We start from the raw sequence: 55859 nt of genomic DNA on the forward strand, positions 1-55859 counted from the left end.
ACCACCGGACAACTCGCCGACCCCGACGCCATACGCACCCCCGCCTACTGGGCACACCACATACGCGCGACCGTACGCTTCGCCGACGGCATCCAGGCACTGGCCGCCTACGGCGTCACCACCTACCTCGAACTCGGCCCCGACAGCACCCTCACCGCCATGGCCCGCGAAAACCTCGACTCCGGCACGGAAAACCAGGCCGTGTTCGTGCCCGCGCTACGCCGCGACGGCGACGAACCCCGCACCCTCACCTCCGCCCTCGCCCGACTCCACATCGCCGGCGTTCCCGTCGACCTCGGCGCCCTCCACGGCACCACGGCCCGTCCCCCGCTCATGCCCGAGCTGCCGACCTACGCCTTCCAGCGCGCGCACTACTGGCTGACCGGCGAGGGCGGCCCCGGTGCCGCCGGTGATGTGTCGGCCGCCGGGGTGGACGGCCTCGGGCATCCGCTGCTGGGCGCGGTGGTCGAAGTACCGGAGTCGGGTGAGGTGCTGTTCACCTCGCGCCTGTCGCTCGCCACGCACCCGTGGCTGGCCGACCACGTCGCGGCCGGGGCGGTACTGCTGCCCGGTGCGGCCTTCGTGGAGCTGGCGTTGCGCGCCGGTGACGAGGTCGGCTGCGGTGCCGTCGAGGAGCTGGTGATGGAGGCTCCCATGGTTCTCGCGGAGGGCGCCGCCGCGCAGGTGCGTGTCAGCGTCGCGGCTGACGACGGTGCCGGCCGGCGCGCCGTGCGCGTCCACTCCCGTGCCGAGGACGCCGGGCTGGGAACGCCGTGGACGCGGCACGCCTCCGGCACGCTGCGTCCCGCGGACGGCACGGCCACGGTCGCGTCGACGGCCGGCCTGACGGTCTGGCCGCCGGCCGGCGCGGTGGCCGTGGACCCGGCGGACGTCGAGGGGCTGTACGACGGTCTGGAGCAGGCCGGGTACCGCTACGGGCCCGTGTTCCAGGGGCTGCGGGCGGCCTGGCGCGGTGACGGCGCCGTGTACGCGGAAGTGGCCCTCGCGGACGAGCACCGTGACCTGGCGGCGGCGTTCGGGCTGCACCCCGCGCTCCTCGACGCCGCCATGCACACCCTGGCCTTCCACGAGCGTGACGAGTCCGAGCCACAGCTGGTACTGCCCTTCGCCTACCGTGACGTGACGCTGCACGCGTCCGGTGCCTCGGCGTTGCGGGTCCGGGTGACCCTGAGCGGCACGCACACCATGACCCTCGAACTGGCCGACGGTGCCGGTGCCCCGATCGCGTCGCTCGGGTCGGTGGTGTCCCGGCCGGTCGACCCCGGGCAGCTCACCGGGACGGCGGCCACGGCGGACCGGATGTTCCGCGTCGCCTGGGAGGAGGTGCCGGCACGGGGCGAGTCCCGGGCCCTCCGTCCGGTGCCGGTGGCCGACGCCGGCGACGTGCACCGGCTGTCCGCCGCGCCCGAGACCCCGGACACACTGCTGCTGGACCTCCGCGGTGCGGCAGCCGACGTGCGGGAGACGGCCGATGTGCGGGAGGTGACCGGACGGGCGTTGCGGGTGGCGCGGGCGTGGCTGGCCGAGCCGTCGCTGCTGTCCAGCCGGCTGGTCGTGGTGACGCGGGGCGCCGTCGCCGTCCGGGAGGGCGAGCCGGCCGACCCGGCAACGGCCGCGGTGTGGGGCCTGATGACCTCCGCGCAGGCGGAGAACCCGGGGCGTGTCCTCCTCCTCGACGCCGACACAGGTACCGACACCGACTGGGGCACCGGAGCGCTCGCTCAGCTCCCTGCCGCCGACGAGCCGCAGTTGGCCCTGCGTGACGGTCAGTGGTTCACCCGGCGGCTCGTCCGAGCGGCGGCGGGTGACGTGCCGGACGCCGGCCTGGGCGACGGCACCGTCCTCGTCACCGGCGGTACCGGTGCCCTCGGCGCGGTCGTGGCCCGGCACCTGGTGGCGGTGCACGGGGTGCGGAGTCTGGTGCTGGCCGGACGGCGCGGGGAGCAGGCCCCCGGTGCCGCCGGACTCGCGGCGGAACTGGCGGCGGCGGGAGCCCGGGTACGCATCGCGGCGTGCGATGTCGCGGATCGGGACGCCGTGGCGGCGCTGCTGGGCGAGGTGCCCGCCGACGCACCGCTGACCGCTGTAGTGCACGCGGCGGGTGTGCTGGACGACGGGGTGCTGACCGCCCTGACGCCGGAGCGGCTCGACACGGTGCTGCGGGCCAAGGCCGACGGCGCGCGTCACCTGGACGAGCTGACCCGGGACTCCGGACTCGCCGCGTTCGTCCTGTTCTCCTCCGCCGCCGGTGTCCTGGGCAACCCGGGGCAGGGCAATTACGCCGCCGCCAACGCCTACCTCGACGCGCTCGCGCACCGGCGCCGCGCCGCGGGCCTGCCCGCCGTGTCGCTGGCGTGGGGCATGTGGGAACAGGCCGCCGGTACCGGTATGACCGGGCGGCTCGCGGCCACCGAGCGGCACCGGACGACACGGGGCGGCGTCGCCGCACTGGCACCCGCCGAGGGCATGCAGCTCTTCGACGCCGCGCTGCGCACCGGCCTGCCCGTGGTGGTGCCGATGAAACTGGACCTCGCCGCCCTGCGCGCCCAGGCCGCCGCCGGACCCGTCGCCCCGCCGATGCGGACCCTGGTGCCCCCGGCACGACGGGCGCCGACGGCCGCCGCCGAGGAGGAGCCGGTGTCCGCGCGGCTGGCCGGTCTGGACGCGGAGGAGCGGGAGGGCGTACTGCTCGGCCTGGTGCTACGGGAGGCCGGGCAGGTCCTCGGGCACGCGGCGTCCAAGGCGTCCACCGCCCTCGACCCGGACGTGGTGTTCACCGAGATCGGCCTGGACTCCCTGATGGCGGTGGAACTCCGCGACCGCCTGGCCCGGCACACGGCGCTGCGGCTGCCGCCCAGCTTCGTCTTCGACCACCCGACTCTGCGGATGCTGGCCCGGCAGTTGCGGGACGAACTGAGCGTTCCGAACGCGGACACGGACGCGAACTCATAGCGAGCGCGATGCGAACGAGAAAGGGATCGCACATGTTCAGCACCGATGCCTACCTGGCGCGGCTGGGATTCGACCGGCCACCCGCGCCCACCCTGGTGAACCTGCGGCGGCTGCACCGCAGTCACCTCACGTCCGTCCCCTACGACACCGCGCACACACACCGGCTCAGCGCGGTGAACATGGCGGACATCGACGTCGACAAGGCCTTCGAGGCCATCGTGCCGACCGGCGCCGGCGGCATGTGCCTGGAGCTGAACACCCTGTTCGCCCGGCTCCTGCGCGAGCTGGGCTACGACCTGGACGTGCTCAGCGGCGGCACCTACCTGCCCGGTGACACCTTCGCACCCGACCCGGAGCACATGCTGATGCTCGTCCGGATCGACGGCGAGGAGTGGCTGGCCGACGTCGGACACGCCGGGCTCTGCTTCACCGAGCCGCTGCGTCTGGTGGAGGACGAGCCGCAGTGGCAGTACGGCTGCGCGTTCCGGCTGGTGCGGCGGGACGGGTTCCTCGTGCTCCAGGCCAAGACGCTGGGACACGACTGGCGCACCACCTACCGTTTCACCACCGCGCCCCGGACCTACGACGCCTGGGAGGGCGTCGGCGGCGGCAACGGGCCGGCCATCCTCGCCGCGATGCGCCGGCGCCGGCGTGCCACCGAGCGGGGACAGGTGTTCCTCACCAGCAACATGTTCACGACCGTCGAGGACGGCCACGAGAAGGTCTCCGTCCTCGTCGACCCCGCACGGCGTGCCGAGGTGATCGCCACCTACTGGGAAGGCCGCGACTGACCCGTCCGGTGCCGTCGCCCCCCGCCCCGCCTCCGTCCCCGTTCCCGGCCGACCGCCGGCAGAGGAAAGTGATGCGCCCATGAAGTTCGGCCTGTTGTACGGTGCCCAGCTGCCCCGTCCCTGGACCGAGGACTCCGAATACCGGCTCTTCCACGACATGCTGGCGGAGATAGAACTGGCCGACCGGCTGGGCTTCGACCATGTGTGGTGTCCCGAACACCACTTCTTGGAGGAGTACTCGCACATGTCCGGGCCGGAGGTGTTCCTCGGCGCGGTCAGCCAGCGCACCAGCCGTATCCGGATCGGGCACGCCGTCGCCCTGATGCCGCCGGGTTTCAACCCGACCGCGCGGATCGCCGAGCGGATCGCCACGCTGGACCTGCTGTCCGGGGGACGCGTGGAGTTCGGCACCGGCGAGTCCACCACCCCCACCGAGCTGGAGGGGTTCGGTGTGGAGCGTGCCGTCAAGCGGGACCAGTGGGCGGAGGCGGTGGACGCCGTGGCCCGCATGTTCGTGGAGGAGCCGTTCGCCGGGTACGAGGGCAAGTACGTCTCGGCGCCGGTCCGCAACGTGCTGCCCAAGACCCGGCAGAAGCCGCACCCGCCGCTGTGGATGGCCTGCGGCAACCGGGATGCCATCCGGCTCGCTGCCGCCAAAGGGCTCGGCGCGCTCAACTTCTCCTTCTTCGGCCCGGCCGAGACCAAGAAGTGGGTCGACGCCTATTACGAGGGCATCGAGTCCGCGGACTGCGTGCCCGCCGGGTTCGCGGTCAACGCGCAGGTCGCCGCGACCATCCCGATGTTCTGCCACCAGGACGAGGCGACAGCCGTGGAACGCGGCGCCGACGGCGTCCAGTTCTTCAACTTCGGACTCGGTTTCTACGCCGGTTTCGGCGCCGCCGCCCCCGGCCGGACCCGGCTGTGGGAGACGTTCCAGCGCGACCGCGACCGCTACGGCATGGGCCGTGCCGCCTTCGGCAAGCCCGGTATGCCGCTGGGCAACCCGGCGCGCGGCGCGGTGGGCACCCCGGAGCAGATCCGGCGGTTCCTGCGGCAGCACGAGGAGGCCGGCCTCGACCAGGCGATCTTCCTGGTGCAGGGCGGCGGGACCCGGCACGAGCACGTCTGCGAGTCGCTGGAGCTGTTCGCCCGCGAGGTGATGCCCGAGTTCAAGGAGCGGCACGAGCGGGCCGAGCAGGCGAAGGCCGCCCGGCTTCGGCCCGCCCTCGACGCCGCCCTGGCCCGGCGTGAACCGCCCCGCACAGCCGATCCCGCCTACGTCATCCCCGCCCGCAGCCCCAACCCGGCCCCCTGACCCGCTTACCGACCCGCTTACTCACAAGGAGACGGCGTAACACCATGGCTCAGACACCCGAAGAAGAGATGCGCATCCTCGACCCGCAGAGCATCGCCGAGGAGCTGCGCAAGAACGGCCCGCCGCGGCGGATCGAGATGCACGGCACCGCCGCGTGGCTCGTGTCCCGGTTCGACGAGGTACGTGAGTGCCTCGCGCACCCCAGGATGAGCCCGGCCGCCGCCTACGCCGCCTCACAGGGACAGACGACCCCGGTGAGCGGGCTGTTCGAGGACACGCTGATGGGCACCAACCCGCCCGAGCACACCCGGCTGCGCCGGCTGCTGGGCACGGCGTTCACCGCGCGCCGGGTGGAGGCCCTGCGGCCGCGCGTGCAGGAGATCACCGACAGCCTGCTGGACGCCGTCGCCGCCGACGGCCGGGCGGACCTGGTCTCCGCGCTGGCCGTCCCGCTGCCCATGCAGGTGATCTGCGAGCTGCTCGGCGTGCCCATCGCCGACCGCACCGAGTTCCACCAGTGGTCCGACCTGATGCTGCTGCCGCCCTTCGACCCGGAGTCCGCCGCCCGCTCCGCGGACGCCTCCGCGAAACTGTGGTCGTACATGGAGAACCTGGCCGAGGAGCGGCGCGAGGACCCCAGGGACGACCTGATCAGCGCACTGATGTCGGCTCACGAGGACGACCGGCTCAGCCACCGCGAGGTGGTCTCCACCGCCCGCATGATGCTGATCGCCGGCTACGAACTGACCGGCAGCTTCATCAGCAACGCCGTCTTCTCGCTGCTGACCCGGCCGGACCAGCTCGACCTGCTGCGCGCGGACCCCGAGCTGGCCGGCCGGAACCTGGACGAGCTGCTGCGGCACGCCGGGCCCGGCATCCTCGTCGTGCGCTTCGCCAACGAGGACATCGAGATCGGCGGCGTCACGATAGCCGCGGGCGAGCAGGTGCTGCTGGACATGGACGCCGCCCACTCCGACCCCACGCACGTCACCGACGGAGAGCGGCTGGACCTCACGCGGGGCAACGTGATGCACCTCCAGTTCGGCCAGGGCGTGCACTACTGCATCGGCGCGCCGCTGGCCCGCGTGGAGGCGCAGACCGCGCTGGAGAGCCTGTTCCGGCGGTTCCCCGACCTGCGCCTGGCCGTACCGGCCGCCGAGGTCGGCGCCAAGCCCAACCCGTTCATCCGCTCCCTGACGTCCCTGCCGGTGGAGTTCGCTCCCCGGTGAGCACAGGAGACGGCGGTGCGGAACGCTGCCGATCCCGTCCGCCCTCCGCACCGCCGTCGACGCATCTGGGGTGCCGGACGCCCTGAGTGTCAGGACACCGGCACCGCAGGACACAGCGCCAGGAGTTCCGCCGGGTGACGCAGGACGACATCGGGGTCCGCGGCGAGCAGCGTCGCCTCGTCCGTCTCGCCCCACAGCGCGGCCACCGCGGTGACACCCGCGCCGCGGGCGCTGGCGAGGTCGGTGACGGCGTCGCCGACCATCACCGTCCGCCCGGGGTCGGCGCCCAGCAGGTCCATCGCCTTGAGCACGATGTCGGGCGCCGGCTTGGCCCGCGCCACCTCGTCCGAGCCGAGGACAGCGTCGAACCGGTCGCGGATGCCGATCGTATCCAGCAGCGAACGGGCCCGCGGGCCGCTCTTGCCGGTGGCCACGGCCAGCCGGACCCCCCGGCGGCGCAGCTCCCCCAGCAGCTCCGGCACGCCGTCGAACACCTCCACCAGGTGGGCGAGCCGGTAGCTCTCGCGGACAAAGGGGTCCTCCATCTCCAGCGGCAGCCCCATGATGCGCATGATGTCGGGGAAGTAGCGGCCCAGATGCCGGTTGTACTCCTCGAACGGCGGCTCGCCCGGGCCGACGACCTCCGCGTAGGCGAGGGTGAACGCCTCGCGCATCACCGCGAAGCTGTTGACGAGGACGCCGTCGAGGTCGAAGACCACCGAGGTGACGTCGGAAGGGGAAGGGACGGAAGGAACGGACTGGCTGATCATCGGGGACTCCCGTGGAACGTGGTCACGGCGCGCACCGGTGCGGTCACACCGGGGCGGACCTCCGGACCTCCTGGACGGTGCGGGCCGAGGTGTAGACCCGCTCGATGGCGCCGATGGTGCGGCGCGCCTCGTCGATCGCCCGGCCTCGTGCGGCCGGGTCGTGCAACAGGCCGGGCAGCAGGGCGAGCTGCCGGTCGTACTCGGCGCCGACCCGTTCCGTGGGCACGGCGAGCTGGCGCGTGGTGCCGTCGGCGGTGCGGGTCAGCACGGACTCCCCGAGGCGGTTGGGGCTGAAACCGAAGGTGCAGCGCAGGGTCGCGCTGCCCGCGCTGCCGTCGACGGTGACGCGGGTGGTGTCCACCGCCTCGTGCGAGGCCCAGCTCGCGTGCAGGACGACGGACCGGCCGTCGTCGGTGACGAGGAAGCCGCGCGCGGTGTCCTCGACGTCGGTGCCGCCGCCCTCGGCCGCGTCGCCATCGCCTTCGGCATCGTTGTCGTCGTCGCGCCAGGCGGCCCGGGAGGACGCCTGGGTGATGAAGTCGGCGGAGACGGTGCCGATGGCGTGCCGGAAGGCGGCGGTGCCCAGCAGCGGCACGGCGATGTCGAGGAGGTGCCAGCCGAGGTCGACCAGCGCCCCGCCGCCCGCGAGCGACCGCTGGGTGAACCAGCCGCCCCGGTCGGGCACCCCGCGCGCCCGTACCCAGGCCAGTTCGACGTGCCGGACCTCGCCCAGGCGTTCGGCGGCCCGGTACAGGCCGCGTACGTCGGCGCGGTGGCGGGCCGCGCTGCCGGCCAGCAGTACCGCGCCGCCCGCGCGTTCGGCGGCGGCCAGCCGTTCCGCCTCCTCGGAGGTCAGGCAGACCGGCTTCTCCAGGAACACCGGGATGCCCTTGGTGAGCAGTTCGCAGGCGACGGCGCAGTGCAGGTGGTTGGGGACCGCGACGACCGCGAGGTCCACCTCGGCGGGGTCGAGGTCGGCGACGGCCGCCAGCACCGACAGCCCGGTCGCGTCCGCCCCCTGGGAGCCGGTGACGGCGGCCCGGCCGCGCTCGTCGGGGTCGACGGCGGCGGTCACGGTGAAGGCGGGGCTGCGGAGCAGCCGGGGCAGCCAGACCGAGCGGGCGGCCCAGCCCAGGCCGATCACGGCGGTGCGGACGGGCGGCAGGGCCGGGGACGGGGCGCTCATGCGCTCGCGAGCACATCGGCGATGACGGCGGCGATCTCGTGCATCTGCTCCTCGCTGCCCAGCAGCGTACGGTGGTGCAGCCACACGGAGTCCCGGGTGAGGGCCTCGGAGTGCGGGCAGCGGCGGGCCAGTTCCTCCACGGTCAGCTCCGGCGCCGCAACCTCCCAGAAGGCGTCGGTACGGTAGACCGCGCGGAACCCGACGAACGCGGGCAGCCCCCGCTCGATGAGGGTGTCCACGACCCGTGCGCGCCGCTCCTCGGTGATGCCCGGCACCCGGAACATCGCCATGTAGTGCGGATTGCGGTCACCGCGCTCGTCGAGGGCCTGCGGGACGACGCCGGGGATCTCGGCCAGCAGCCGGCTCAGCACCGGCCAGCGTGCCTCGCGTGTGTCGATCTGTGCGTCGAGCCGGGCGAGCTGGGCGCGCAGCACCGACGCGGAGAACTCGTTGAGGCGGAAGTTGGAACCGGACGTACGATGGAAGTAGCCGCGGTCGGTGCGCGGCCGGCCGCAACTGTGCCGCACGAAGCCCTTCTCGTACCCTTCCGCGTCGGGGAAGAGCACCGCGCCGCCCTCACCGGCGGTCATCAGCTTGCCGTTCTGGAAGCTGAACGCCGCGACCGAGCCCAGCTCCCCGACCCGCTGGCCGCGCCACCGCGCGCCCTGCGCGTGGGCCGCGTCCTGGACCAGTGGTACGCCCGAGTCGGCGGACAGCTTGCCCAGCGCGTCCATGTCGCACATCTGGCCCGCCATGTGCACCGGCATGACGGCTGCGGTCCGCGGTCCGATCGCGGCCTCGACCGCCGCCGGGTCGACGCAGTACGTGCCCGGGTCGACGTCGACCGGCACGGCCACCGCGCCCAGCCGCTGCGCGGCCTGCGAGGAGGAGATGAAGGTGAACGCCGGGACGATGACCTCGGAGCCGGCGCCGACGCCGAGCACTTCGAGGGCGAGTTCCAGCGCGTGTGTGCCGTTGGTGACCGCCAGGGCGTGCGGGCTGCCGTGGGCGGCGGCGAACTCGGCCTCGAAGGCGTCCACCTCGCCGCCGCCGATCCGCCACCACTGGCCCTGTTCCAGCGCCCGTATCAGTCCCTCGCGTTCCGCGTCGTCGTACTGCGGCCAGCCGGGCAGCTCGGATTCCAGACGCACACCCTTGCTCATTTTTTCCCCACTTCCCTCGACGCGATATGCAGAGGAGATCGCTTTAACACGCTAACTGCCGACGGCAGCCGCGTCATTCCCCCTCAACACCCCCCTAGAAGCCCCTCAAAACGGCTCCCGGGGATTCGGCGGGCACTCGGCGGGGTGGGCGCCGCGAGGCCCGTGCTATAGATGGAATTCCGTGACGAACCTGGTGAGGTGCGCTGTGAGCAGGCTGTTGTTGGTGAACGGGCCGAATCTCGGAATACTCGGAACCCGCCAGCCAGAGATATACGGAACCGATACCTTGCAGGACATCGAACGCTGGGTGGGAGAAGAGGTCGCGGAGCGCGGCTGGAAAGTGGACTCCTATCAGTTCGACGGTGAGGCGGAGATCATCCGCACCATTCAGGGGAACTACGACACCGTCGGCGCAATCATCAATCCGGCCGCCCTGATGATGGCCGGCTGGGGTCTCCGTGACGCCCTGGCGAACTATCCGCGGCCGTGGATAGAAGTGCATCTGTCGAATGTGTGGGCCCGTGAGCAGTTCCGCCACGAGTCGGTGACCGGGCCGCTGGCGTCCGGCGTCGTCTTCGGGCTCGGCGCGCTGGGGTACCGGCTCGCCGCCCGCGCCCTGCTCGAGAAGGTGCCGGCCTGACCGCCGGAGCCGCCGGCCTGCTGGGCATCGACATCGGCGGCACGAAGGTGGCGTTGCGCGTCGAGCACGACGACGGTGGCGTGGAGGAGTCGTCCTTCCGGTGGGCCGGCCGGGCCTCCCGCCCCGACGACGATCTCGGCCTGCTGGCCCGGCACGTCGGGGAGTTGTGCGCGGGGCGCCCGCAGGGGCTGCGCGGCGTCGGGGTCGCCCTGCCCGCCACGCTCGACGCCGCCGGCACGGTCACCGTCTGGCCGGGCCGCCCCGCCTGGGCCGGGTTCGGCCTGGGCGCCGCCCTGTCCGCACTCTTCGGTGCCGCCGAGGTGGCGTGCGCCGACGACGGTGACCTGGCCGCCCTCGCCGAGGCGGACGCGGCCGGCTGCGCGGACCTCCTCTACCTCGGCGTCGGCACCGGTGTCGGTGGCGGTCTCGTGCTGGCCGGGCGCCCCGTTCCCGGCGTGGGGCGTGGTTCCTGCGAGGTCGGCCACCTCGTCGTCGACCGCGACGGACCGCTGTGCGACTGCGGACGGCGCGGCTGTGTGCAGGCGGCGGCCTCGGGCCCGGCGACGCTGCGCCGCGCGGCCCGGCACCAGGGGGCGGAGGTGCCGTTCACCGCTTTCCGGCAGGCCGTGTCCGACGGCGAGCCGTGGGCCGTGGCCGCGTTGCGGGAGAGCTGCGCCGCGCTCGCCGCGGCCGTGGCCGGCATCTGCGAACTGACGCGCCCCGCGCTGGTCCTCATCGGCGGCGGCTTCGCCGCGGCCGTGCCGGACCTCGTGCCGATGGTGGCCGAGCGGACCGCGGTCCTTCAACGCCCCGGGCACCCGCTGCCCCCGGTACGTCCCGCGCTGCTGGGCGGGCTGTCCTCCCTGCATGGCGCGGTGCTGCTGGCCCGGGGCCTGCCGGCGGGGTAGTTCAGCCAGGTGTCCGATCCATCCCGGCCAGTGTCGAAGCGACGGTCTCCTCGGGCACCCCGGACACCAGCCCGGGGCCGTCCGGGCCGTCCAGGACGAAGGTCAGCCCGTGCGTCGCCTTCTTGTCCAGCCGCATCACCTCGATCAGGCGCCGCGCGTCGACCCCGGCCGGCAGCGCGGTCGGCAGGCCGTAACTCCGCACCACCTCGAGGTGCTCGGCCGCCCGTGCCGCGTCGATCCGGCCGAGGGCCAGCGCGAGACGGCCCGCGAACACCGTGCCGACCGCCACCCCCTCGCCGTGCTTCAGCGTGAAGTCGGTCACGATCTCCAGGGCGTGTCCCAGCGTGTGGCCGTAGTTGAGGATGTGCCGCCGCCCCGAGTCCCGTTCGTCGGCGGCGACCACCGACGCCTTGAGCGCCACGCTCGCCGCGATCTGCTCCGGCAGCGGCAGCGCGCGCAGGTCGCCGGCGCCGATGAAGTGACAGCGGGCTATCTCCCCGTATCCGTTGAGCATCTCCCGCTCGGGCAGCGTGCGCAGATGGTCGGTGTCGCACAGCACGGCGGCCGGCTGCCAGTAGGCGCCCAGCAGGTTCTTGCCCTCGGGGAGGTTGACGGCCGTCTTGCCGCCCACGCTGGCGTCCACCTGGGCGAGCAGTGACGTCGGCAGGTGCACCACGGGCACCCCCCGGTGGTACAGCGCGGCGGCCAGTCCCACGACGTCGGTGGTGGTGCCACCGCCGCAGGAGACGACCGCGTCGGAGCGGGTCAGCCCGAACCGCACGAAGGCACGGCCCAGTTCCTCCACGGTCGCCAGTGTCTTGTCCGCCTCGCCGTCCCGGGCCCGCAGCACCACCGACGGCACCCCCGGGTCCGGCAGCCACTTCTCCGGCCGCGCGGACACCATCGCCACCCGCCGCGCACCGAGCCCGGCGAGGATTCCGGCCAACGAGTGCCGGACGCCCGGCCCGATGTCGACGGGGTAGGAGCGCTCGCCAAGCTCGACCATGACACGGGTGTGCGGCTGAGCCGACGCCGTCATGCGCTGTCCGTCCTTCCTCGTACGATGCCCGGCCGCCCACCGGCACCGGTCCCGGCACCATGCCTACCCGGACGCGCGCGGCGGTCAACCGCCTTCCGCCCGGTGCGTGTCCGGCCGGCCGACAGCCGCACGACAGCTCCGGCTCACGCCCTTCCGACCGTGCGGCCGCCGGCATCGCGAGCGGTCTGAACAGCACGTGCCCCGCGGCCGTACCCACGGCAGGTCACGCACCGCGAACCCCGGAAGGGAACGTCAGCATGACCAGCGCATCGCACCACCCCACAGCAGGACCGGCCCGGCGCACCGTCGTGGCGGCCGCCGGAACGGCCGGGCTCGCCGACCACGCCCGACACCGTCCACTCGGCTCTCCCTCGTGGTCCTGGCCGGTGACATCAGGGATGTGTGGCGAAGTACCTGGCGATGCCTTCGATCCCCGCGCCCACGGCGCGCTCGACGACAGGGGCCAGGGCCTCCGGAAGGATCTCCTGGCTGTAGACCACGCGTGAGCCGTGCGCGTCGGGAAGCACGTCGATGGTGCCCAGGTGGAAGTCGACGGGCAGGGGCATGCCCTCGACGAACCGGTACTGGAAGCGCCGCAGTTCGTCGTCCCGCGTCACCACCAGGGACTTCAGCGTGCCCTCAGGGGTGCTCAGGTGGCGGTGCACGCCGTCGAAGTGTGCCTCCCGCACCGCCGGAAACCACTGCGGGATCAAGTTCACGTCGGTGAGAACGGCCCAGACGCGGTCGGGGTCCTGTGCGACCCGGGTGTCGAAACGGAACGTTGCCATATCGCCTCCTTGTTAGAAGGGGTAGTGCGCCCGCTCGGTGGAGAGGGTGACCCAGCGGGTGTGGGAGAAGGACTCGATGCCCCAGCGTCCTCCGAAGCGGCCGTAGCCGGAGGCCGCGAAGCCGCCGAAGGGGGCCTGCGGTTCGTCCGCCACCGACTGGTCGTTCACGTGCACGATCCCCGTGCGGATACGGCGTGCCACCTTCAGGCCGTGGGTGCCGTTCTCGGTGAGGATGCCGCAACTCAGGCCGTGCTCGGTGTCGTTGGCCAAAGCCACGGCCTCGTCGTCGTCCGCGAAAGCCGTGACGGCGACGACGGGTCCGAAGGCTTCGGCGTGGTGCAGCGATGCGTCCTCGGGCAGATCGGTCAGCACGGTCGCCGGATACAGGGCGCCCTGCGGCGGGCCGCCGCCCGTGAGTACGCGCGCGCCCTTGTCGACCGCGTCCGTGACCAGGACGGCGACCCTGCGGGCGGCGGCCTCGTCGACCAGCGGGCCGATCACTGTGGAGGGGGTGCCGGGGTCGCCGCTCGGCAGTTCGGCGATCTTCGCGGTGAAGCGCCGGGTGAACTCGGCGGCGAGTGAGGTGTGCACCAGGATGCGGTCGGCGCACATGCAGATCTGGCCGGAGTTCATGAAGGAGGCGAAGGCGGCGGCGTCGACCGCGTGGTCGAGGTCGGCGTCCGCCAGCACGATCACGGAGTTCTTGCCGCCGAGTTCGAGCACGGCCGGCTTCAGGTGCCGGGCGGCGAGGGTGCCGATGATCCGCCCGACGCCGGTGGAGCCGGTGAAGTTGACGGCACGGACGCGCGGGTCCGCTATCAGCGCCTGGGCGATGTCGGCGGCGTCCGCCTTGTCGTTGGTGATGACGTTGAGGACGCCGTCGGGCAGTCCGGCGTCGCGCAGCACGTCGGCGACGAACAGACCGCACGCGATCGGGGCGTCCTCACTCGCCTTGACCACGACGGTGTTGCCCGCCGCGAGCGCGGCGGCGACCGCTCGGGTGCCGAGGATGACCGGCGCGTTCCAGGGCGCGAACGCCGCCACCACGCCGAGGGGTTCGCGGACGGCGAGGCTGAGCCCGCCCGGCTCCTGGGTGGTGAGCACGTCTCCGCGCGGGGCGGTGATCGCGGCGGCGGCCTCGCGCAGTATGTTCGCGGCCAGGCCGACGTTGAACAGCGCCCAGCCCCGGGTCCCGCCGACCTCGGCGGCCATCAGCTCCACGGCCTGCTCGCCGCGCTCCTCCATGAGGTCCGCCGCGTCCAGGAAGATTCTCCGCCGGGCGAAGGGCGCGAGCGCGGCCCACCCGGCGAAGGCGGCCTCCGCCGCGTCCACCGCGGCCCGCACGTCCTGCGGCCCGGCGGCCGCGACCGTTGCGTACGGCCTGCCGGTCCAGGGGTTGATGTCCTCCGTGGTCCGGCCCGAGACGGCCGGGGTTTCCTTGCCGCCGATCAGGAGGTTCCGGTGAAGTGGCATGGGGTCGTGTTTCCTTCGTGTTCGGTCCGGTGCGGATCGGCGTGTCAGGCGCCGATCATGCTGAAGCCGCCGTCGGCGTTGCGGTAGACGCCGGTCATGTGGGCGGCGGCGTCGGCGGCGAGGAAGAGAGCGGTACCCGCGAGTTCGGCCGGTCCCGGGACCAGGCCCATCGGCATCTTGGCGATCATGTCCTCGCGGCGGCCGGACCTCCAGTCCGCGCGGCTGAGCAGCGTCTCGGTCTCGATGAAGCCGGGGGCGAAGGTGTTGACCCGTAACGACGGGCGCGAAGGCCTGGGCGGAGGACTTGGTGATGCCGAGGATGCCGTACTTCGCGGCGGCGTTTCGTGCGCGGCAGCGAGAAGAACACCGTGCTCGGGCTGCGTCGTTGCAGTGGCCATGACTTCGTCCCTGCGGCTATCGGATCAAGCGAAGAATGTGATTGATTCGCTCGGGCGGCTGTGCTGTGCTGAGGAAGCCAGCCTCATGGAATCTGAATAAATCGGGCTGACCAGCTCGTGACGGCCATCATGTCCCCAGCGCGTCTTCGGCGTCCAACGCCGAAATTCGCATGAAACGATCGGAGTCTGCGATGGATCTGCGGCAGATGGAGTACGCAGTGGCCATTGCCGACGAGCTCAACTTCACCCGGGCCGCGACACGCTGCCGCATCGGGCAGTCCGGGCTCAGCCACCAGGTCACCCAGCTGGAGCGCGAGGTCGGCGCCCGCCTGTTCGATCGGACGAGCCGCAGCGTGCGGCTGACCCCGGCGGGCCAGACCTTCGTGGCCTGCGCACGGCGTGTGCTCAAGGCGGTGCAGGAGATGCACGCCGAGATCGCCTCGCTCGACGGACCCGTGCGGGGGCGGCTGCGCGTCGGCTCCGTGACGCTCACGGCCGGCGACGTCGACCAGCTCGGCCTGCTGCGGGAGTACCAGGAGGCGTACCCCGCGGTCGAGGTCACCCTCTCCGACGCCGACGGGGTGGAAGCCGCCGCCCAGCTCCTCACCGGTGAGCTGGAGGTCGCCGTGGTCGCCCTGCACGAGCACCAGTTGCCCCCGGGCATCGCGTACCACCTGCTGCGCCTCGTGCCGCTGGTGGCCGTCGTGGGCCGCTCCCACCGGCTGCGCGGGATGGGCGTCACGAGCCTGGGCAGGCTGGCCGACGAACGCTTCCTCGAATGCGGTCCCGACACGGGCCTGCGCGCGCAGGTGGACGCCGCGTTCGACCGCGCGCGAGCCCGCCGCCGAGGTGTCTGCGCTTTGCGCAGCGCGGGGGATCTCGCCTCGCTGGCGTTCGAGGGCATCGGAGTGACCGTCGTGCCGCGCCCGGTGGCCGACGCGATCGTCCCGGCCGGCCACGCCGACTGCGTCCTGCGCCTCGACGACCCCCAGGCACTCCAGCCCCTGGCCCTCGCCCACCGCGACCCGGCCCCCGCGACACCCGCCGCCCAGGCTTTCCTGCGCCTCGCGCTCACCCGCCTGCCCGGGGAGGGGGCACCCGGGCTGGAGGAGGTGCCGGACGCGGCCGCAGCCGGGTAGCGGCGACGGGCCGCTGCCCGGCCCGGCGAACCGGGGCCCTGGGCCACAGCGTTCAGCAGGCAGAGGCGCCCGCGCGGCTCCGCAGGGACACAGCCGTCTTCGCGGTGATCTCGCCGAAGGCGCCGCCGGGGGCGGTTTCGACCACGGCGAGGCCTGTCCGGCGTGACGGCGCGACGCCGAGGTCGGCGACGACGCGGTGGGCCCACCGTTCGCCGGTCAACGCGGGGTGCACTCGGTCAGGATCTTCGGGCTGCCGTCCTCGGCGGTGTGTTCCACCAGGATCCACCAGGACCATCCGGACGATGACCCGGCCGGGCACGGTGGGCGAGGTCCGTCGCCCCGCCCGTGCCCCTGACCGTCTTCCGGGGATCGTCCAGGTGGCCGGTTCGAAGCGGAGCCGACCGCCTCCGAGACCGCGATATCGCCCCTTTCCCACCCAAACAGCAGGCCTCGGCAGGCGCCCGGCATCCAGGTCCTCGTTGATCCACATCTTCGATCTCGATCGGACGAGGGCTAGGCAGGACCTGTTCGTTGGCCCATAGTCGTCACAACCCGGCGCCGGAGCCGCACCACCCGCTCCGGGACCGCGCACACGCCCGGCGCTGCGGCCCGCCGCGACGCCCGGCCGCCATCGGCGCCCCGCTCCGGGCCTGCCACGGGTACCGGCCGGCCCGGCCACGACGGCCGCACCACCCCGTTCCCCTCCCGACACGCCCTGTGGAGTTCCCGCATGCCCGCACCCGTGCCTCCGCTCCCGTCCCCGCCGTCCGAGGCGGTCGCGGACACCCCGCCCGAGCAGACCGTGTCCGGCCCCGGCCACCGGCTTCGCCTCACGCTGCTGATGGCCGGAGCCTGCCTGCCCATCCTGGGCGCCGTGCTCATCGCTCCCGTCCTGCCGCAGATGCAGGACCACTTCGCCGACGTGCCGGGCGTCGATGCGCTCGTCCCCATGGCGCTGACGATCCCCGCCCTGTCGCTGGCGCTGCTGGCGCCCTTCGCCGGCGTCCTCGTGGACCGGGTCGGCCGCAAACGCCTGCTCGTCGTCGCGACCGTGGTGTACGCGATCCTCGGCACCGCCCCCCTGTGGCTCGACTCCCTCGTCGCCGTCGTCGCCAGCCGCGCCCTCGTCGGCGTCGCCGAAGCCGCCATCATGACCTGCTGCACCACGCTGCTCGGCGACTACTACTCCGGCCGGCAACGCGACCGCTATCTCGCCATGCAGACCATGTGCGCCGCGATCTCCGCGACGGCCTTCTTCGTCCTGGGCGGCGCGGCCGGATCGGCCGGCTGGCGCATGCCGTTCTGGGCCTACGCCGTGAGCCTGCTGCTCGCCCCCGCCATGGCCGCCTTCCTGCCCCAGCCCCAGCCCAAACCCCAACCCCAAGGAAACGCCCGCGCGGACCAGCCCTCTTCCACCGCCTCGGAGCCGAGGGTCAAGCGGCCCTTCCCCTGGCGTCCGCTGGCCGGCACGTGTGCGCTGACCGTCTTCGGCGCCGTCCTCTTCTACACCGTTCAAGTCGAGATGGCGTTCCTCCTGGACGACATGGGCGTGACCGCCTCCGGCCTGATCGGACTGGCCAGCGCCGTCTCCAGCGCCGCGATCGTGATCGGCGCCGTCGTCTTCGCCAAGGCCGGCCGCGCCCCGCAAGCCTGGCTGCCCACCGCCTTCGGCCTGTGCGCGCTCGGCTTCGCGGTGATCTGGCTCGCCCCCGACCCCCTTGTGCTGACCCTCGGTGCCGTCATCAACTGCTTCGGCGGCGGCGTCATGCTGCCCAGCCTGCTCACCCTCGCCATGTCCAAGCTCGAGTTCGCCGACCGCGGCCGCGGCACCGGCCTGTGGACAGGTTCCTTCTTCCTCGGCCAGTTCCTCTGCCCCCTGGTGGCACTCGCCCTCACCTCCGCCGTCGGAAGCCTGGCGAACGCCCTGGGTATGCTCGCCCTCGCCGGGGCCGTCGGCGCCGCCGCGCTCGGTCTCGCCGCCCGACGGCGCGGGACGGGAGCCGCCCCGGAGCCGATCCGGCAGACGGCGGGCTGACCCGTCGCGGCGCCGGTCCGCCGCGAGCACCGCACACCCACCGAGGTCGGCATCGCGGACGTGCCCGCGATGCCGATCGTCACACGTTCCGCCGGAGACACATGCTGAACCTGATCGCCGCCATCCGTCGCAAGCCGGGCATGACGCACCGGGCGTTCCTGCACTACCTCCAGCACGTGCACGGACCTCTGGCCGCCGCCGATCCCCTCAGGATTCGGCGCTACGTCCAGAACCACGTGTTCGACGCGTCCTTCGGCAGTGAGGAGGACCCGGCGTACCTGACCGAGTTCGGCCGGGACTCCGTCACCGAGTTGCTGTTCGAGGACATGGAGGCGCTGGCCGCCACGATGTCCGCCCCGTACTCGCGCGAGGTCGTCGGCCCCGACGGCGCCCACTTCAACGACCTGCCCAGTGCCCTGGCCATGCTCACCCGTCCCGCTGTCCTCATGCCTGCGCCGGCGCCCGACGGGGCCGGAGGGCACGTGAAGGTGCTCCACTTCGTCCACATGGCAGAAGGGCCGACTCCCGACCGCTTCCCCGAGCGGTGGCGGACCGCCCATGAGGAGGTGCTGGCCGAGGAAAAATCGCAGGCCGAGGTGTTGCGCGGATGTGTGCTGCACCGGCGGGCGCCGGGGGCCGAGAGGGCGCTGCGTCATTTCGGAAGCGCGGACCAACCCGCGTACGCGGGAGTCGCCGCCCTGTACTACGACTCCGAGGACGAGGCCCTGAGCCACTTTCCCTCGTACGAACGTTCACTGCGGGAGCGGTCCACCGAGACCGGCGGCCTCTACGACCCGTCCCGCTCGTTCGTCCTCTACAGCCGTGAGGTGACCATCTTCTGAGCCACCGCCAACGAATCCGGCCGGCGAGGACGTCCCGTGCAGGACCACAAGAACCGCCGGCCCGGCGGGCGTCACGACTCCCTCACCCGATGGCCGTTTGCCGTCGGGCACCGTTACGGCAGCGCCCGGCTCGGCGCGTGCACGGGAGCCATCGCCCGGGACGTGCCCGAGACGGCCGGCGCTTTGGCGTACTCGGCCTCCTCCATCTGACGTAGATCCATCCAGCTCTCCGATCGCTGCCTGCGCATTCCACTGTTGGACACCCCCGCGACACCGACAGCATCATCACTGTTACGAGCACGTGAATGCCAGATATCGCGGCGCAGCGGGCGCCCCTTCCCGGCAGCCCCCGTCCCAGTCGTGCGACATCGCGGACAGTCGCAGACAGGCATCAATCCAAAACCTCGTTCGGTCAGCCATGCATTGCAGGAGGAATCCAATGGCCGCTGTCCCCACCCAGCCGGACACCACGCCCACCCAGGTCGGCACCCAACCGCCTCCGGAGACCATGCAGTGGCCGGACACCCCCAAGTTCCGGGGGTTCTTCGCCCCCTCGCGGATCGAGGCGGACGTCTACGACCTGGAGGTCGAGGGCCGCATCCCGCCCGAGCTGAACGGCGCCTTCTACCGGGCCGCCGCCGACACCCAGTACCCGCCGCGCTTCCCCAACGACGTCTACATCAACGGCGACGGCATGGTCCACATGGTGCGGTTCGACAACGGGCATGCCGATCTGAAGACCAAGTACGTCCGCACCCGGCGCTTCGAGCTCGAACGCGCCGCCCGCAAGGCCCTGTTCGGGGCCTACCGCAACCCCTACACCGACGACCCGTCCGTCGCCGGCGTCGACGACGGCAACGCCAACACCTCGATCATCTGGCACGCCGGCAAACTGCTCGCGCTCAAGGAGGCGGCGCTGCCGTTCGAGCTGGACCCGGTGACGCTGGAGACCCGCGGCGTCTACGACTTCTCCGGCCAGATCCCCGGCCGCACCTTCACCGCGCACCCCAAGCACGACCCGCGCACCGGCGAACTGATCGCCTTCGCCTACAACGCCAGCGGCCTGCCGGACAAGCAGATCCACATCCACGAGATCTCCGCCGACGGCAAGGTCACCCGCTCGCAGACCTTCGAGGTGCCCTACTCCTCGATGGTGCACGACTGGCTGGTCACCCGGGACCACTTCGTCTTCACCATCTCGCCCATGGTCGCCGACGCGGAGCAGCTCAAGCGGGAGGAACAGTACTTCGTCTGGGACCCGAACCAGGGCACCTACGTCGCGATCATCCCGCGTGCGGAGGGCGTGAGCGGCATCCGCTGGTTCCGCAGCGAGCAGCTCATGGAGACGCACTCGCTGAACGCCTGGACAAACGGCGACACGCTGGTCGCCGACCACTTCACCACCACGAGCGGCTGGTTCTCCCAGTTCCCGAGGACGACCGTCGGTCTGCTGCCCGAGCAGCCCCCGTTCCTGCACCGCTGGACCTTCGACCTCACCCAGGGCGCCGCGCACTGGGACGACGCCACCCACACCTACACGAGCGAGCAGCTCATCGCCTCGCCGGGCGACATGCCCCGGGTCGACCCGCGGATCCTGATGGAGAAGAACCGGCACGCGTGGATCGGCGGCATGCACCCGGACGTCCCGAAGTGCGAGATCGGTCCGATGGGCCCGCCGTTCAACTCCCTGATCCACCGCGACGACGACACCGGCGAGACGACCTTCTGGGCCCCCGGCGAGCACGCCGCGCCCGAGGAGCCGGTGTTCGTGCCGAAGTCGGCCGACGCCGCCGAGGGCGAGGGCTATCTGCTCGCGCTGGTCGGCCGCCGCGACCAGAACCGTCACGACCTGGCCATCCTGGACGCCCTGGACATCGCGGCCGGTCCGATCGCCACCGTGAAGATTCCCTTCCGGCTGCGGTACGGCTTCCACGGCACGTGGGTTCCCGCCGAGGAGCTCCAGCGGTGACATCCCGGCAGCCAGAACCCCGGCTCACCAAGTGGGGCCATGCCTGCGTCCGCCTCGAACAGGCCGGGGTCACCCTCGTCATCGATCCGGGCGAGTACACCGAGCCCCGGGCCCTGGACGGCGCGGACGCGGTGCTCGTCACCCACGAACACGCCGACCACTTCGACGAGAGCCGCCTGCGCGCGGCCGCCGAGGCCGACCCGGCCCTGCGGATCTGGACCAACCGGTCCGTGGCCGCCAGGCTCGACGGCCTCGGCAGCCGGGTCACCGTGGTCGGCGACGGCGACACCTTCGACGTCGACGGCATCGGTGTCGAGGTACACGGCGAACTGCACCAGCTCGTCCACCCCGACCTGCCGCGCGTCCCCAACGTCGGCTTCTTCCTCACCGGTACGGTCTTCCACCCCGGCGACGCCTTCACCGTCCCGCCGAGCCCGGTGGACACGCTCCTGGTCCCCGTCCAGAGCCCCTGGTCGCGGACCGGTGAGGTCATCGACTACATACGGGAGATCAAGCCCAGGCTGGCCGTGGCCGTCCACGACGGCGGCCTGAGCACCATGGGCTGTGCCGTGGTGAACGGGATCGTCGGCGCCACGGTGGGCAAGGACGCCGTCACCAGCTACGTCCGGCTGGAGACCGCGGCGCCGGCCGACCTGTCCCGGCTCCCGGCCTGAACCGACGTGCACCACCCCGCTTCCCCGGCCGCGCGACCAGGGCCCGTACCAGGACGACCGGCCGGGTTACGGCGCACCGGTCGCGCGGCCGGGCGACCGGGTCCCCCTCACCCACCGGTACCGTCCTGACGCAAGACCCACAGTGGCTGCCGTCGTGGAGGAGGCGTACTTCGACGGCGGGCACCGCCACCTGAGCGGGCCGGGGGGAAAGCCCAAGTCGTTCGTCGTGACGCAGGACGACACATTGCGGCGCTTCCGGTACCGAGTCGTCGAGGGTCTGCCCGAACCGGCCGAATTCCACCTCGGCACCATCGACGTGTTCGCCGACGGAGACGGCTCACGTGTGATCTACAGCCCCCGCACCGCGCGATGACCAGGCCGGGCTTGGAATCCAGCGCCGGATCGGGCCAGCGCTCCCGCACCTGCGAGACCACCGGATCGCGCTGTCCCGGTCGGACAGGCGGGCATCCGCGCTCATGGACGGTTCCGCACGGTCCTGGAGCCGCGCAGGATGCAGCGCGGGTGGACGAGGGTCACCGTGCGGGCGGGCCGGGCGGGGCCGGATACGCTGGCAAGATGCTTGAGAATCTTCCTCCCTGCCCGAAGTGCTCCTGCGAGTACACCTACGAGATGAACGCCCTGGTGGTGTGCCCGGAGTGCGGCCACGAATGGGTCCCGGCCGAGACCGGCGCCGAAGGCGGCCATGGCCCCGGGGAGCGCGTCGTCAAGGACGCCGTCGGCAATGTGCTGCAGGACGGCGACACCGTGGTGGTCGTCAAGACGCTCAAGGTCAAGGGCAGCCCTACGGGGCTCAAGGCCGGGACCAAGGTGCGCGGCATCCGGCTGGTCGACGGGGTCGACGGCCATGACATCGACTGCAAGATCGACGGGCTCGGGGCGATGCAGCTCAAGTCCAGCGTGGTCAGGAAAGCCTGACCCCGCGACCGGCACCCCTGCCCCCGGCGGGGCTGTCCGAGTCGTAGACTGATGCAGAATTGCATAATTTCGCAATTGCTTACATGCTGGGTTGACTGTGCTCGCAGGTAGTCGCGGGCGCAGTCGTCCGTGTCCGCCGCCGGGGTGGGGCTTGCAGAGGAAACCGAGGAGCCGTGTCCGTTCCGCCGTACCAGGCCGAGGCCGAGTTCTTCAGGATGCCGGGGCATCCTGCACGGATACGGGTGCCGGAGTTGTCGCAGGACCGGCCGATGCCGGTGCGCGAGGTGCTCGCGGCGTTCGAGGCGGAGCCCTCCGCCCTGCTGCGGGCCGCACGCCGGATCCTGACCGAGATGCCGGCGGGGCGGGGCGAGCTGCCGGCCGAGCCGCGGGAAGCCGGGGTCGCCGCGCGATGACCACGGCATGGGGCCGGGTGTGGGCCCGGATCGCCGCGTCGCTGCCCGGCCGCAGCGATCCGGACCGGCTGCGGCGTGACCCGCGCCGGGACCTGCCGGCCGGCCTGACCGTCGCCGTCGTCGCCCTGCCGCTCGCGCCGGGCTTCGGTGTCTCCTCCGGGCCGGGTGCCGAGGCCGCCCCGGCCGTCGCCGGTTTCCGCCTCGCCCGAGCGGAGGCGTGAGTGTCCACGCGGCTCGCGGCCCTGCCGCACCGGCACGTGCTCACGATGCCCAATGACCCCACCGCCGTACGGGTGGCCCGCGAAACGGCCGAGCAGGTCGTGCTCGAATGGGGCATCGGACTGCGCCACCCCGCCGTGGACCCGGCCCTGCTCATCCTGAGCGAACTGGTCACCAACAGTGTTCGGCACGCCGCCGACCTCTCCCCGCAGGTCACCGTGATCTACGCGGCGGGTGCCGACTGCCTGGCCTTCGCCGTCCACGACCGCCACCCCTCCCAGCCGCCGTTGTACGGGGCGGTCCCCGGCACCGGCACCGGCGGCCTGGGCACCGTCATGGAGCTCGTCCTCACCCTGGGCGGCACCGCGGTGATCCGGGCGGACGCCGACGGCGGCGGCAAGAGCATCTGGATCACTCTCCCCCTCTGAACCGGACCACGGCCCCGGCCGGCCACCCTCACAAGGAAGTTGACCATCATGACCATCGACTGGCGTTACACCGTCGAGGAGAACTTCGGTGTCCTGTCCGTCGCCGGCTACCTCGGGGCGGAGGCGGTGCGCCGCTTCTCCGGCGCCATCGGCTGGGCGCTGGCCCGCGGTACCGGCCCGGTCGTCGTCGACCTGACCGAGCTGCGCAGCTGGTCGACCGAGGGCCAGCTGGCCATCACCGAGGCCGCCCGCCGCCTCGCCGAGGCGGGCCGCAGCCTGGAACTGGCCGCCATCCCCGCCGACGGGTCCCTCGTCCCAGCCGGCGACTGCCCGCCCATCCCGGTCCACGCCGACCTGCCCGCCGCCCTCGGCGCGCACAGCACACAACGCGGGGAACGGGCGCAGGGACGCACGGTGTGGCGCACCACCGGATGGCCGACCGCCGAGCAGACGGACAGCTGACTCCTCCGGCTCATCCGGGTACGAAAGCGCCGTCGCCGTCCCGCACGGGCACGAGGGCGCAGGCGTCCTCCGCCGCGGTGATCGCCACGCACCGGGGACGGCAGACCGGGCACTTGGACCAGACGATGCCGAAACCCGCGCAAAACGTGACTCTCACGCGAACTTCCCTCACATGACCTCAGTAATTGCTAACGTCGGCAATTACTGAGGTCATCACTGCTGAAATCAGTGGCTCTCGTCCCCGGTGCGGATTCGGCCTGGCCGCTGCCGCAGGCGAGGACGGGCCGCATGTTGTTGACGAGTGGGTGGATCGGATGCGCCGAGGCCGGGCACGGCGGGGCCGTGCTGCTGTACGGGGGAGGAGACGCCACGGTGAGTACGCCGCTCTACCACCTCAAGGCCGAGTTCTTCAAAACCCTCAGCCACCCCGCACGCATCCGCGTCCTGGAGCTCCTGAGCGAGCGCGAACACGCGGTCGCGGAGCTGCTGCCCGAGGTGGGCATCGAGGCCGCACACCTGTCCCAGCAGCTGGCCGTGCTGCGCCGCGCGAACCTGGTCGTGACCCGCAAGGAGGGCTCGACCGTGTACTACTCGCTGACCAGCCCGCCCGTCGCCGAGCTGCTGCGGGTGGCCCGCACCATCCTGTCCGGGGTACTGGCCGGGCAGGCTGAACTCCTCGCCGACCTGCAAGCGGCCCGGACCGAGCGGAAACCGCCGTCGTGACGACGGCCCTCGCACGGCACCCAGGCGGAGATCCGCCACCCAGGCACAAGCACCAGGAAAACGCCGTAACTCCAGTCGCGGGGTGACTCACAGGTCACCTGCGGACATGTCCTCACCGTAAGGGAAGGGCTCATGGGCCTGTTGCGCAAGATCCGCACCACCGGCCGGGTGGCCGAGCCGGCACCGCCGCGCCCCGAGGAGGAAGCACCCTCCGCGGCCGAGGAACTGCGCGGGTCGGTGCAGGTGCGGTGTGTCGACGCAGGCTCCTGCAACGGCTGCGAGATCGAGATCGCGGCCGCCTTCAACCCGCTGTACGACGCCGAGCGGTACGGCGCCCGTCTGGTGGCCTCGCCCCGGCACGCGGACGTGGCGCTGGTGACCGGGCCGGTGACCCGGAACATGGCCGAGCCGCTGCGCCGCACGATCGCCGCCATGGGCGAGCCGAAGCTGGTCGTCGCGGTCGGGGACTGCGCGATCAACTGCGGTGAGTTCGCGGGCGGTTACGGCGTCGAGGGCTCCGTCGCCGATGTCCTGCCGGTGGACCTGGCCGTGCCCGGATGCCCGCCGGAACCGGACCAGATCGTGGCGGCGCTCAGGAGGGTGACCGGACGGTGAGCGTGATCCCGGCCGCCCTGGCGACGGCCACCGCACTGGCCGGGGCAGGCGCGCTGGCCGGGATCGTGCTGCCGTACCGGCTGCGGATCCCGGCCGTCGGAGTGCTGACCGCGGGTGTGGGGGTGGGCGGTGGCGCGGCGGGGGTGGCCGCCCTGGGCGGCAGCGGCTGGGCGGACACCTTCCCCGGGGTGCTGCCGCTGGCCGGGGCGCCTGCGGCGGTGGATGCGCTGGCAGGGCTGTTCATGGCGGTGGCGGGGGCCGTCGTGGCGGCGGTCGCGGTGTACGGCATCGGATATGCGGCCGGGCACGGGCCGCACGGGCTGGGCTCGCGCACGGCGCAGGCGGTGCTGCCGCCCTTCGCCCTCACCTTGGTGCTGGTACCGGTGGCGGCGTCGGTGTCCACGTTCCTGGTGCTGTGGGAGCTGATGGCGCTCGGCTCGCTGCTGCTGGTGCTCGCCGAGCACCGGGAGCGGGCCTCGGTAGGGCAGGCGGGCGTCTGGTACGCGGTGATGACGCATCTCGGCCTGGTACTGCTGCTCGCCGGGCTGGCGCTGTTCGCGGCCGGGGCGGGCGGGGAGACCTTCGCCGCCCTGCGGGCAGGCGCGCACACCGTCTCCCCCGCGGTCCGGGGGCTGGTGTTCGTGCTGGTGGCGCTGGCGTTCACGTCGAAGGCGGGCGCGGTGCCGCTGCACGCCTGGCTGCCCCGGGCCCATCCCGAAGCCCCCAGCCCCGTCTCGGCGTTGATGAGCGCCGCCATGGTCAACCTCGGAATCTACGGCCTGGTCCGCACCGGCCTCGACCTGCTCGGCGGCGGACCCGCCTGGTGGTGGCTGGGGCTGATCGCGGTGGGCGGCGCCAGCGCGGTGTACGGGATCCTGCAAGCGGCGATGGCCTCCGACCTGAAGCGGCTGCTGGCCTACTCGACCAGCGAGAACATGGGCCTGGTGCTGATCGGGGTGGGGGCGTCCGGGCTGTTCGCCGCCTACGGTGACCGGCCGCTCGCCGCACTGGCCCTGTGCGCGGCTCTGCTGCACGTGGTCAACCACTCCGCGTTCAAGGCCCTGTTGTTCTGCGCGGCCGGCTCCGTCCTTCGGTCCACCGGTCTGCGGGACCTCGACCGGCTGGGCGGTCTGCGCTCCCGGATGCCCGTCACCGCCGCCCTCTTCGCGGTGGCCGCGCTCGGTGCCGTGGCGCTGCCGCCGGGCAACGGGTTCATCAGCGAGTGGCTGCTGCTGCAGTCCCTGATCCACGGCCTTGCGGTGCCGGGCGTCGCGGTGGCGGTCGTCCTGCCCCTGTCGGTGGCGCTGATCGCCCTGTCGGCCGGTATCGCCGCCGCCGCGTTCGTCAAGGCGCTCGGGGTCGGCTTCTTCGCCCGGCCCCGCAGCGAGCAGGCCGCCTCGGCCGAGGAAGCGCCCTTCCTGATGCTGGCCGGGATGGGGCTGCTCGGGGCGGCGTGCGCGGTACTGGCGCTGGTGCCCGGGCTGCTGGGCGACAGCCTGGACCGGGCTGTGGGCGCCACGGGGCTGCCGGGCGGCGGCGCGGTCTCGGGAGGCGGGCTTGAGGTGCGGCTCGCCGACATCTCCGCGGCGCTGTCGCCGGTGTGGGTGGTGGCCGCCCTGGCCGTGGCGCTGATGCTGGCCGTCGGTCTGCCCCGGCTGTACGGGCGCAGACGGCGCCGGGCGAACGCTCGGCTGTGGGACTGCGGTGGCGGGGCGCCGACGCCGCGCATGGCGTACACGGCGACCTCGTTCGCGGAGCCGTTGCAGCGGGTTTTCGACGACGTCCTCGCCCCGGAGCAGGACCTGAACGTCACACCGGTGCGGGAGTCGGCGTACCTGGTGGAGCGGGTGCGTTTCCAGCGCCGGGTGCCCGACCGGATCGAACACCGGCTGTACGAGCCGGTGTTGCGGGCGCTGAACACGGCCGGGCAGTCGGCCCGGCGGCTGGCGGGCGGCAGCGTGCACCTCTATCTCGGCTACGGCTTCGCCGGCCTGGTCCTGCTGCTGTTGGCCTTGGCCGTGGGCTGGTGAGGGCGGACAGATGAGTGCTGCTGTCGGATACGCGGCCGTGGCCGGGCAGGTCGTCGTGGTCGGCGCCGGGGCGCCGCTGCTGACCGGGTGGATGCGGCAGGTCCGAGCCCGGCTGGAGGGCCGGGCCGGGGCCGGGGTGCTCCAGCCCTGGCGGGACGCGCGCAAGCTGCTGCGCAAGGAGCCCATCACCCCCGTCGGGACCGGGCCCGCCTTCCGGGCCGCCCCCGCCCTGCTGGTGGCGACCACGGTGGTCGCCGCCGCCCTGGTGCCGCTGCTGTCCACCGACACCCCGGTCAGCTCCCACGCGGACCTCATCGTGGTGGTGGCGTTGATCGCGCTGGGCACCCTGGCGCTGGCCCTGGCCGGGCTGGACACCGGCACCGCGTTCGGCGGGATGGGCGCCTCCCGGGAGATGACGGTGGCGGCGCTGGTGGAACCGACCATCCTGCTGTCGGTGTTCGCGCTGTCGATTCCGGCCGGCACCACCAACATCCCGGCCATCGTCAGCGGCGCGGTCGACGAGCCGGCCCGTCTCGCCTCCCCGGCGGGTCTGCTGGCCACCGCCGCCCTCTCGGTCGCCGTGCTCGCGGAGACCGGGCGGCTCCCGGTCGACAACCCCTCCACCCACCTCGAACTGACCATGATCCACGAGGCGATGGTGCTGGAGTACGCGGGTCCCGACCTGGCGCTGGTCGAACTCGGCTCGCAGTTGCGGCTCACCCTGCTGCTCGGCCTGCTGTCCTCGCTGTTCGTGCCCTGGGGCATCGCCACCAGCGCCTCGTGGGCCGGCCTGGCCGTGGCCCTGGTGCTGTTCGCGGCGAAGCTGGTCCTGCTGGGCGCGGTGCTGGCCGCGGCCGAGGTGTTCTGGGCCAAGGTCCGGCTGTTCAGGGTGCCCGAACTCCTCGCCGGATCCTTCCTGCTGGCGGTCCTCGCGGTGGCCACCTCGTACTTCCTGAGCGGAGCGTCATGACCGGCGGCCTGTTCACCCAGCTCCTCGACCTGGCGTGCGGCGCCTTCCTGCTGGCGGCCGTGGTGGTGCTGTGGCGGCGCGAACTGGCGGCGATCGTGCGGTACTTCGCCCTGCAGGGGGTGGCACTCGCCGTGCTCGCCGTGCTCCTCGGCATTCACGAGGCGCGCTGGGATCTGGTCGGTGTCGGGCTCGGCATCGGTGTGCTGAGGGCGGGTGTCCTGCCGTATCTGATGCGCCGTGCTCTGTCCGCGCTCAGCGCCGACGGCGTGCACAGCGAGGAGGTACGGGAGACCCAGCCCCTGGTCAACGTCGCCGCCTCCCTGCTGACTGCCGCGCTGCTGACCCTGCTGGCCTACGCCGTCGCCCGCCCGCTGACCGAACTGCACCCCACCCCGGCGACCCGCGCCCTGCCCGTCGGCCTCGCCGTGGTGCTGATCGGTTTCTTCGTGCTGGTCACCCGCAGGCGGGCCCTTGCCCAGGTGGTCGGCTTCCTGCTCCTGGACAACGGCATCACCGCCACCGCGCTCCTCGCCACCTCCGGGGTGCCGCTGATCGTCGAACTCGGCGTCTCCTTCGACGTGTTGCTGGCGGTGCTGGTGCTGCAGATCCTCACCACCCGGATGCGGGAAGCGTTCGGCACCACCGACATCGACGACCTGCGGGAGCTGCACGACTGATGAACGCCACCGCCTCCGCCCTGCTGCTGACCGCGCCCGCGGCCGTTCCGCTGCTGGTCGCCGGGGCGTACGCGCTGCCCGGACCGCGCACCCGCTCGACCGTCACGGCGTTCCCCGCGCAGCTCGCCGAGGCCCGGCCGCGGGTGTCCCCACAGGGCGCCGTCCTGGTCACGGAGGCCCCCGAACCAGGCCAGGTGCCTGACCGGCACGGATGGGACCGGGCCGGTCTCGTCTCACCCGTCGCGATCCTCACGTGCGGGAGCCTGCTCGCCGCCGGCGTCCTCGCGAACGGGCCACGAACGGCGTACTCGGGACTGCTGCGCGCGGACGCGCTGACCGCCTGGATGCTGCTCGTGGTCGGCGCCGTCGCCCTGATCGCCTGCGGCTCGGCACCCGCGTATCTCGCCGGTGAGCGGGCCGCCGGGCGGGCGAGCGAGCGGACCGCGTGGCGCTACCACGCTCTCGTCCACTCCTTCCTGGCCGCGATGTGCCTCTCCGTGGTGACCGCCAACCTCGGTGTGCTGTGGGTCGCCGTCGAGGCCACGACGATCATCACCGCCTTCCTCGTCGGCCACCGCCGCACCCGGACGTCCGTGGAAGCCGCCTGGAAGTACGTGGTGATCTGCTCGGCCGGCATCGCGCTGGCCTTCCTCGGCACCGTCCTGATCTACTACGCGGCCCGGCAGGCCGGCATCCCGGAGGCGTGGGCGCTCGACTGGCCCACCCTCGTCTCGCGCGCCGACCGCCTCGACCCGGCCGTCACCCGGCTCGGCATCACCCTGGTCGTGCTCGGCTTCGGCACCAAGGCCGGGCTGATCCCCTTGCACGCCTGGCTGCCCGACGCCCACAGCCAGGCCCCCGCACCGGTCTCCGCACTCATGTCGGGCGTCCTGCTGTCCGTGGCCTTCGCCGCGATCCTGCGCTACCGGGTCATCGCCGACGCCGCCCTCGGCCCCGGCTTCATCCGTGTCCTGCTCGCCGCCATCGCCCTGCTCACCCTCGGCCTCGCGGCCGGTCTGCTGCTCGCCCAGCGCGACTACAAGCGGATGCTGGCCTACTCCAGCATGGAGCACATGAGCCTGATCGCGCTGGCCGCGGCGATCGGCAGCCCGCTCGCCCTGTCCGCCGCGCTGCTGCACATCGCCGGCCACGGGCTGGCCAAGTCGGTCGCCTTCTGTGCCTCCGGCCGCATCCTGCACATCACCGGCACGGCACGGATCGGAGGGGTACGCGGGCTGCTGGCCAAAGCGCCCGCGACGGCCGGAGTGTTCGGGCTCGCGGCGGTGGCGCTGATGGCGTTTCCGCCCTTCAGTCTCTTCGCCTCCGAACTGGGCATCGCCCGCGCCGGGTTCGCGGCCGGTACCGGCCTTGCCTGGGCCACCGCGGCGGCCCTGTCGCTCGTCCTGGTGGCTTTCGCCGCGCTGGCCGCCCGCACGGCCCGGATGCTGCTGGGGCCCGGATCACCGGGCGAGGAGAGTCCGTCCGCTCTTGGGCCCCTGATGCTGGGCCTGGCCGCCTGCGCCGCCCTGGGCGTCACCCTCGGCCCGCTCACCGGCCTGCTGCACGCCGCCGCCCACGCGATCGGAGGCCAGTGACGCGATGCGCAAGAGCTACCAGAGCAGCGCCGCCACCCTGCCCCAGCATGCCGAGAACCTGCTCGCCCAGGGCCACCGGCTCGTCCTGGTCGCCGCGCACATCGACCAGGACGGGCCACGTGTGGTGTACCTGTTCGCCTCCGGGCCGCCCGATACGCGCGTGGAGCTGAACGTCCGTCTCGACCCCGACCGGCCGGAAGTGCCGTCGCTGGCTCATCTCTCCTTCCCGGCGGGCCGGTTCGAGCGGGAGATGCGCGACCTGTTCGGCATCGTCCCCCAGGGCCACCCCCTCCCGCGCCGTCTCGTCCGGCACTTCCACTGGCCGCGCGGCTGGTACCCGATGCGCCCCGATGCCGGGCCCCCGCCTGCTTTCGGCGAGCAGGAGGGCCCGTACCCCTTCCTGGAGGTGGAGGGCGACGGCGTGTACGAGATCCCGGTCGGCCCGGTGCACGCCGGGCTGATCGAACCGGGCCACTTCCGCTTCTCCGTGGTCGGCGAGACCATCCTCAAGCTCAAGGCCCGCCTCTGGTTCGTCCACAAGGGCATCGAGAAGCTGTTCCAGGGCCGCGGCGTCGCCGCCGGCCTGCCGCTGGCCGAGCGCATCAGCGGCGACACGGCCGTCGGACACGCCCTGGCCTACTGCCTGGCCGTCGAGGAGGCCACCGGCACCGAGGTCCCCCAAGAGGCGCAGCGCGCCCGCGCGATGCTCCTCGAACTGGAACGGATCCACAACCACGTCGCCGACCTCGGCATGCTCTGCAACGACGTCGGACACGGCATCCTCAACGCCCACGCCCAACGGGTGCGCGAACAACTCCTGCGCCTCAACCGGGACATCACCGGGCACCGGCTGCTGCGCGGCGGCGTCGTCCCGGGCGGCGCGGCCCTGCGCGCCCTGCCCGACCCGGCCCGGCTCAAGGCGATCGGTGAGGACATCCGCGAGATCACCGGCCTCGCGCTCGGCCACTCCACCGTCCGCGACCGCTTCACCGGCACCGCCGTCCTGCACACCGCCGCGGCCCGGGAGATCGGCTGCCTCGGCTACGTCGCCCGCGCCAGCGGCATCGCCGACGACGCGCGCGTGACGCACCCCTTCACCGCGTACGGTGAGCAGCTCAAGGTGCCCGTGCACGACGGCGGCGACGTCCTGGCCCGCTTCTTGGTCCGCGCCGAAGAGATCGACGTGTCCCTCTCCCTGATCGAGCACTTCGCCGACGGGCTCGCGGCCCCCATGGCCCTGCTGGCGCCCCCACCGGCGCCCGGTGCGGGCCCCCGCAGCGGAGTGGGCCTCGTGGAGGGCTGGCGCGGCACCATCGCCACCCGCGTCGAACTCGCACCCGACGCCACCCTGACCCGGGTCAAGCCCGTCGACCCGTCCTTCTTCAACTGGCCCGCCCTACCGGTCGCGTTGGCGGACACGATCGTCCCGGACTTCCCGCTGACCAACAAGAGCTTCAACCTCTCCTACGCGGGCAACGACCTGTAGCGGTTCCCGCCCCGCAGCACCGTGCGCCCGTGCGGCCCGTGGGGGCATGCGGGAGAAGCATGGGTGCGCCCGCCCATGGGGACGCGGGGCGCGCCGCTCCACCTGGGCCGGCCGGACAGCTGATCTGTCACCGTGTCGTCTCCTCCTTGTTCCCTGTCTTGTTCCCTGTGAGGTCCACGCCGCTACGACACGACGCTGAACCGCACGAGGACGACCTTGCCGTCGTGGTCGACGGCGGGTTCCGCGCTGACCTCGCCGTCGTAGTCGGCGGCCAGCTCGGCCACCATCCGCAGCCCCGCGCCCATGCCCCCGTCGCTGAGATCCGGCAGTCTCGGTTCGGCGTCCGCGACGCTGACGACCAGTTGCCCGGCCGCGACGGTTATCCCCACGTCCATCACCGGCGACCCGGGGGCGTGCCGGAGCACGTTCGCGACCAGCTCGCTGACCACGAGCAGCACGGCGTCCGCGAACGCTGAGCCCGGTGCCACCCCGGCGGCGGGAAGGTGCTCGGAGACCGCTTCCCGGGCCCGGCGCACCGCCCCGGGTCCCGGCCGGAACGAGGCGATGTGCCGCTGCACCGCGGGCAGTGCGTGCTCGACGGCCGCGTCCGGCCGCCGGCGCCGCCACGGCGGCCGGAATCCGCCGGTGTCGCTCACCGTGCCGGCTCCGTGGCGCGCAGCTCGTCCAGCAGGTCCTGGCGGCCGGTCAGCAAGGCGGCCAGGATCCGCCGCGCGGCGGCGAGGAGCTCGGCCACATCGCCCCCCGCCAGCTCGTACACCACCGTCGAACCCGTGCGCGTGGCGGTCACGATGCCCGAGCGGCGCAGCACGGCCAGCTGCTGGGACAGGTTCGACGGCTCGACCTCGATCGCGGCCAGCAGTTCGCGCACCGGCTTCTGCCCGTCCTGCAACAGCTCCAGCACCCTGATGCGCACCGGGTGACCGAGCATCCGGAAGAACTCGGCTTTCGCCTCGTACAGCGGAACCGGCATCCCGTTCACCCCGCGTCCACCCCGTGCCTCCGCGCCGGCAGCGCCTCGGCGACTTCGTTCACTGCGACCTCCGGGCTCCGGCCCACCTAGACTCCACGGCAACTAACCAATTGAAGAACTCTTCAATTGTAGAGCTCCGGACGAACGCCCGCTCCGGCCCGTGCGGGAGTCAACGGCGTGGACATGAGCCGCGACAGGGCCACGGGGGCCTTCACCTCTCCATGACGTCCGGAGTATTGACACCCCATGAAACAACTCAACGGGTCGCCGGCCACTCTCCGGCGCGGCGTCCGGCAGCATCCCGGCATCCGTGCTCCGGCGGCTGTCGGGGACAGTCACCGAGGGGAACCACCCGACCACGTCGTCACATTGGCGCCGCGGACGCCGGGCGCGGCTTCAGAAGTCCGGGCCCCTGAGGCGTGCTGAGCCGCCCAGGACGTCCGGCCCGGCGGGCCCGGCACCTGCCGGCAGCCGGCTCAGAGCAGCCGCCGCGCTCTGCGGCCAGGACCGCGGCGAAGCCGCCGGGAGCGTCGAAAGCCCGGCTGCGGTACGAGTCGACGGTGCCGTTGCTTTCACCGATCCGCCATGCCTTGGCGTTCCCGCCGACCTGAGCACCGAACCGTTCCCCGGCCGCCCGGTCGATCCCACACTGGCATCGCCGGCGACGGGGCCGGTTCGATGAAAGGCTTCTCACGATGCCCATGTTCAACGACGGGATCTCCGAGACCGAACTGCCCACCGACGCGGTCGTGACAACCGACGTCGTGGTCGTCGGTTCGGGTCCCGCGGGCGCGTCCGCCGCGCTGCTGCTGTCCACCCTCGGCGTCGGCACGATCATGATCACGAAGTACCGGTGGACGGCCAACACCCCCCGCGCGCACATCACCAACCAGCGGACCATGGAGGTCTTCCGCGATCTCGGCATCGAGGAGCAGGTGCTGGCGGACGCCACCGAGCACGACCTGGTCGGTGACACCGTCTTCTGCACGAGCATCTCCGGTGACGAGATCGGGCGGATCCACACCTGGGGCACCCGCCCCGACCGGGAGGCCGACTACCGGCTCGCCTCGCCGTGCCTGACCGTCGACATCCCGCAGACCTACCTGGAGCCGATCCTGGTCCGCAACGCGGCCCAGCGCGGCGCCCAGACGCGGTTCTCCACCGAGTACCTCTCCCATGTCCAGGACGCCGACGGCGTCACCGTGCAGGTGCTGGACCGGCTCACCGGCCAGGAGTACGGCATCCGCGCGAAGTACCTGATCGGCGCGGACGGGGCGAGGTCCAAGGTGGCGGCGGACCTCGACCTGCCGTTCGAGGGCGCGATGGACATCGCCGGCTCGATGAACATCACGTTCAAGGCCGACATCGCGCGTTACGTCGCCCACCGGCCGTCCGTCCTGTACTGGGTCATCCAGCCGGGTTCCCATGTGGGCGGCATCGGCGCCGGACTCGTGCGGATGGTCCGTCCGTGGAACGAGTGGCTGATCGTCTGGGGCTACGACATCGCCGAGGAGCCCCCGGTCGTCGACGAGCAGCGCGCCAGGCAGATCGTGCGCAATCTGATCGGGATCCCGGATCTCGAGGTGGAGATCACCGGCACCAGCCTGTGGGGCAACAACGAGATGTACGCCACGCGCTTGCAGTCGGGCCGGGTCTTCTGTGCGGGCGACGCCGTCCACCGGCACCCGCCGAGCAACGGCCTGGGCTCCAACACCTCCGTCCAGGACTCCTACAACCTCGCCTGGAAGATCGCCGCGGTGCTCAAGGGGCACGCGGGGCCGGGCCTGCTGGAGACCTACACCGCCGAGCGGGCACCGGTCGCGGAGCGCATCGTGAAGAGGGCCAACAAGTCCAGCCGTGAATTCGTCGACATCTTCGCGGCGTTGGGCGTCCTGGAGGCCAAGACCGGGGCCGAGATGGCTGCCGCCATCAAAGAACGCAAGGCCAACACTCCTGCGGGCGCCGCCAAGCGGGCGGCCCTCGTACGGGCGATGGAACTCAAGAACTACGAGTTCAACGCCCACGGGGTCGAGCTCGGCCAGCACTACACCTCGGCCGCTGTCCTCTCCGACGGTGCCGAACCGCCCGCCCCGGCCCGCGACGCCGACCTCTACTACGAGATGTCCACCGTCCCCGGCGCGCACCTGCCGCACGCCTGGGTCGGCGACAACGCCCACCGCCACGCCCTGATGGACCTGGCCCCCTACGACCGCTGGACCCTGCTGACCGGCATCGCGGGCGAGGCATGGCAGGACGCCGCCGAGAAGGTCGGCCACGAGCTCGGCGTCCCGCTGGGCACCGTGGTCATCGGCCCCGGCCAGGAGGTCACCGATCTCTACTACGACTGGGCCAAGCTGCGCGAGATCAGCGAGAGCGGTGTCCTGCTGGTCCGGCCCGACAAGCACATCGCCTGGCGGGCGGCGGAACTGCCCGAGCGTCCTGCCGACGAACTGCGCGATGCCCTGCTCTCGCTCCTGGGAAGGAACTGACCCGTGCGGTTCGTACACGACACGCTGCCGCAGCGGGTGAGGTTCGCCTCCGGCGCCGCGGCCGAGGAACTCGCCGCCGAAGTCGCCACCCTCGGCGCACAGCGGGTGATGGTGATCGCGGGGACGGCCGAGGCGGAACCGGCCGCCCGCGTCACCGCCGGCCTTCCCGTCGTCCACCGGCACGACGACGTCGCCATGCACGTCCCGGTGGAGGTGGCGCGGCGGGCGCGGGCCGCCGCCGTGGAGCGGGAGGCGGACGCCCTGGTCAGCGTGGGCGGCGGCTCGACCACCGGCCTGGCCAAGGCGGTCGCGCTGACCACCGGGCTGCCGATTGTCGCGGTACCCACCACGTACGCCGGCTCGGAGGCCACCGCGGTCTGGGGTCTGACCGAGAACGCGGTCAAGACCACCGGCTCCGATCCGAAGGTCCTGCCCCGCGCGATCGTCTACGACGCCGCACTGACCCTCGGTCTGCCCGTCACGCTGAGTGTCGCCTCGGGCCTCAACGCCCTCGCGCACTGTGTGGACTCCCTGTGGGCCCCTCGAACCGACCCCCTCAACCAGGCCCTGGCCGTCGAGGGCGCCCGGGCCCTGCGCACCGGTCTGCCGCTGGTCGCCGCGGAACCGGACGCACTGGAAGGCCGGGAGAAGGCACTGTACGGCGCCTACCTGTCCGCGGCGGCCTTCGCGTCGGCAGGCTCCGGTCTGCACCACAAGATCTGCCATGTGCTGGGCGGCATGTTCAACCTGCCGCACGCCCAGACCCACGCCGTCGTCCTGCCGCACGTCCTGGCATTCAACGCTCCCGGCGTTCCGGACGCCGAACGGCGTCTGGCGGCATCCCTGGACGCGCCCACCGCGACGGAGGGGCTGGCGCGGCTGTATGACGAGCTCAAGGCCCCGCGCTCGCTGCGTGAGCTCGGCATGCCAGCCGACGGCATCATCGAAGCAGCCCAGGCCGTGCTGGCGGCGGCCCCCGCCGGCAACCCCCGGCCCGTCACCCTCGACGCGATCACCGGCCTCGTACGCCTGGCATGGGAAGGAGCCGAACCCCGATGACCCACGTCACCACCCCCGGCACCCCGGTCTCCGCCGCGCAGCTGGAACGGGAGGCCGACATCACCCGCCAGGTGCTCGAGTCCTTCGACGGCTGCGCGGATCCGCGACTGCGGCAGGTCCTGCAGTCCCTGGTCCGCCACCTGCACGCGTTCGTCCGGGAGGTCCGCCTCACCGAGCGGGAATGGGACACGGGCATCGAGTTCCTCACCCGCACCGGGCACATCACCGACGAGCGCCGCCAGGAATTCATCCTGCTCTCCGACGTGCTCGGGGTCTCCATGCAGACGGTCGCCGTCAACAACGAGGCCTACGGCGACGCCACCGAAGCCACCGTCTTCGGACCGTTCTTCGTCGAGAACAGCCCCGAGATCGCCCAGGGCGGCGACCTCTCCTTCGGCGCGGCCGGACAGCCGTGCTGGGTGGAAGGCACCGTCACCGACACCGCCGGAGAACCGGTCCCCGGAGCGCGGATCGAGGTGTGGGAGGCCGACGAGGACGGCTTCTACGACACGCAGTACGGCGACGAGCGGATGGCCGCGCGGGCGCACCTGTTCACCGACGCCGAGGGCCGCTACCGCTTCTGGGGGCTGACGCCGACGCCGTATCCCATCCCCCACGACGGACCGGTCGGGGGTCTGCTGGAGGCGACGGACCGCTCGCCGATGCGGGCTTCGCATCTGCACTTCATGGTGAGTGCTCCCGCCCTGCGCACCCTGGTGACGCACATCTTCGTCAGCGGTGACGAACTCCTCGACAGCGACTCCGTGTTCGGTGTGAGGGAGTCGCTGGTCAAGGACTTCCACGAGCAGCCGCCGGGTACGCCCGCGCCGGACGGACGGGATCTGGGCGACCGGTCGTGGTCCCGGGTCCGCTTCGACATCGTGCTGGCGCCCGACGGCAGCTGAGGGGGCCGGGCATCAGTTTCCGGCCTGCGCCCGGGCCTGACGCAGCACGTCGGTGGCACGCAGCCCGAAGTGCTGCCTGAACCGGTGGGAGAAGTGGGAAGCCGATCCAAAACCGCAGCGCGCCGCGACTTCGGCCACAGTCGTCCCTCCTGCCTTCTGCAGCAGCATCCGGGCGCGCTCCAGGCGACGGTGGAGCAGGTACTGGGGGACGGTCGTACCGCCCGAGGCGAAGACCCGTGAGAGGTGACGCTCACTGATTCCGACTCCTCGGGCGACGCGGCCCGCCGAGAGAGCCGGATCGGCCAGGTGCTCGTCGATGTATGCCTTGGCGACGGTCAGATGGACAGCGGTGAGGGACGGTGTCCGCCCGGTCACCACGGCGGCGAGCAGGTCCAGCAGGACGTCCTCGTCCACCCCGGCCGAGGTCTCCGGGCGCAGCGCCCGGGCGGCCAGGGTGGCGAGGGTCCTGGTCTGGACGACGCCCTCGTCGACGACGAGCGGCTGCGGCAGGGACGCCGGCCCGCCGAGCGCGCGCCAGACGTCGTGGGGGACCTTGACCGCCAGCTCCTCCAGGCCGTGCGAGAAACCTCGCATGAACGGCTGGTCGGCATCGCACACCAGCAGTTGCCCGGGGTGCAGCAGCCGGACGCCGTCGTCGTGGTAGAAGAACGCGTCGCCGGCCACGGTCAGGTAGCAGGCCACGGCGTACGACGGGACGCGGCGGATCTCTGCCTGGGGCCGCTCGACGACGTGCGGGCTGCCGCTCACCCTGGCCACGTGCACCCTGGGGAGCTGCAGATTGATCTCCGTCGCGTCCAGGGCGGTGTCCTGAAGGGCACGGCAGCGCAGCCCTATGAGGGCCGTCGCATTGTGCTCTTCCCACAGGGCGACACGTTCGGCCTCGGGAAGACCGGCGGTACTGAAGCGCGCCGGAACCCCTGTCATCCCGCTCGTCATCCCCCCAGGGTAGGCATCGGGCGCTCAAACTACTCCAGGTCGTGGGCGCATCGTTCGATCACGGAGGAGACCTGCTCGACCGCGGGGGTGCTGCCCCGGGCGTGGCCGGCGAGCACCAGGTCGACGGACTCGTTCTCGGTGATCGGCACGTAGGCCACGCTGCCGAGGCTGAGGCTCTGGACCGACGCGGGGACCAGGGCGACGCCGTGTCCCGCTGCCACGAAGACGACCAGGGTGGCCGTCTCGCCGACTTCCATCAGCGAGGAGGGCTGGAATCCGGCACGCCGGCACGCGGCCAGGACCCGGTCGTGCATGGAGGAGCGAGCGGGGTGGATGACGAAGGGTTCGCCGGCCAGGGATTTCAGCGAGATGCTCGGTCGGCCCGCGAGCGGATGGTGGGACGGCAGCACGGCCACCAGGGATTCGGAGCGCAGAAGCGTGGTGCGGATGTCCTCGTGGCCGGCCGTGCCGCGCAGGACGGCAAGGTCGTAGGTGCCGGCGCGCAGGCCTTCGACCAGGTCGGGGGTGAGGAGTTCACCCCGAAGGTCCATGGTGATCCCGGGTAGCCGGGCGTGTACCGTACGTGCGACGCGCGGCAGCAGGTCGTAGGTGGCCGTGCCGATGAAGCCGATGGAGACCCGGCCCGCGCGGCCGGTGGCCAGTTCCGTCATGTGCCGTCGGGCTCGTTCCTCCTCGGCGACCAGGAGGCGCGCGTGCTCGACGAGGTGCCGGCCGGCCTCGGTGAGCGCGACGTGCCGGGTGGAGCGGACGAACAGCGCGATCCCCAGGTCCTTCTCCAGCTGTTTGATCTGCTGCGAGAGCGCGGGCTGCGCCACGTGCAGGCGGGCGGCCGCACGGCCGAAGTGGCATTCCTCTGCCAGTGCCAGGAAGTAGCGGATCTGCCGTAGCTCCATCATCACCTCATTTTATAAGCCACGGTTATCAAACGATCGCCATTAGGTCTTGGACGGACTGACGGACGGGCTCATACGGTGACGAGGTGAGCGACAGTTACCTCTACTCGGCGGCGCGAACTCCCTTCGGACGGTTCTCGGGCGCACTCGCCCGGGTCCGGCCCGACGACCTCGCGGCCCACATCATCAGCGGAACGCTGGCCACAGTGCCGGACCTGGATCCGGCGGAGATCGACGACGTCGTCTGGGGCAACGCCAACGGCGCCGGCGAGGACAACCGCAACGTCGGCAGGATGGCCACCCTGCTCGCGGGACTTCCCACCTCGGTGCCCGCCACGACCGTCAACCGCCTGTGCGGATCGTCCCTGGACGCCGCCCTCATCGCCTCGCGCGCCATCGAGAGCGGCGACATGGACATCGTCCTCACCGGCGGCGTCGAGTCGATGACCCGGGCGCCCTGGGTGCTGCCCAAGCCCGAGCGTGCCTTCCCGGCCGGCGACACGACCGCGGTGTCCACGACGCTCGGATGGCGCCTGGTCAACGAGCGCATGCCCAAGGAGTGGACGGTCTCCCTGGGCGAGGCCAACGAGCAGCTGGCCGACCGTTTCGCGATCTCCCGCGAGCGCCAGGACGAGTTCGCCGTCCGCTCCCACCGTCTCGCCGACGAGGCCTGGAACGAGGGTTTCTACGACGACCTGGTCGTCCCTGTCACCCACGCGGACGGCACCGTTCTGCGGCGGGACGAGGGAATCCGTCCGGGATCCTCCGCGGAGAAGCTCGCCGCGCTCAAGCCGGCCTTCCGCACCGACGGCGTCATCACCGCGGGCAACGCCTCTCCGCTGAGCGACGGCGCCTCGGCGGTGCTGCTCGGCTCGGGCTCCGCCGCGGACCGCATCGGCAGCGCTCCCCTCGCCCGCGTCGCGGGCCGCGGCGTGTCCGCGCTGGACCCGCAGATGTTCGGCTTCGCCCCCGTCGAGGCGGCGAACAGGGCGCTCAAGCGCGCCGGCGTCTCCTGGTCCGACGTCGCCGCCGTCGAACTCAACGAGGCCTTCGCCGTACAGGCGCTCGCGTGCATCGACGCCTGGGAGGTCGATCCGCAGATCGTCAACACGAAGGGCGGCGCCATCGCCCTCGGCCACCCCCTGGGCGCGTCCGGAGGCAGGCTGCTGGGGACTCTCGCCCGCCGTCTGCAGGAATCCGGGCAGCGGTGGGGGGTCGCGGCCATCTGCATCGGCGTCGGCCAGGCGCTGGCCGTCGTGCTGGAGAACGTCGCCGGGAGCAGCCGATGACCGCGCGGCTGTACGCCGACGCCGACGAGGCGGTCGCGGATGTCCGCGACGGCTCGACGGTGCTCGTCGGGGGCTTCGGCATGGCCGGTATGCCCGTGGCACTGATCGACGCCCTGATCCGGCAGGGCGCCAAGGACCTCACCGTCGTCTCCAACAACGCCGGCAACGGCGACACCGGCCTCGCCGCGCTGCTTGCCGAGGGACGGGTCCGCAAGGTGGTCTGCTCCTTCCCCCGCCAGGCCGACTCGTGGGTGTTCGACGGTCTCTACCGGGCCGGAAAGATCGAACTCGAGGTTGTTCCGCAGGGCACCCTCGCGGAACGGCTCAGGGCGGCCGGAGCCGGTATCGGCGCGTTCTTCTGCCCCACCGGCGCCGGCACCCTGCTCGCCGAGGGCAAGGAGACACGCGAGATCAACGGCCGCCTTCAAGTACTGGAGTACCCCATCAGCGGAGACGTCGCACTGATCAGCGCCCACCGGGCCGACCGGATGGGCAACCTGGTCTATCGCAAGACCGCCCGGAACTTCGGGCCCGTGATGGCCACCGCGGCCACCACCGTGGTCGTCCAGGTCCGCGAGATCGTCGAGACCGGCGCGATCGACCCGGAGACCGTCGTGACGCCGGGCATCTACGTCGACCGTGTGGTCAAGGTGGCTGATCACGCATGAGCCGCACTTCTTCACGGACCGGTGGGCAGGGCCCGCTGAGCAAGCACGACATCGCCGCGCTGATCGCTCGCGACATCCCGCACGGCTCCTATGTCAACCTCGGTATCGGCCAGCCGACCCTGGTCGCCGACCATCTCTCCCCCACCGCGGGCGTCGTTCTGCACACCGAGAACGGCATGCTCAACATGGGACCCGCCGCGCAGGGGGCCGAGATCGACCCGGATCTGACCAACGCCGGCAAGGTCCCCGTCACCGAACTGCCCGGTGCCGCCTACTTCCACCACGCCGACTCCTTCGCGATGATGCGCGGCGGCCACCTCGACATCTGCGTGCTCGGCGCCTTCCAGGTCTCCGCACGCGGTGACCTGGCCAACTGGCACACCGGCGCCCCCGACGCCATCCCGGCGGTGGGCGGGGCCATGGATCTGGCGATCGGTGCGAAGAAGGTCTTCGTGATGATGAACCTTTTCGCCCGGGACGGAACGCCCAAGCTGGTGTCCGAGTGCGGTTACCCGCTCACCGGGCTCGCCTGCGTGAACCGCGTCTACACGGACCTGGCGGTGTTCGACATCACCGAGCACGGTGTGAGCGTGCGGCAGACCTTCGGCATCGAAGTGCACGACCTTGCCGATCGCCTGGGCCTGCCGCTCCTCACCGGGTCGCCGCGGCAGCCCGCTTGACAGCGGGCTGCCGGCCTGGCCGAGCTGAGTGCCGTCCGCGCGGACAACGGCGCGAACGACATGCCCGGTTCTCCTTCGAACGGGCGTAGTGGCGGGACTCCTCGGCCCGGTCTCCGCGGGACGCCACCGCGCTCAGTCCAGGATCGCGAGAGCGATCGTCTCTGCCAGCTCGGCCGGCATCGACAAGAACGCCGAGTGCCCCGACGGCAGCTGATAGGTCCTGCCCGCCCGCGCCGCCATTCCCTGCTGGAATGCCGGCGGGATCGCGTTGTCCAACTCACAGGCGATGTAACGGGATTCCACGTTCTTCCAGGACGTGGCGGTCAACGGCTCGCTGAAGGACCTGATGCTCTGCGGCACGAGCCGCTCGGCCGCCCAGGCGGCGTCCTCGTCCGTCACCCCGTTGTAGAAGTACTCCCGGTGCCCCGGATTCGGGGGCAGGGTGCCGGTGTCGCCGGCCGGAAGGGCACCGCCGGACTGGTTGGCCAGCGAGTCGCCTTCCTCCAACTGGAACGCGGCCAGGTAAACCAGGTGGGAGACGTTGTCCGCCTCGGCGGCCGCCTGCGTTGCGGGGATTCCGCCGTAGGAATGCGCGACAACGGCCACCGGCCCGGGGATCGCCGAGAGCGTCTCGCGGATGACACGAGCGTCGTCATACATGCCTGCGGTCCGCTCGGCCTGCGCCGACGCGCTCGGGAGGTCGACGGTCGCGACGTCCCACCCTCGCGACGCGAGTTCGGGGACCAACTTCTCCCAGCACCAGGCACCGTGCCAGGCCCCATGAACCAGCAGGATGGTGGGCTGACTGTAGGTGTCAGCAGACATGCGTCGTCCCCTCGGGTCGCCATTACCTGACGAATTCCATGAATTCGGCTTCCATGAATTCGACCGAAAGGATCCGCGTCAGTCATCGCCCGGCAGGCTTCACGAAGCGAATGCCGCGCCGCATTGGCCGGGCATCCTTCCAGCACCGACCACGCTAGAGGGCCGCATGTGCACCGTACATGCTCAGGAGTCCGCACCACATGTCCGTGCGTTCCGGCCGACCCGGCGGCGATGCGCGCGGGCCCGCCCTGCGGTCCGCACACGCTCGGGCAGCCCGCAGGAGCCGAGGTGTCCCGGCGTCCTGCCCGTGCGAGCGCCGTCACTCCGAGGTGATCCGCACGACGGATTTGCCCGCGGCCGGGGCCGTCTGCTGGGAGATCATCTCGGGCACCGCCCGGAAGTCGTACACGCGGCCCACCGGTGTGCTCAGCGCACCCCTGTCCGCCAGGTCCGCCAGACGCTCCCAGACGACCGCCTCCGCCGCCGGGCTGCCAGGCGTGGCAAGGACGCCCACGGCCGAGTAGTTGCGGAGCAGCATGTCCATGGAGTCCAACGGCACGGGCTTCCCGCCGGCCACGCCGATGAGCACCACGCGCCCGTTGCGCGCGATCGCCGCCAGCGCGGCAGCGGCCGTCTCGCCGCCCACGGGGTCGAAGACGACGTCTGCTCCGCGGCCACCGGTGATGTCCGCGACGCGTGCCGGCAGATCGTCGGATCGGTGATTCAGGACATGGTCGGCGCCATGGCGCTTGCAGAAGTCCAGCTTCTCCTGGCTCCCGGCGACAGCGATCACCGTCGCCCCGAGCGCTTTGCCGAGCCGCAGAGCGGCTCCGCCGCTGCTTCCGGCGGCGCCCAGCACCAGCAGCACCTGGCCGGCTTCGATCGGGGCTCGGTCCACCAGCCCCGCGTACGCCGTGCGGAACGCGATCGGGAATCCGCCCGCCTGCTCGGTGGTCATCCCCGCCGGGATCCGGATGGTGGATTCCTCGCGGAGATACGTGTACTCGGCGTATCCTCCCCAGCCGTCGAGAAACCCGGTGATGCCGGTCACTTGATCGCCGACGGAGAACCGCGAGCCGGACGGCACGGCGACGACCTCCCCGGCGGCCTCTTCGCCGAGACCGAAGGGCGGATCTCCCATCAGCGGGAAACGACCTGCGGCCATCATCGCGTCCGGATGTCCCGCCCCGGCCGTGAACACGCGTATCAGCACCTGCCCCGGTGCGGGCTCGGGCCAGGTCAGGTGCTGGAGTTCGATGGAGTCCGCCGGTGAACCGAATTTAACCAGCCGCCATGCTCGACCAGAAAACATCGTCGCGATCATCCTTTTTGCTCGTTCTTCCGGCATCAGCATCACACGACGCCGACACCTTCCTCACCGATTCCATCCGCCACATCAAATATCCGGAGGAACGGGCATGAAATCCGGAGGGACAAGCATGCTCAGGAAGATCGTTGCCGCCGTTCACCGTCCCGACCGCCGCCGGGCCGAAAGTCACGGCAAGCGGGCTTGCCTGCGATAGTGGCCCGGGGCCACGCCGATGACCCTCTTGAACGCGTGACTGAAGGCGCTTTCCGAACCGTAGCCGTATCGCGCCGCGAGAGAGGCGATCGTGGGGTTGCCGGTGCGCAGTTCCCGTGCGGCCGAGCGGATCCGCCAGGTGGCGAGGTACTCAAGAGGCGGGGTGCCTACGAGGTCACTGAACCGGGCCGCGAAGTGCGATCGCGACATACCGGATTTCGCTGCCAGTTCGGGCACGGTCCATGGGTGGGCGGGGAATTGGTGCATGAGGGAGAGCGCCGTGCCGATGGCGGGATCGGCCAGAGCGGTCAACCACGCCCGGCCGGTGGGGCCCTGAGCCTCGACATAACTGCGCAGCACCTGGACGAGAACGATGTGCGCCAGCCTTTCGACGATCAGGGAACTGCCGATCTTCGGGACGGCAGTCTCCTGACGAAGCATGTTCAGCGCGGTGCGGATGGCTCCGGCTTGGTCCGATTCCGCCGGAACGTGCACCAGTGGCGGCAGCACATCGAGGAGGACCGCCGCGTTCGCGGCGTCCAGGCGAAACCCGCAGCCGACGACGACCGAGTCCACGAGGCCGTCCGAAGGCCCGACACGGACGGTGTCGCCTTCCCTGAAGCCCGTGAAGACATCGCCGCTCGGTCGTGCCGGGACCGCGGGATCGCTGGAGAGACGGTACGGACGGCCGTTGCCCAGCAGATAGCAGTCGCCCTCCACGGCCCGAACGGGCGAGGCTCCTTCGGTCTCCACCCAGCACTCGCCCTCCAGCACGGCTCCCAGCTTGATGTGCCGATATCCGGCGAAGGAGATCCCCCACGCGCCTACCGCTTCCAAGCGCGCGAAGTCGGCGCTGCGCAGGTCCAGAAGTGCGAGAGCGTCGTTGAGGGGGTCCATCGGCTCCCTTGTCGGCGTGCGGCGGAGCCTCGGCGGTGAGACTTCGAACGAGGTGGGCTGTGACAGTCAGACAGGATATGCCAGTAGCGACTCCCGGCGAACCGGCGGAAGACCTGAGCGGGAAATACCAATTCGAACAATGCGCAGGGCTCCACAATGTGTGCGCCGTCGTCCGGACGCATTCCTGCCGATTCCCGCACAGCAGCCGCACCTGCCTCCCACGGGGAGCCGGAAGTACCCATGAAGAATTCGGTACGAGGGACCGAGAGCGCACGCGCGAAGCGGTGAGAGCCGCGTTTCGCGGTCAGCTTCCGCCGAAGTCCTCCAGTACCTCGCGGGCCGCCCGCGCGCCGGAGGCGAGCGCGCCCTGGACGGAACCCGTGCCGCGGTGGTCCCCGCAGACGTAGCGGCCGGGCCCGGTGCGGCAGGTCCGGGTCAGCGGCCAGGGCGGCGGCATGGCGGGCAGCGCGTTCTCGACGGTGCGCGCGGCCAGCAGGTCCCAGGCGCCGGCGTCGGCGCCGTACATCTCGGACAGGGCCGCGACCACGGCCGCCCGCACGAGCTCGGTGTCGCCGCCCAGCACCGAGGTGGCGACGAGGGCGCTGCCGCGCGGGGCGTACTCGGGCGCGACATCGCTGAGGACACAGGTGTTCAGTACGCGGCGGCGGGTGTCGACCAGGAGGACGGGAGAACCCAGTGGGGAGCGCGGGGCGACGTGGTAGTACGTGGTGACCGTGCGGTGGCCGGGGACGGTCAGGCCGGGCAGCAGCCGTGCGGCGGCGTCGGCACCGGTCGCCACGACGACGGCACGCGCCGGCAGCTCCGTACCGTCTGCCGTGACCGCCCCCCGGCCGGCGAGCCGGGCCACGGGGGTGCCGAGCCGCACGGTGCCCTCGGGCAGGGCCGCGGCCAGGGCGCGCGGGACGGACTGCACCCCGAAGGCCGGCAGGCTCAGCGCACCGCGCAGCATGCTGCGCCACACCAGGTGGAACACCCGGCTGGAGGTCTCCAGCGAGTCCTCCAGGAAGACGCCGGAGAGGAACGGCCGGAAGAAGCCCTCCACGAACGGGGTGGAGAAGCCGGCGTCGGCCAGGGCCGCGCGGGTGGTGCGTTCGGTCGCGTGCTTGAGCGCACGGGCCGGGGCTAGGGCATCGCGGGCGCCGAGCGCGGCCAGGGCCGCCAGGTCGCGCGGCCGGGCGAGCCGCCCGGACAGCAGCGACGCCACCGCGTCGGGGCGGCGGCGCGGGTCGGCCAGCAGGACCCGTCGGTCACCGGTGTGCACCAGGACGCCCGGCAGGAAGGGGCGCGGGTCGAGGAAGCGGGCGGGCACACGGCGGCGCAGCTGCGGGTAGGCCGGGTTGACGACCTGGAAGCCGCGGTCCACCGTGAAGCCGTCCAGGCGGTCGGTCCGCATCCGCCCGCCCACCGCGTCGCCCGCCTCCAGCACCCGCACGCGGAGCCCGGCGGCGGCGAGGTCGCGGGCACACGCCAGCCCGGCCACCCCGGCACCCACCACGACGACGTCCGCGACCACGGATCCAGCCGCCACGGTCACCACCTCTCCTCGCTCCTCAAGGGCCTGTCGCCCGGTGGCGCCTGCCGTGCCGGCCCGGCGCGCTCCGCTCCCCCAGCGCCCCGCAGGTGCGCCACTCGCCAGGCCGCCCGCAAGGCCCCGTACACCCGGCCGGGGGCTCGGGGCGGCGCGCCCGGGCACACAGCGGATTCCGCGCGGCCCGTCGGCGGGTGACGACGCCGCCTTCCGCATCGGCGCCTTATGCCTTCCCCGAAGTGCTTCCCCGTCGGCGGCCACCGCGGATGCGCTCGCACCCGAACGGGGGACTGCCGTCGACCGGCCGCATCCGGCACCGGCCGACGGGCCGAAACCATCCGAGAGTGACCCCACCCGAAGCGGAAGTGAGCCCCATGCAGACCTCGGTCGTCGTCTTCACCTGCGATCTGCGCCTGTCGGACCACCCGCCGCTGCGCGCGGCCCTGCACGGCGGAGGCCGGGTGGTGCCGCTGTTCGTGCGTGACCCGTCCGTGGACAGAGCGGGCTTCGCCGTGCCGAACCGGCTCGCGTTTCTCGCCGACTGCCTGCGGGACCTGGACGCACGGCTGCGGGAGCGGGGCGGCCGGCTGGTGCTGCGCGAGGGCGACACGGTCACGGAGGTGTGCCGGGTGGCCGCCGAGGCGGACGCCGACGAGGTGCACATGGCGGGCGACGTGAGCGCCTTCGCGCACGCGCGGGAACGGCGGCTGCGCCGGGCGTTGGAGGCCGCCGGGCGGCGCCTGTACGTGCACGACACGGTGTGCACCGCCGTGGCGCCGGGCGCGGTGACACCGGCCTCCTCCGACCACTTCGCGGTGTTCACGCCGTACTACCGGCGCTGGTCCGCACAGGGCCTGCGGGACGTGCTGGACATGCCGCGCGCGGTCACCGTGCCGCGGGAGGTGGGCTCCGCCCCGCTGCCGGAACGCGGCGACGTGAGCGGGGTGTCGCCGGGGCTGTGCGCGGGCGGCGAGACGGAGGGACGGCGCAGGCTCACCGCGTGGCTGCGCTCCGGCGTGGACGCCTACGAGGAACGGCACGACGACCTGGCGGGCGACGCCACCTCCCGGTTCTCCCCCCACCTGCACTTCGGCACGCTGTCACCGGTCGAGGTGGTGCACCGGGCCCGCAGGGCCGGCGGCGCGGGCGCGGAGGCGTTCGTACGGCAGATCGCCTGGCGCGACTTCAACCGCCAGGTGCTCGCCGCGCGCCCCGACGCCGCCGCACACGACTACCGCACCCGCCGCGACCGGTGGCGCTGCGGGAAGGACGCGGAGGCGGACGCCGAGGCGTGGCGGGCGGGCCGCACCGGCTACCCGGTGGTGGACGCGGCGATGCGGCAGCTGCGCCACGAGGGCTGGATGCACAACCGGGGCCGGCTGCTGGCCGCGAGCTTCCTCACCAAGACGCTGTACGTCGACTGGCGGGTGGGCGCCCGGCACTTTCTGGACCTGCTGGTCGACGGCGACATGGCGAACAACCAGCTGAACTGGCAGTGGATGGCGGGCACGGGCACCGACACCCGGCCCAACCGGGTTCTCAACCCCGTCACCCAGGGCAAGCGGTACGACCCGGACGGAGCGTATGTGCGGCGCTGGGTGGAGGAACTGGCGCACGTGGAAGGGGCCGTCGTGCACGAGCCCTGGAAAGTCCCGGCACTGGAGCGCGCGAGGATCGCCTACCCCGAGCCGGTGGTGTCCCTGGCGGAGGGCCTGGACCGCTTCAAGCGGGCCCGGGGGCGCGCCTGAAGTCCGCGAGGAGGAGGTTCGCAGGGCCGCCGGCACCACACGCGCCACCTCGCGCAGGTACGTCGCGGCACCCGCATCGCTCGGAAGGAGCCCGGTCCCCGGCCGGGTGGCCGCCCGGTGCGGCGCAGGGCTCCGCGTCCCCGCCGAGGACAGCCCGCGGTGGGAGGACGGGGACGCGCCCATCCGCTCACCCCGCGGTGCACAGCGCGCGCAGCGCTTCCACCGCCTGCGCCAGTCCGGCCGGCCTGAGCACCCCGTCAGGCTGAGACCGGCTCCAGCCGGGGCCGCCCAGCAGCACCGCCGGACCACGCCGCGCCCCCTTCATGCCCCAGCGTAGCCCGGCGACGTGCCGGGCCAGGGCAGGGGCCGCCCGCGCGCGCTCCTGGGCCCACAGCACGACCGCGACCGGGCCGAGCCGGCGCACGGCCGCGTCCAGCGCCTCGAAGGGCACCGCGGCTCCCAGCATGCGCACCGGCAGGCCCGCACGGCCGAGCGCCGCGTGCAGTGCCTCCAAGGGGAGCGTGTGCTGTTCGCCGGGCACGCAGGCGAGCAGGACGCAGCCTGCCGCCGGCGAGGCCACCGGGACGGCGGGCGGCGCGCTGCGGCGCAGCACGGTGGAGACATGCCAGGCGAGCAGGTGCTCCACCTCCACGTACTGGTCCTCGGACGAGGCCCAGCGGCGTCCTACGGCGTGCAGGGTGGGAACCATCACCTCCTGCCAGGCGACCACGACGCCGTAGCGCTCGACGGCGGCGGTGAGCAGCTTGTCGAGGGCGGGCGCGTCCAGCCGTACGGCGGCGCGTGCCAGCCCGCGGCACTCCTGGCGCACGTCACCGAGGGGCAGCGCGCCGGCGACCCGCGACCGCCCCGCGGGCGGTGGGGGCGCTGAAGCAGCGGCGACGTCCGCCGCGGGGAGCGGGCGGGCAGCGAACGCACGGGCGGCGCGGGCCGCTTCGGCCGGCGGGACGCCGGTCGCGGTCAGCCGGCACATCTCCTCGACCGTCGCCACGTCCGCCGCCGTCCAGCGGCGGTGCCCGCCCTCGGTGCGTGCGGTCGGTCCGATGCCGTAGCGGCGGTCCCATGAACGCAGGGTCATGGGGGAGACACCGAGGCGGCGGGCCAGCACCCCCGTGGTCAGACCGGCGTCACCCGGTAGGGCGGGTGGCTTCGGCGATGGCTGCGCGGCGGAGTTCACGGCGGTTCGAGCATTCCCTTCTTCCTGGTCTCCGGCGAGCCGGAGCAGGTCTCCCACGCTCAGCTCGCCCTCGAACGGCCGCCACGTCGCGGCGTCGTGACGCGGGCCGTCCGCGCGCGGACCGTTCCGGTGCGTCGCCGCGGCCGTGCGTGAACCGCCCGGTCAGCGTGCGCGCTGCGCGGCCTCGAAGTCCAGGCTCCGCCCCAGGCGCAGCAGGCCGCGCCGGGCGTGACTCTTGACCGTACCCAGCGGCCAGCCGGTGACGTGGGCGATCTGGGTCTGCGTCAGGTCGTCGTAGAAGGCCAGGCACAGCACGCGCCGCTGGGCCTCGGGAAGGCGGCGCAGCTCCCGGGTGACGTCCACGCGGTTCAGTACGGCGTCCTGCGCGTACGACGGGTCCGGCGAGCGGACCGGCTCGCGCGCCGCCGCGGCGGCGGTGTCTGCGCGCCGGGTGCGGGCGGACAGCGCATCGGCGATCTTGCGCCGGGCGATGCCGACGAGCCAGGCGGGCAGCGGCCCTCGGTCCGGACGGTAGCCGTGGCGGCCGCGCCAGGCGGCGAGGAACACCGTCTGGGTGACGTCCTCGGCCTCCGCGCCGTCGCCCAGCGACTGCCGCGCGAGGGACAGGACGAGGGGGGCCCAGCGGCGGTAGACCGCCTCCAGGGCGCCCTCGTCGCCTGCCGCGAAACGCAGGGCCAGATCGTCTTCCGGGTCCGGCACGGGCACGGGCGGGACTTCGGTCACGGTGAACGCGGTCATGCGGCTGCTCCTTGTGCGGGCGGGCTCCCTGCCTCACCGTCACCGTCCGTCCGGCACCCCGGTGGCATCAAGTCGCATCGGATCTGCATCGTGTCCCGCCCGGGAACCCTGCGTGCCCGCCCGGCCGGCGGCCGTCAGGAGTCGCCCTCCCGCCGGAGGACGGCCCAGGGTCGCCGGCCCTGAGCCGGTGAGCGGCCGTCCGGCGCCTCGGTCCCGGCGCCGGGCCGGGTGGGCCACCACACGCGGTCCCCGGCGTCCCGCACCAGCGCCGGCACCAGCAGGGAGCGCACCACCAGGGTGTCCAGCAGCACGCCGAAGGCGACGATGAAGGCGATCTGCACCAGGAACGCCAGCGGAATCACCCCCAGCGCGGCGAAGGTGGCGGCGAGCACCACCCCCGCCGAGGTGATGACCCCGCCGGTGGTGACGAGCCCGCGCCGGACACCTTCGCGGGTGCCGTGCCGCAGGGTCTCCTCGCGGACCCGGGACATCAGGAAGATGTTGTAGTCGACACCGAGGGCGACCAGGAAGACGAACCCGTACAGCGGCACGGACGGATCGGTGCCGCTGAAGCCGAACAGGCCGTGGAAGACCAGCGCCGCCACGCCGAGGGTCGCGGTCAGGTTGAGGGCGACGGTCAGCACCAGCAGGACGGGCACGGCGAGGGAGCGCAGCAGCAGCACGAGAATGGTCAGGATGACGGCGAGCACCACCGGGACGATGACGGTGCGGTCGCGTTCGGCCGCGCGCAGGGTGTCGTACTGCTGCGCGGTGTAGCCGCCGACGAGGGCGTCCGCGCCGGGCAGCGCGTGCAGCGCGGTGCGCAGCCGGGCCACGGTGTCGCGGGCGGCCTGGGTGTCGGGAGCCGCCTTCGCGGTCGCCTCGAACCTGACCCGGCCGTCCACTGCCTGCGGCTCTGCCACCGGGCGGCCCTGGGCACCGGTCGCGGTCACCGCCGCGACGCCGGCGGTGTCGCGCACGGTGCGCCGCACGCGGTCCGCGGAGGCCGCGTCGGCGAGGACCACCACGGGGGTGCCCGCGCCGCCCGGGAAATGCCGGGCCAGGGTCTGCTGGGCGGCGACGGACGGCACGTGCCGTACGAACGTCTCGTCCAGCGGCACGCCCCGCAGGTCCAGGGTGAGGGCGCCCGCCGAGCAGACGAGCAGTCCTGTCAGGGCGAGCGCCCACACCCGGCGCGGCGCCCGGTCGACCAGGCGGGCCACGCGCTGCCACAGTTCGGTGGCGGCGGCCCCGCTCTCGGGCCGGGCCGGCCAGTAGGCGCGGCGGCCGAGGAGGGCCAGGACGGCCGGCAGGAAGGTGAGCGCGCTCAGCACGGCGCAGACGATCCCGACGGCTCCGACCGGACCGAGGGCCCGGTTGTTGGTGAGGTCGCTGAGGAGCAGGGCGAGCAGACCGAGGGCGACGGTGCCGGCACTGGCGAGGACGGCCGGAGCCGAGCGGCGCACGGCGGCGCGGGCGGCGGCGTAGCGGTCCCGGCCCGCGGCCAGTTCCTCCCGGCAGCGGGCGGTGACCAGCAGCGCGTAGTCCGTCGCGGCGCCGATGACGAGAATCGAGAGGATGCCCTGCACCTGACCGTCGACGCGCACCAGGCCGCGGTCGGCCAGCGCGTAGACGACGGCACAGGCCAGCCCCAGGGCGAACACCGCCCCGGTGATGACGGCGAGCGGCAGCAGCACGGAGCGGTAGACCAGCAGCAGGATGACGAGGACGGCGGCCAGGGCGACCGCGAGCAGCACCCCGTCGATGCCGGAGAAGGCGTCCGCCAGGTCGGCCTGGGTCGCGGCCGGACCGGCCAGCTGCACCCGGGTGCCGGGCACCTTCTCGGCCGCCGCCCGCACCCGTTCCAGAGTGGGTGCGAGCCGGTCGCCCAGATCGGGGCGCAGCGGCACGACGGCCTGGAGTGCGGCACGGTCCTGCGAGGGCAGGGCCGGGGAAGGAAGTCCGGCCGTGCCGGGTGTGCCGGCGAGCGCGGCCACCGCCGCGCTGGCCGGCCGCTGCTGCCCGCTGACGGCCTGCCCGCCGTCGGCGGTCCACACCACGATCACGGGCAGGGTCTCACGCTGCTGGAACGCGGCCTGCTCGCGCAGGACGCGGGTCGACTCGGCGCTGCGTGGCAGGAAGGCGGCCTGGTCGTTGGTGGCGACTTCGCCGAGTCGTCCGGCGAAGGGTCCCAGCAGGGCCCCGATCACCAGCCATACGGCGATCAGGGCGAACGGGACGAGCCCGCGGGTTCGGCGGTGCGGGGGCGTCAATGTGACTCCTCGGGGCGAGCGGCAGAAGAAAACTCGACGGTAAACAATCTCAATGATTGAGCTAAGTCAATCGCTGGGATGTCTCGCCCCTGCTTCTCCGGCCACGGGCAGTCCGGATGCAGCTGTCACCGCTCTCGGTGCGGACGGCCGTCTCAGCGGCCGACGGGCTCCCCGGGCACCTCGGCGAGGGCGTCGTTCAGCGCGGTCAGGAACCGCAGGGCCACGGCCAGTTCGTGGTCGTCGAAGTCCGCCCCGGCCCGGCGCAACGCGTCGGCGAGCGGGCGGAAGTGCGTACGGGCGGCGGCGCGGGCGTCGGCCGCGTAGTACAGGTGCACCACCCTGCGGTCGCTGTCCTCGCGCACCCGGCGGACGTGTCCGGCACGCTCCAGCCGGTCGACACAGGCGGTGACCGCGCCCGAGGTGAGGCCGAGCAGGGCTCGCAGCCTGGTGGGGGTCATCGGCTCGGGAGCGTCGAGGATGGCGGCCAGCGCCTGCACGTCGGTGGCGTGCAGGTTCTGCCGGGCCGCGTACTGCTGGATGACCCGGCCGACCTCACCGTGCATGCGGCGCAGCTGCACCGCGAAGGCCGACAGGTCGCCCGGAAAGGCGGGGAGATCACCGGCGGACGTGTCGGCGGCGGAGGGATCGGCGGCCACGGTGTGCGGGGCCGCGTGGGCCGCGCCCGCGGCTCCGCCGCGTCGCCGCGCCGGCTGCCCTCCGCTCGTCTCCGTGTTCACCGGCGCATCGTATCGGGGTGCTCGCGGGTCACGACGGGGGCGCATCCGCATCGGTGCGGCGGCCGGACACCGCGAAGCGAGGCGGAGGCACGCAGACGACGGCGGACCGGCCCCTGTGTCCGGCGCCCAGGGCAGGCGGCCGCTTCGGGGGGAACCGCCGTCGCGCACCGCCCGGGGCCCTGCGGCAAGCCGGGAGAAGTGTCCGGGGCCGCCGGTGAGGGCCCGGCCGCTATCCGTCGCCGCGCAGGTCGAGGAGGGCCACGACCCGTTTTCCCGGTGGCGCGGGAACGGTCCGCACCTGGCCGCACAGCCGCCGGACCAGACGCAGGCCGTGACCGCCCACCCGGGCCGGGTCGTCCTCGCGCAGGGCGGGCGGGGACGGCGAGCAGTCGCGGACGGCGATCAGCAGGCGTTCCGCGCCGGGCTGCAGTTCCAGGACCAGTTCCCCCGGGCCGGGGGCGTGCCGAATCGCGTTGGTGACGAGTTCGCTGACCACGAGCTGGGCATCCTGGCTAGGCCGGTCCTCGGGACGGTGTCCGTGACGGGCCAGGAAGGCGCGCACCGCGCAACGCGCCTCGGCGATGGACGCGCGGGCTCCGTCCCACGCGACGCCGCACCGGCCCGGTCGTGCAAGGGGTTCCTCATCCGCTTCCTGCTTCTTGATCGGGACGGCCATGAGTGGGTCTCCGGCAGGTGTGGTCCGTGTCGTGTGTGCACACCGGGTACTGGCGATTCCGGGTTCGGCTACCCGTGATGGCCTTCTTCATGAGGACTCCGCGCCGTCTCCGCCGGGACGGGCGTCGGTGACGGTGAACAGCTCCCGGGTGCCGCTGATCTCCAGGAGCCGGCTGACGGGGGTCCGCAGGGGGCCGACCAGCACCAGGGCCCTGCCGTCGGCCTGGTGGCGGTGACGGGCCCGGATCAGCGCGTTGAGCAGCATGCTGTCGGCGAAGGTGACCTCGGCGAGGTCCACCGCCGTGACGGGCATCGCCGCCCGGTCGGCCGCGTCCCAGGCCCGCTCGAACTCACCGGCGTCGTCGTAGTCGACCTCACCTCGCACGGTGACCACGAAGGTCTGCTCACTGCGGTCGATGCGCACACTCAGACAGCGGGCCGCGTGCATGGCGCCATCCTCACGTCACCGGTGCCGGACGGACGGACGGGGCCGGAGCGCACGGCCGGGCCGCCTTGCGCGGGCGTCGCCACGGGTGGGGCGGGGATCGTCATGCGGTCCGTCCCGGCGGGTATACGGATGGCTGCGAGATTCGCCGGCAGGCGCACGCCACCGTCCGAGAGCGGTGCGTGGCCGGCCGCCCCGGTCGTGGGCCGGGACCCGCTTGCGGTCACTTCCGGGGCGGTGGCGTTCGAGACGTACGGCACGGTCACCGCCGACCGTGCCGACGGGAGGTGGCCGAGGGATGTGAGGGCAATCCGAAGAACAGTTGCCGTTTGACAACAATAGCCATGAGGCAAGAGAGTAGCCGCGTCGGACGTACACGGGGAAGGACCTGGAATGATCCGGTGGGCGGAGAACCGCTCCGAGCGCCGTCCGCCACCGTCGTGAAGCGGTGGGGGCACCGGTGCCGTGAAGGCTCTTTCAGGCGGTCCGGCTGCCGGAGTCCTGAGCCTCGTCGGGTATCTGCGTGGCCGCGGTCGCGCAGAACGCCTCCAGGCCCTCCAGCAGGGCGACACGCTTGGCCGCGGGCATGTCGGCCAGCACCTTCTGCAACTCGCTCTCCCGGCGGGCGCGCAGATCGGCGAGGAAGAAGCGCCCCCGGGCGCTGAGATGGAGCCGTACCTCGCGCCGGTCCTCCGGGCTCGCCACGCGCTCCACGAAGCCCGCGGCCTGAAGCCGGTCACACAGCCGGCTCGTTGACGGAGGCGTGGAGGCGAGGAACTCGGCGAGGGTGCGCAGATTGATGCCGTCGTGATGCTCAAGGATGTGCAGCACACGCAGTTGCGAGGCGGAGGTGGGCGCGGTCGAGGCCCGCCCCCAGACCACCTCCAGCAGCTCGACGGCCCGCGTGGTCACGCGTGCGACCTCGTCGGGCTCTGGGCGGCGGCGGAAGGCAGTCACGGTCACACTCTCGCAGGCACTGGGGCGCTTCTCAGCCTACTAGCAGCCGACGCCGGCCAGGGACACCACGGGACGACAGACGCGGCTCTTCGCGGAGCCCGGCCTCGGCCGGACCCGCACCTTGTCAGGAGAAGGAATGGTGCACTCACCGTCGTGAACAGATTCAAAACCGCTGAACACGCCCTGCGCACAGCGGCTCCCCACGAACTGCTGGACGCCGTCCGCGTCGTGCTGACCGAGCGATACGACGTGGAGGACGTCGAGCTGTTCATGGCCGACTACGGCCTGACCGTGCTTCAGCCGGTGTCGGGAGCGCCGCACGACCTGGAACCGGTCCCGGTGCACGGCAGCCCGGCCGGGCGGGCCTTCGGCTCTCAGGTGCCCTACCGCGAGGACGGCCGGGGCCGGCCGGCACGGGTCCATCTGCCGGTGAGCGTGC

At 72.5% G+C, this 55859-nt stretch carries 55 protein-coding genes and 1 pseudogene (1 of these 56 running past the window's edge); 32 read left to right on the top strand and 24 right to left on the bottom strand.

From position 1 onward, the window contains the following. The 4 genes from AB0P24_RS35700 to AB0P24_RS35715 all read left to right on the top strand — a co-directional run. Positions 1-2973 (top strand): type I polyketide synthase (locus AB0P24_RS35700; RefSeq protein ID WP_365801412.1); only part of this gene is annotated, 2973 nt, incomplete at its 5' end. 32 nt (positions 2974-3005) lie between these two features. Then, positions 3006-3764, top strand: a complete 759-nt coding sequence (locus AB0P24_RS35705) for an arylamine N-acetyltransferase (protein WP_365801414.1) — start codon at positions 3006-3008, stop codon at positions 3762-3764. Between the two features lie 79 nt (positions 3765-3843). Beyond that, a complete protein-coding gene (locus tag AB0P24_RS35710; RefSeq protein ID WP_365801416.1) occupies positions 3844-5079 on the top strand; it encodes an LLM class flavin-dependent oxidoreductase in 1236 nt (411 codons plus the stop codon). A 44-nt stretch (positions 5080-5123) separates the two neighbouring features. Beyond that, positions 5124-6308 carry a cytochrome P450 gene (locus AB0P24_RS35715; RefSeq protein WP_365801418.1) on the top strand — a complete coding sequence of 395 codons (1185 nt, stop codon included), beginning with the start codon at positions 5124-5126 and terminating at the stop codon, positions 6306-6308. Positions 6309-6397: 89 nt separating this feature from the next. Here AB0P24_RS35715 and AB0P24_RS35720 read toward each other — a convergent pair whose 3' ends face one another. Genes AB0P24_RS35720 through AB0P24_RS35730 form a run of 3 tightly spaced genes read right to left on the bottom strand, consistent with a single transcriptional unit; the run spans position 6398 to position 9427 of the window. Continuing rightward, the gene (locus tag AB0P24_RS35720; RefSeq protein ID WP_365801420.1) at positions 6398-7078 is read right to left on the bottom strand and encodes an HAD-IA family hydrolase; all 681 of its coding nucleotides are present in this window, start codon (positions 7076-7078) and stop codon (positions 6398-6400) included. 43 nt (positions 7079-7121) lie between these two features. Further along, positions 7122-8264 carry a Gfo/Idh/MocA family oxidoreductase gene (locus AB0P24_RS35725; RefSeq protein ID WP_365801422.1) on the bottom strand — a complete coding sequence of 381 codons (1143 nt, stop codon included), beginning with the start codon at positions 8262-8264 and terminating at the stop codon, positions 7122-7124. Then, the gene (locus AB0P24_RS35730; RefSeq protein WP_365801425.1) at positions 8261-9427 is read right to left on the bottom strand and encodes a DegT/DnrJ/EryC1/StrS family aminotransferase; all 1167 of its coding nucleotides are present in this window, start codon (positions 9425-9427) and stop codon (positions 8261-8263) included. The genes AB0P24_RS35725 and AB0P24_RS35730 overlap by 4 nt, the downstream gene beginning before the upstream one ends. A gap of 205 nt (positions 9428-9632) precedes the next feature. Here AB0P24_RS35730 and AB0P24_RS35735 point away from each other — a divergent pair, with 205 nt between their 5' ends. After that, positions 9633-10067 (top strand): type II 3-dehydroquinate dehydratase, encoded by a 435-nt coding sequence (locus tag AB0P24_RS35735; protein WP_365801427.1) that lies wholly within the window; start codon positions 9633-9635, stop codon positions 10065-10067. A 32-nt stretch (positions 10068-10099) separates the two neighbouring features. Beyond that, positions 10100-10975 (top strand): ROK family protein, encoded by an 876-nt coding sequence (locus AB0P24_RS35740; RefSeq protein WP_365801532.1) that lies wholly within the window; start codon positions 10100-10102, stop codon positions 10973-10975. A gap of 1 nt (position 10976) precedes the next feature. On the opposite strand, the gene AB0P24_RS35745 is transcribed toward AB0P24_RS35740, so the two are convergent. The 4 genes from AB0P24_RS35745 to AB0P24_RS35760 form a co-directional block, all read right to left on the bottom strand. Then, the gene (locus AB0P24_RS35745) at positions 10977-12014 is read right to left on the bottom strand and encodes a 3-dehydroquinate synthase family protein (RefSeq protein WP_365801429.1); all 1038 of its coding nucleotides are present in this window, start codon (positions 12012-12014) and stop codon (positions 10977-10979) included. Between the two features lie 392 nt (positions 12015-12406). Beyond that, the gene (locus AB0P24_RS35750; RefSeq protein WP_365801431.1) at positions 12407-12802 is read right to left on the bottom strand and encodes an SRPBCC family protein; all 396 of its coding nucleotides are present in this window, start codon (positions 12800-12802) and stop codon (positions 12407-12409) included. 12 nt (positions 12803-12814) lie between these two features. After that, the gene (locus tag AB0P24_RS35755; protein ID WP_365801433.1) at positions 12815-14275 is read right to left on the bottom strand and encodes an aldehyde dehydrogenase family protein; all 1461 of its coding nucleotides are present in this window, start codon (positions 14273-14275) and stop codon (positions 12815-12817) included. 44 nt (positions 14276-14319) lie between these two features. Next, positions 14320-14673 carry an SDR family oxidoreductase gene (locus tag AB0P24_RS35760; RefSeq protein WP_365801435.1) on the bottom strand — a complete coding sequence of 118 codons (354 nt, stop codon included), beginning with the start codon at positions 14671-14673 and terminating at the stop codon, positions 14320-14322. A 191-nt stretch (positions 14674-14864) separates the two neighbouring features. On the opposite strand from AB0P24_RS35760, the gene AB0P24_RS35765 reads away from it, so the two are divergent. Next, complete coding sequence (locus AB0P24_RS35765) at positions 14865-15812, top strand: LysR family transcriptional regulator (RefSeq protein ID WP_365801438.1); 948 nt, start codon at positions 14865-14867, stop codon at positions 15810-15812. A gap of 52 nt (positions 15813-15864) precedes the next feature. On the opposite strand, the gene AB0P24_RS35770 is transcribed toward AB0P24_RS35765, so the two are convergent. Further along, positions 15865-16044 (bottom strand): hypothetical protein, encoded by a 180-nt coding sequence (locus tag AB0P24_RS35770; RefSeq protein ID WP_365801440.1) that lies wholly within the window; start codon positions 16042-16044, stop codon positions 15865-15867. A 498-nt stretch (positions 16045-16542) separates the two neighbouring features. Here AB0P24_RS35770 and AB0P24_RS35775 point away from each other — a divergent pair, with 498 nt between their 5' ends. The 10 genes and pseudogenes from AB0P24_RS35775 (at position 16543) to AB0P24_RS35820 (ending at position 23790) form a co-directional block, all read left to right on the top strand. Continuing rightward, positions 16543-17847 (top strand): MFS transporter, encoded by a 1305-nt coding sequence (locus AB0P24_RS35775; RefSeq protein ID WP_365801442.1) that lies wholly within the window; start codon positions 16543-16545, stop codon positions 17845-17847. Positions 17848-17948: 101 nt separating this feature from the next. Further along, positions 17949-18689, top strand: coding sequence for an EthD domain-containing protein (locus AB0P24_RS35780; protein ID WP_365801444.1), 741 nt, complete (start codon positions 17949-17951; stop codon positions 18687-18689). 439 nt (positions 18690-19128) lie between these two features. Further along, positions 19129-20658, top strand: a complete 1530-nt coding sequence (locus tag AB0P24_RS35785) for a carotenoid oxygenase family protein (RefSeq protein ID WP_365801446.1) — start codon at positions 19129-19131, stop codon at positions 20656-20658. Continuing rightward, positions 20655-21332, top strand: a complete 678-nt coding sequence (locus AB0P24_RS35790) for an MBL fold metallo-hydrolase (protein ID WP_365801448.1) — start codon at positions 20655-20657, stop codon at positions 21330-21332. The genes AB0P24_RS35785 and AB0P24_RS35790 overlap by 4 nt, the downstream gene beginning before the upstream one ends. A 142-nt stretch (positions 21333-21474) precedes the next feature. Then, the gene (locus tag AB0P24_RS35795; protein WP_365801450.1) at positions 21475-21705 is read left to right on the top strand and encodes a hypothetical protein; all 231 of its coding nucleotides are present in this window, start codon (positions 21475-21477) and stop codon (positions 21703-21705) included. A 203-nt stretch (positions 21706-21908) separates the two neighbouring features. Then, the gene (locus AB0P24_RS35800) at positions 21909-22268 is read left to right on the top strand and encodes a zinc ribbon domain-containing protein YjdM (protein ID WP_365801452.1); all 360 of its coding nucleotides are present in this window, start codon (positions 21909-21911) and stop codon (positions 22266-22268) included. Positions 22269-22441: 173 nt separating this feature from the next. After that, a complete protein-coding gene (locus AB0P24_RS35805) occupies positions 22442-22681 on the top strand; it encodes a hypothetical protein (protein ID WP_365801454.1) in 240 nt (79 codons plus the stop codon). After that, positions 22678-22857, top strand: a pseudogene (locus tag AB0P24_RS35810) (sodium-independent anion transporter); the annotation flags it as partial. The gene AB0P24_RS35805 and the pseudogene AB0P24_RS35810, both read left to right, overlap by 4 nt. Before the next feature lie 45 nt (positions 22858-22902). Continuing rightward, a complete protein-coding gene (locus tag AB0P24_RS35815) occupies positions 22903-23328 on the top strand; it encodes an ATP-binding protein (protein ID WP_365801456.1) in 426 nt (141 codons plus the stop codon). A gap of 48 nt (positions 23329-23376) precedes the next feature. Further along, positions 23377-23790 (top strand): STAS domain-containing protein, encoded by a 414-nt coding sequence (locus tag AB0P24_RS35820; RefSeq protein ID WP_365801458.1) that lies wholly within the window; start codon positions 23377-23379, stop codon positions 23788-23790. A 10-nt stretch (positions 23791-23800) separates the two neighbouring features. Here the strand turns inward: AB0P24_RS35820 and AB0P24_RS35825 are convergent, their stop codons facing one another. Then, positions 23801-23947: a hypothetical protein gene (locus AB0P24_RS35825; protein ID WP_365801460.1), complete on the bottom strand. Its 147-nt coding sequence runs from the start codon at positions 23945-23947 to the stop codon at positions 23801-23803. 215 nt (positions 23948-24162) lie between these two features. Here AB0P24_RS35825 and AB0P24_RS35830 point away from each other — a divergent pair, with 215 nt between their 5' ends. The 7 genes from AB0P24_RS35830 to AB0P24_RS35860 all read left to right on the top strand — a co-directional run bounded on the left by AB0P24_RS35830 (position 24163) and on the right by AB0P24_RS35860 (position 31886). After that, positions 24163-24513, top strand: a complete 351-nt coding sequence (locus AB0P24_RS35830) for a metalloregulator ArsR/SmtB family transcription factor (protein ID WP_365801534.1) — start codon at positions 24163-24165, stop codon at positions 24511-24513. A gap of 132 nt (positions 24514-24645) precedes the next feature. Then, positions 24646-25128 (top strand): oxidoreductase, encoded by a 483-nt coding sequence (locus tag AB0P24_RS35835; protein WP_365801462.1) that lies wholly within the window; start codon positions 24646-24648, stop codon positions 25126-25128. Next, positions 25125-27158: a proton-conducting transporter membrane subunit gene (locus AB0P24_RS35840; protein WP_365801464.1), complete on the top strand. Its 2034-nt coding sequence runs from the start codon at positions 25125-25127 to the stop codon at positions 27156-27158. The genes AB0P24_RS35835 and AB0P24_RS35840 overlap by 4 nt, the downstream gene beginning before the upstream one ends. Positions 27159-27168: 10 nt before the next feature. Then, on the top strand, positions 27169-28128 hold the full coding sequence (locus AB0P24_RS35845) for an NADH-quinone oxidoreductase subunit H (RefSeq protein ID WP_365801466.1): 960 nt from the start codon (positions 27169-27171) through the stop codon (positions 28126-28128). Then, positions 28125-28805, top strand: coding sequence for a hypothetical protein (locus AB0P24_RS35850; protein WP_365801468.1), 681 nt, complete (start codon positions 28125-28127; stop codon positions 28803-28805). Before AB0P24_RS35845 ends, AB0P24_RS35850 begins: the two co-directional genes overlap by 4 nt. After that, on the top strand, positions 28805-30400 hold the full coding sequence (locus tag AB0P24_RS35855; protein WP_365801470.1) for a proton-conducting transporter membrane subunit: 1596 nt from the start codon (positions 28805-28807) through the stop codon (positions 30398-30400). Before AB0P24_RS35850 ends, AB0P24_RS35855 begins: the two co-directional genes overlap by 1 nt. A 4-nt stretch (positions 30401-30404) precedes the next feature. Beyond that, a complete protein-coding gene (locus AB0P24_RS35860; protein WP_365801472.1) occupies positions 30405-31886 on the top strand; it encodes an NADH-quinone oxidoreductase subunit C in 1482 nt (493 codons plus the stop codon). A 182-nt stretch (positions 31887-32068) separates the two neighbouring features. On the opposite strand, the gene AB0P24_RS35865 is transcribed toward AB0P24_RS35860, so the two are convergent. Continuing rightward, the gene (locus AB0P24_RS35865; RefSeq protein WP_365801474.1) at positions 32069-32542 is read right to left on the bottom strand and encodes an ATP-binding protein; all 474 of its coding nucleotides are present in this window, start codon (positions 32540-32542) and stop codon (positions 32069-32071) included. Next, positions 32539-32877 (bottom strand): metalloregulator ArsR/SmtB family transcription factor, encoded by a 339-nt coding sequence (locus tag AB0P24_RS35870; RefSeq protein WP_365801476.1) that lies wholly within the window; start codon positions 32875-32877, stop codon positions 32539-32541. Before AB0P24_RS35870 ends, AB0P24_RS35865 begins: the two co-directional genes overlap by 4 nt. A 695-nt stretch (positions 32878-33572) precedes the next feature. Between AB0P24_RS35870 and AB0P24_RS35875 the strand changes: the two genes are divergently transcribed. Genes AB0P24_RS35875 through AB0P24_RS35885 form a run of 3 tightly spaced genes read left to right on the top strand, consistent with a single transcriptional unit; the run spans position 33573 to position 37330 of the window. Continuing rightward, positions 33573-35366, top strand: a complete 1794-nt coding sequence (locus AB0P24_RS35875) for an FAD-dependent monooxygenase (protein WP_365801478.1) — start codon at positions 33573-33575, stop codon at positions 35364-35366. 3 nt (positions 35367-35369) lie between these two features. Then, the gene (locus tag AB0P24_RS35880) at positions 35370-36425 is read left to right on the top strand and encodes a maleylacetate reductase (protein WP_365801480.1); all 1056 of its coding nucleotides are present in this window, start codon (positions 35370-35372) and stop codon (positions 36423-36425) included. After that, positions 36422-37330, top strand: a complete 909-nt coding sequence (locus AB0P24_RS35885; protein ID WP_365801482.1) for an intradiol ring-cleavage dioxygenase — start codon at positions 36422-36424, stop codon at positions 37328-37330. The genes AB0P24_RS35880 and AB0P24_RS35885 overlap by 4 nt, the downstream gene beginning before the upstream one ends. 12 nt (positions 37331-37342) lie before the next feature. On the opposite strand, the gene AB0P24_RS35890 is transcribed toward AB0P24_RS35885, so the two are convergent. Both AB0P24_RS35890 and AB0P24_RS35895 read right to left on the bottom strand, forming a co-directional pair. Beyond that, positions 37343-38287 carry an AraC family transcriptional regulator gene (locus AB0P24_RS35890; protein ID WP_365801485.1) on the bottom strand — a complete coding sequence of 315 codons (945 nt, stop codon included), beginning with the start codon at positions 38285-38287 and terminating at the stop codon, positions 37343-37345. 29 nt (positions 38288-38316) lie between these two features. After that, positions 38317-39204, bottom strand: a complete 888-nt coding sequence (locus tag AB0P24_RS35895) for a LysR substrate-binding domain-containing protein (RefSeq protein WP_365801487.1) — start codon at positions 39202-39204, stop codon at positions 38317-38319. Positions 39205-39287: 83 nt separating this feature from the next. Here AB0P24_RS35895 and AB0P24_RS35900 point away from each other — a divergent pair, with 83 nt between their 5' ends. From AB0P24_RS35900 to AB0P24_RS35910, 3 genes are read left to right on the top strand one after another with little or no spacing between them, the layout of a single operon-like run. Then, entirely contained in the window at positions 39288-40490 is a 1203-nt protein-coding gene (locus AB0P24_RS35900; RefSeq protein WP_365801489.1) for a thiolase family protein, read from the top strand. Then, the gene (locus AB0P24_RS35905) at positions 40487-41158 is read left to right on the top strand and encodes a 3-oxoacid CoA-transferase subunit A (RefSeq protein ID WP_365801491.1); all 672 of its coding nucleotides are present in this window, start codon (positions 40487-40489) and stop codon (positions 41156-41158) included. Before AB0P24_RS35900 ends, AB0P24_RS35905 begins: the two co-directional genes overlap by 4 nt. Next, on the top strand, positions 41155-41838 hold the full coding sequence (locus AB0P24_RS35910; protein ID WP_365801493.1) for a 3-oxoacid CoA-transferase subunit B: 684 nt from the start codon (positions 41155-41157) through the stop codon (positions 41836-41838). The genes AB0P24_RS35905 and AB0P24_RS35910 overlap by 4 nt, the downstream gene beginning before the upstream one ends. 132 nt (positions 41839-41970) lie before the next feature. On the opposite strand, the gene AB0P24_RS35915 is transcribed toward AB0P24_RS35910, so the two are convergent. The 4 genes from AB0P24_RS35915 to AB0P24_RS35930 all read right to left on the bottom strand — a co-directional run bounded on the left by AB0P24_RS35915 (position 41971) and on the right by AB0P24_RS35930 (position 46637). Further along, complete coding sequence (locus AB0P24_RS35915) at positions 41971-42663, bottom strand: alpha/beta fold hydrolase (protein ID WP_365801495.1); 693 nt, start codon at positions 42661-42663, stop codon at positions 41971-41973. A 319-nt stretch (positions 42664-42982) separates the two neighbouring features. Continuing rightward, positions 42983-43975 (bottom strand): zinc-binding dehydrogenase, encoded by a 993-nt coding sequence (locus tag AB0P24_RS35920; RefSeq protein ID WP_365801498.1) that lies wholly within the window; start codon positions 43973-43975, stop codon positions 42983-42985. Between the two features lie 183 nt (positions 43976-44158). Further along, on the bottom strand, positions 44159-45082 hold the full coding sequence (locus tag AB0P24_RS35925; RefSeq protein WP_365801500.1) for an AraC family transcriptional regulator: 924 nt from the start codon (positions 45080-45082) through the stop codon (positions 44159-44161). 304 nt (positions 45083-45386) lie between these two features. Next, entirely contained in the window at positions 45387-46637 is a 1251-nt protein-coding gene (locus AB0P24_RS35930) for an NAD(P)/FAD-dependent oxidoreductase (RefSeq protein ID WP_365801502.1), read from the bottom strand. Between the two features lie 368 nt (positions 46638-47005). On the opposite strand from AB0P24_RS35930, the gene AB0P24_RS35935 reads away from it, so the two are divergent. After that, positions 47006-48379, top strand: coding sequence for a deoxyribodipyrimidine photo-lyase (locus AB0P24_RS35935; protein ID WP_365801536.1), 1374 nt, complete (start codon positions 47006-47008; stop codon positions 48377-48379). Between the two features lie 187 nt (positions 48380-48566). Here AB0P24_RS35935 and AB0P24_RS35940 read toward each other — a convergent pair whose 3' ends face one another. From AB0P24_RS35940 to AB0P24_RS35970, 7 genes are all read right to left on the bottom strand, one after another. Next, entirely contained in the window at positions 48567-49517 is a 951-nt protein-coding gene (locus tag AB0P24_RS35940; RefSeq protein ID WP_365801538.1) for a MerR family transcriptional regulator, read from the bottom strand. Between the two features lie 219 nt (positions 49518-49736). Continuing rightward, complete coding sequence (locus AB0P24_RS35945) at positions 49737-50333, bottom strand: sigma-70 family RNA polymerase sigma factor (RefSeq protein WP_365801504.1); 597 nt, start codon at positions 50331-50333, stop codon at positions 49737-49739. 134 nt (positions 50334-50467) lie between these two features. After that, positions 50468-52606, bottom strand: a complete 2139-nt coding sequence (locus AB0P24_RS35950) for an MMPL family transporter (RefSeq protein ID WP_365801506.1) — start codon at positions 52604-52606, stop codon at positions 50468-50470. A gap of 152 nt (positions 52607-52758) precedes the next feature. Next, positions 52759-53262, bottom strand: coding sequence for a MarR family winged helix-turn-helix transcriptional regulator (locus tag AB0P24_RS35955; RefSeq protein WP_365801540.1), 504 nt, complete (start codon positions 53260-53262; stop codon positions 52759-52761). A gap of 310 nt (positions 53263-53572) precedes the next feature. Then, positions 53573-54019 (bottom strand): ATP-binding protein, encoded by a 447-nt coding sequence (locus AB0P24_RS35960; RefSeq protein WP_365801508.1) that lies wholly within the window; start codon positions 54017-54019, stop codon positions 53573-53575. An 87-nt stretch (positions 54020-54106) separates the two neighbouring features. Beyond that, complete coding sequence (locus tag AB0P24_RS35965; RefSeq protein ID WP_365801510.1) at positions 54107-54466, bottom strand: STAS domain-containing protein; 360 nt, start codon at positions 54464-54466, stop codon at positions 54107-54109. Between the two features lie 474 nt (positions 54467-54940). After that, a complete protein-coding gene (locus AB0P24_RS35970; RefSeq protein WP_365801512.1) occupies positions 54941-55426 on the bottom strand; it encodes a MarR family transcriptional regulator in 486 nt (161 codons plus the stop codon). A gap of 147 nt (positions 55427-55573) precedes the next feature. Between AB0P24_RS35970 and AB0P24_RS35975 the strand changes: the two genes are divergently transcribed. Beyond that, positions 55574-55859, top strand: the 5' end (the start) of a protein-coding gene (locus AB0P24_RS35975) for a PP2C family protein-serine/threonine phosphatase (protein ID WP_365801514.1). Its footprint extends 887 nt past the window's final position; 286 of the gene's 1173 nt are visible here — the first part of the coding sequence; the start codon lies at positions 55574-55576; its stop codon lies beyond the right edge, outside the window.

The sequence above is a fragment of the Streptomyces sp. NPDC086519 genome, from assembly GCF_040686075.1.
Taxonomy (GTDB): domain Bacteria; phylum Actinomycetota; class Actinomycetes; order Streptomycetales; family Streptomycetaceae; genus Streptomyces; species Streptomyces shenzhenensis.

What these genes read in the sequence shown, in the direction of transcription:
- AB0P24_RS35705 (WP_365801414.1), top strand. Translation starts at nt 3,006, where the DNA reads ATGTTCAGCACCGATGCCTACCTGGCGCGGCTGGGATTCGACCGGCCA.
- AB0P24_RS35710 (WP_365801416.1), top strand. Translation starts at nt 3,844, where the DNA reads ATGAAGTTCGGCCTGTTGTACGGTGCCCAGCTGCCCCGTCCCTGGACC.
- AB0P24_RS35715 (WP_365801418.1), top strand. Translation starts at nt 5,124, where the DNA reads ATGGCTCAGACACCCGAAGAAGAGATGCGCATCCTCGACCCGCAGAGC.
- AB0P24_RS35720 (WP_365801420.1), bottom strand. Translation starts at nt 7,078, where the DNA reads ATGATCAGCCAGTCCGTTCCTTCCGTCCCTTCCCCTTCCGACGTCACC.
- AB0P24_RS35725 (WP_365801422.1), bottom strand. Translation starts at nt 8,264, where the DNA reads ATGAGCGCCCCGTCCCCGGCCCTGCCGCCCGTCCGCACCGCCGTGATC.
- AB0P24_RS35730 (WP_365801425.1), bottom strand. Translation starts at nt 9,427, where the DNA reads ATGAGCAAGGGTGTGCGTCTGGAATCCGAGCTGCCCGGCTGGCCGCAG.
- AB0P24_RS35745 (WP_365801429.1), bottom strand. Translation starts at nt 12,014, where the DNA reads ATGACGGCGTCGGCTCAGCCGCACACCCGTGTCATGGTCGAGCTTGGC.
- AB0P24_RS35750 (WP_365801431.1), bottom strand. Translation starts at nt 12,802, where the DNA reads ATGGCAACGTTCCGTTTCGACACCCGGGTCGCACAGGACCCCGACCGC.
- AB0P24_RS35755 (WP_365801433.1), bottom strand. Translation starts at nt 14,275, where the DNA reads ATGCCACTTCACCGGAACCTCCTGATCGGCGGCAAGGAAACCCCGGCC.
- AB0P24_RS35760 (WP_365801435.1), bottom strand. Translation starts at nt 14,673, where the DNA reads ATGGCCACTGCAACGACGCAGCCCGAGCACGGTGTTCTTCTCGCTGCC.
- AB0P24_RS35765 (WP_365801438.1), top strand. Translation starts at nt 14,865, where the DNA reads ATGGATCTGCGGCAGATGGAGTACGCAGTGGCCATTGCCGACGAGCTC.
- AB0P24_RS35775 (WP_365801442.1), top strand. Translation starts at nt 16,543, where the DNA reads ATGCCCGCACCCGTGCCTCCGCTCCCGTCCCCGCCGTCCGAGGCGGTC.
- AB0P24_RS35780 (WP_365801444.1), top strand. Translation starts at nt 17,949, where the DNA reads ATGCTGAACCTGATCGCCGCCATCCGTCGCAAGCCGGGCATGACGCAC.
- AB0P24_RS35785 (WP_365801446.1), top strand. Translation starts at nt 19,129, where the DNA reads ATGGCCGCTGTCCCCACCCAGCCGGACACCACGCCCACCCAGGTCGGC.
- AB0P24_RS35800 (WP_365801452.1), top strand. Translation starts at nt 21,909, where the DNA reads ATGCTTGAGAATCTTCCTCCCTGCCCGAAGTGCTCCTGCGAGTACACC.
- AB0P24_RS35820 (WP_365801458.1), top strand. Translation starts at nt 23,377, where the DNA reads ATGACCATCGACTGGCGTTACACCGTCGAGGAGAACTTCGGTGTCCTG.
- AB0P24_RS35835 (WP_365801462.1), top strand. Translation starts at nt 24,646, where the DNA reads ATGGGCCTGTTGCGCAAGATCCGCACCACCGGCCGGGTGGCCGAGCCG.
- AB0P24_RS35845 (WP_365801466.1), top strand. Translation starts at nt 27,169, where the DNA reads ATGAGTGCTGCTGTCGGATACGCGGCCGTGGCCGGGCAGGTCGTCGTG.
- AB0P24_RS35850 (WP_365801468.1), top strand. Translation starts at nt 28,125, where the DNA reads ATGACCGGCGGCCTGTTCACCCAGCTCCTCGACCTGGCGTGCGGCGCC.
- AB0P24_RS35855 (WP_365801470.1), top strand. Translation starts at nt 28,805, where the DNA reads ATGAACGCCACCGCCTCCGCCCTGCTGCTGACCGCGCCCGCGGCCGTT.
- AB0P24_RS35860 (WP_365801472.1), top strand. Translation starts at nt 30,405, where the DNA reads ATGCGCAAGAGCTACCAGAGCAGCGCCGCCACCCTGCCCCAGCATGCC.
- AB0P24_RS35870 (WP_365801476.1), bottom strand. Translation starts at nt 32,877, where the DNA reads ATGCCGGTTCCGCTGTACGAGGCGAAAGCCGAGTTCTTCCGGATGCTC.
- AB0P24_RS35875 (WP_365801478.1), top strand. Translation starts at nt 33,573, where the DNA reads ATGCCCATGTTCAACGACGGGATCTCCGAGACCGAACTGCCCACCGAC.
- AB0P24_RS35885 (WP_365801482.1), top strand. Translation starts at nt 36,422, where the DNA reads ATGACCCACGTCACCACCCCCGGCACCCCGGTCTCCGCCGCGCAGCTG.
- AB0P24_RS35890 (WP_365801485.1), bottom strand. Translation starts at nt 38,287, where the DNA reads ATGACGAGCGGGATGACAGGGGTTCCGGCGCGCTTCAGTACCGCCGGT.
- AB0P24_RS35895 (WP_365801487.1), bottom strand. Translation starts at nt 39,204, where the DNA reads ATGATGGAGCTACGGCAGATCCGCTACTTCCTGGCACTGGCAGAGGAA.
- AB0P24_RS35905 (WP_365801491.1), top strand. Translation starts at nt 40,487, where the DNA reads ATGACCGCGCGGCTGTACGCCGACGCCGACGAGGCGGTCGCGGATGTC.
- AB0P24_RS35910 (WP_365801493.1), top strand. Translation starts at nt 41,155, where the DNA reads ATGAGCCGCACTTCTTCACGGACCGGTGGGCAGGGCCCGCTGAGCAAG.
- AB0P24_RS35915 (WP_365801495.1), bottom strand. Translation starts at nt 42,663, where the DNA reads ATGTCTGCTGACACCTACAGTCAGCCCACCATCCTGCTGGTTCATGGG.
- AB0P24_RS35920 (WP_365801498.1), bottom strand. Translation starts at nt 43,975, where the DNA reads ATGTTTTCTGGTCGAGCATGGCGGCTGGTTAAATTCGGTTCACCGGCG.
- AB0P24_RS35925 (WP_365801500.1), bottom strand. Translation starts at nt 45,082, where the DNA reads ATGGACCCCCTCAACGACGCTCTCGCACTTCTGGACCTGCGCAGCGCC.
- AB0P24_RS35935 (WP_365801536.1), top strand. Translation starts at nt 47,006, where the DNA reads ATGCAGACCTCGGTCGTCGTCTTCACCTGCGATCTGCGCCTGTCGGAC.
- AB0P24_RS35945 (WP_365801504.1), bottom strand. Translation starts at nt 50,333, where the DNA reads ATGACCGCGTTCACCGTGACCGAAGTCCCGCCCGTGCCCGTGCCGGAC.
- AB0P24_RS35960 (WP_365801508.1), bottom strand. Translation starts at nt 54,019, where the DNA reads ATGGCCGTCCCGATCAAGAAGCAGGAAGCGGATGAGGAACCCCTTGCA.
- AB0P24_RS35965 (WP_365801510.1), bottom strand. Translation starts at nt 54,466, where the DNA reads ATGCACGCGGCCCGCTGTCTGAGTGTGCGCATCGACCGCAGTGAGCAG.